Below are 57,671 nucleotides of genomic sequence, written 5' to 3'. Positions count from 1 at the left end.
GTACCCCAGTGGTATTCATCATTATAAATTTCGGTTCCCAAAGTAAAATGCCCGGAAAGCAACTTTCCATCAAAGACCGACCTTAGGCCAAATCCGTTGGTAAATTCATCCAAAATATTGAATGGGCGGGGTTCATAATGATCCAAATAGGTGTAAAAAAGGCTTGTCCGGTTCCTTAGACCCGGATTGAATTCATACGTATGCGTAATCCCGGTCAAGGTATATTTGTTGGCTTCGAAACCTTGTGCCGCCAACCAGTTGGCATCTGCATTGGTAGGGTTTTCCTCAAAATCGGTTTGGTTGATGGAACTGGGGATTCCAGCCGTGTAATCGATATAATTGAGCATAAAATCCAACTTGCTCTTACCCCCCAACACTACGGATGAAGTAAGTAAAATGCCATCCCTTTCAAACTGGTTGTTCTGTCGATATCCTTCCGTTTTCAAATGATTATAGCTAAGACTCAAGTTGAAGTTCTTTTCGGAATGCCGAAACGCCAAATTGTTCTTGAACATCTCATAGGAACCTACGGTTAGGGAATTGGTCAAAAACGTCTGGCCCACTTCCGGAGCTTTGGTGTTGAGAATGATCGCTCCTCCCAAATTGGTTCCAAAAGTTGATCCCTTGGGTCCTTTTATGATTTCAACCGCCCCTACATTTTCCAAATCATAAGCCTCAATGGTTGAAAAACCCGTTCCGTTGGTAACAGGGATATTATTAAAGTATAATCGAAGCTTATCCGTGCCATAAGGCGTACGCGCGCCTACCCCCCGTATGGTAATCCTGTTGGTATTCAATGCTCCCGAGAGTAGATACACTCCGGAAACTTGGTTGATTGACGAAGCAATGTCCAACGGACCAAACTTTTCTATTTCTTTTATCCCAATGGAACTGGATGGGGTTATGCCCACAGCCCTTTTCTCAATGCCTTGCTCTATAAGCACCACCTCCTGTAAGGCATTTACAGAGTCTTGTGGAATATCTTGAGCAAAAACAAAGGTTAGGGAAATTGCATAAAAAGCGAGAGCGAGGGAGGTCTTCATTTCGGTTTTACCGTTACATTATAAAATAAGATGTGCAAAATTATGAACTTTTCAGGGCATTTATTTCTTTTGGAAAAAAAATAACATTTTCCCCATTTTTTGATTAGGAGGGTCCAGAACGCCCGTTCCATGCGGATTTAAAAGGAAACCAAAGGCCTCTGAAGCGTTTCCAAAACCCACTCTCAAATTGGGGATTTTGACAGTTAAGGGGAAGGTTTCCGTCGTTGGACCGTAGTATTGGGACGTTTACAGAAAAGTACGACATTTAACTTTTTACCCTTCTACAGATTAGGCCATTAGGGTTATCTTTGGACAAGCCCGATCATGGGCTTTTGTGGTATTTGCCATTCATCGATATTCATGAAGACGAAACATATTGTATATGCCCTATTTGTTGTTGGATTGGGCGCCCTTATTGCCTACAGAATCAAGTCCAACAACAGTGTCCAAAAATCAGCTCCAAGTGGTCCCGGGACCACCACGGTAAAAGGAATGGTTTTGCAACCCAAAACCTTTAAAGACAACATATCACTTTCCGGTACCTTGGAAGCCAATGAACAGATAGATCTGCGTAGTGAAATCTCCGGCGTGGTGGAAAGCATCAACTTTAAGGAAGGAAGGAAGGTATCCCAAGGACAAGTGCTGTTCAAGGTCAACGACATTGAACTTCAAGCCCAGCTTTCCAAAGCACAAACCGCCAAAAAACTGGCCTCCGAAAACGAGAGAAGAGCCAAGTTACTTTTAGAGAAACAAGCCATAAGCCAAGAGGAATACGACATTGCCAGTGCAGATTTTCAATCGGCCAATGCAGAATCGGAACTCATTGCAGCCCAGTTATCCAAAACCACGGTAAGAGCTCCTTTTTCTGGAACTATAGGACTGCGGTCCATTTCAAAAGGAACCTATGTAACCCCTTCGACCACCATAGCCAAATTGGTGAACACCGATGAATTAAAGATCACATTTGCCATTCCTGAAAAATATGCCTCCCAGGTAAGCGTAGGTACGGTACTTTCCTTTACCACATCAGATTCGAGGGAAGTATACAACGCCACCATATACGCCATTGACCCAGAGGTGGACATTGCCACCAGAACCCTTAGAATGCGGGCCAAAATGGACAACAGGGACAAAAAGCTTTATCCAGGAGCCTATGCCAATGTAAGCCTTCCTTTGGAAACTTTGGATGATGCCTTGTTGGTGCCTTCAGAATCCTTGATCCCTGTACAGAACGGAAAGAAAATATTTGTGCTTAAAGACGGAAAAGCCAAGGAAATTGATGTAGAGACCGGTTCACGTACCGGAAAAGCGGTACAAGTGCTTTCCAATCTTCATCCCGGGGATACCGTTTTGACCTATGGTGTAATGGCCTTGAAGGATGGGGCGCCCGTAGAGGTTGTTTTAGAAGAATTTGAACCCTTGACCGCGGCACAATGAACCTTTCCACGATAAGCATCAAACGGCCCATCCTGACCATTGTGATGAACATTTCCATCATTCTGTTCGGGATTATTGGCTATACGTTTTTGGGAGTTCGGGAATTCCCATCCATAGACCCTGCCGTGGTATCCGTGCGGACCAGTTACTCTGGGGCCAATGCGGATATTATTGAATCACAGATTACCGAGCCTTTGGAAAAGGCCATTAACTCCATTGATGGGATACGGAACATTACCTCATCCAGTGTGCAAGGTTCCAGTTCCATCAGTATTGAGTTTGATTTGGACAAAAACTTGGAAGATGCCGCCAACGATGTGAGGGATAAAGTTTCCCAAGCGGTCAGGAGCCTTCCAGAGGATTTGGACGCGCCCCCTGTGGTATCCAAAGCCGATGCAGATGCCGAACGGATCATATCCATGACGGTCCAAAGCGACAACAAGAATATTCTGGAACTGTCCGATTATGCCGAAAATGTGCTCTCACAGCGTATAGAGACCATTCCAGGGGTAAGTAGTGTACAAATTTGGGGACAACGCCGCTACGCCATGCGGTTGTGGATAGACCCCTTGAAATTGGCTTCATACGGCCTTACCGTGGCCGATGTAAGAAGCGCCCTATTAGCCCAAAACTTGGAACTCCCTTCGGGAAAACTTACCGGAAAAAACACCGAGTTGACCGTTAAGACCTTGGGAAACCTCAATACCGAAGAGGAATTCAACAATATCATCATTTTGGCCGATGGCGAAAAACTGGTACAGCTAAAAGACATTGGAAAAGCAAGTCTTGAGGGAGAGAACATGGAAACCAAAATGAGCGATTCTGGGCAACCTATGGTGGCCATTGCCGTGGTTCCGCAACCTGGCACCAATTACCTTGAAATCGCCGATGCTTTTTATGAAGAATACGAAAGACTGAAAAAAGACCTCCCCAAGGATTTTAAGCTGAACGTGGTTATTGACGATACCGTATTTGTTAGAAGGGCGGTAACCGAAGTGGCCGAAACGATTTTGATATCCATTGTTCTGGTTATCTTGGTCATATACCTATTCTTTAGGAACTGGTCCATGGCACTTCGTCCTTTGTTGGACATTCCCGTTTCCTTGATCGCCACGTTCTTTTTCATGTGGCTGTTCGGTTTTTCCGTAAACGTTTTAACGCTTTTGGCCATTGTGCTTGCCACCGGACTTGTGGTGGATGACGGTATTGTGGTCACCGAAAATATCTATAAAAAAGTAGAGGAAGGGATGAATCCCATTGAGGCAGCGATAAAGGGTTCCCAAGAAATCTTTTTTGCGGTCATCTCCATATCCATCACGCTTGCCGCGGTGTTTTTACCCGTAATCTTTTTGGAAGGTTTTGTGGGACGACTCTTCCGGGAATTTGGAGTGGTCCTTGGTGCTGCGGTATTGGTATCGGCCTTTGTGTCCTTGACCCTTACCCCTATGCTGAACGCTTATTTGACCAAGCCAGGAAAGCAAAGTCGGTCACGGTTCTATCAGGTCACGGAAAAATATTTTGTGGCCATGAACAAATCCTATGCGGACCTATTGGGTCAATTCATGAAACGAAAATGGCTCAGTTTCCCCATATTGTTTGGCTGTATTGGACTCATTGTCCTATTCTATTCACTTTTGCAGAAGGAAACCGCACCTTACGACGACCGTAATTTTGTTCGACTCAGTGTAAGCGCCCCTGAAGGGTCGTCCTACGAATATATGGACCAATTGATGACCGGCATTACCGAACTCATCAACGATTCCATACCAGAAAAGAAAGTAAGTTTGGTACTCACCTCCCCCGGTTTTGGTACATCTTCCGTAAATAGTGGTCGTGCCAACGTTGCCCTTGTGGACCCCAGTGAACGGGAGCGTTCCCAAAAAGAAATTGCGGATGATCTTGGCCAATGGGCCAAAGTCTTTGTTGGAGGAAAAACCAATGTTTCCGAGCGTCCCACCATTTCGGTGAACCGGCGCGGCGGTCCGCCCATTCAGTTTATCATTCAGGCGAAAAACTTTGAAAAGCTGGAGGAGAAAATCCCTGAGTTCATGGCCGAGGTTGAAAAAGACCCAACATTTTCCTTTTCTGATGTCAACCTAAAATTCAACAAACCGGAGCTCTACGTATCCATAGATCGTGAAAAAGCGGAAAGCTTGGGGGTATCTGTGCGCGATGTGGCCCAAACCCTTCAGTTGTCCTTGAGTGGACAACGGTTCGGATACTTCCTCATGAACGGGAAACAATATCAGGTCATAGGTCAGTTTGATAAATCGGACCGTGATGAGCCTATGGACCTTACTTCCATTTTTGTAAAAAGCAAGGATGGTCTTTTGATCCAATTGGATAACCTGGTTACCACCGAAGAGCACAGTAGTCCACCTCAACTGTTTCACAACAACCGATATATGTCGGCCACGGTTTCCGCCAGTTTGGCCCCAGGCATGAGTATTGGCGATGGTATTGATGCCATGAATGCCATTAAGGACCGTGTGTTGGATGAGACCTTCACCACCGACCTTGGAGGAGAGTCCCGTGATTTTGTGGAAAGTAGTTCCAATACCATTTTTGCCTTTGGTTTGGCCTTTTTATTGATTTTCTTGATTTTGGCAGCACAGTTCGAAAGCTTTATCGACCCATTCATTATCATTCTAACCGTACCCATGGCCGTGGCGGGAGCCATGTTCTCTCTCTGGCTATTTGGGGAAACATGGAATATTTTCAGCCAGATTGGAACCATTATGCTCATTGGGCTGGTAACTAAAAACGGAATTCTTATCGTGGAATTCGCCAATCAGTTGCAGGAAGAAGAGGAGCTGTCCAAAATGCAGGCCATCATGAGAGCTTCGGAATCGCGTTTGCGTCCCATCCTTATGACGAGTCTTACCATTGCGTTGGGAGCTTTGCCCATTGCCCTTTCATTGGGTGCCGCATCGGCCAGTAGAACGGGTATGGGAGTTGTGATCATTGGTGGAACCCTATTCTCCTTGGTGCTTACCCTATTTGTTATTCCTGCTTTGTATCTCATGTGGTCCAAGAAAAAAGTTGTTCGGCCAGAATTCAAAATTCTTGAAGCATCGTAGTATGGGGATTCGTCTAAAATTTTATGTCCTTTTATTTGGATTGGGGGTTTGTTTTGTAGGAACGGCACAAGAGTTTCTTACCGTTGATGAAGCAGTAAAAATCGCTTTGGAAAACAACTATCAGGTTAAAATGGCCCGTAACGACCTTAAGATGGATGAACTTTCGGTCAGTCCTGGACAAGCGGGAATGCTTCCCCAAGTAGATGCCAATATCACCGACAACAATAGCAGACAAAATTTGTCTCAGGTCCGCTCCGATGGTTCGGAAGTGGAACTGGACAATGCCAAAAACAGGAACCTCAACTATGGGGTGGCGTTGGAATGGACCATCTTTGATGGGTTCCGCATGTTTGCCAACCACGAACAGCTCAAAGAAACCCAAAAATTGGGAGAAGCAGAGTTAAAACAGGTCATCCTCACCAAAGTTGGTGAAGTACTGGTCACCTATTACGATTTGGTACAGCAGCAGCAGCAATTGTCCGCTTTGGACAGCACTTTGATCATATCCGAACAACGGGTGGAACTGGCCCAAAACCGCTTTACCATTGGAAAAGCTTCAAAATTGGAGGTACTCAATGCGCAAGTGGACCTGAATACCGACCAGACCCAAATGCAACGTCAGCAAGAATTGTACAAGAACACCAAGATTCTATTGAACGAGCAATTGGCACGGGATTTAAAAAATGATTTTCAGGTTGCTCCTGAAATTTTCGTGGACCAAGCCTTGATCTTGGAAGAATTGGAAAACAGGGTGGCCGCCGAAAACCCTCAATTGCAAGCCGAAATCATCAACAAGAGAATCAGTGAGCTACAACTGAAACAGATAAAAGCATCACGGTATCCTTCGGTTTTTGTGTCCACCGGGTACAATTTTGGTCATACCGAATCCAGCTTAGGCTTTACCACCAGCTCAGATTCCAGAGGCTTTAACTATGGCTTTGGGGCCACATTGAACCTTTTTGATGGCTTCAACCAAAACCGCAATGAAAAATTGGGCAAAATGGCCGTGGAAAATGCGGAGATTGCCATCGCCCAACAAAAACAATCCCTTATTGCGATGGTCGGCACTACCTATCAGACGTATCTGACCAACATCAGCCTTATTGAATTGGAGGAAAAAAATGAGAGTATTGCCAAGGAAAACTTGGATATCACGGTAGAAAAATACCGAATAGGGATTATTCCCACCATCGAATTCAGAACCGCACAATTGAACTACATCAATGCCCGGGTACGCCATAGCAATGCCAAGTTCCAGGCTAAAGTATCCGAAATCATCCTTAAACAACTGGCCGGAAATTTGGACCTGTAACATTCGGCATATTTTCCTGCGATAATGCAATTTGGTGCAGTGAGGTTTTTACAAAAGAATTATATTTGTGCCCCTCAACGATCCCCCATTACAATCGTTGATCATAAAAGCCTGCCCACGTGGTGGAATTGGTAGACACGCTACCTTGAGGGGGTAGTGTTCGTAAGGACGTGCTGGTTCGACTCCAGTCGTGGGCACAAAACCGCAACATAGTTGCGGTTTTTTAGTTTCTACATGTCCCTCAACAGGTTTTTTGTCCTAAATCCCTCCATTATTTAAACTTCTTTCCTAAATTTTACGATAAAAAAGTAGGCTATCTCGGTCAAAATTGTAAATTTGTTTAATGTTTTTTGATAAAAGATGAACAACGTAAAGAAGTCTTTCAGCATCCGCGACATGGAAAACCTTTCAGGAATAAAGGCACATACCATCCGCATTTGGGAAAAAAGATATAAATTGTTCTCTCCTGAGCGTACCGATACCAATATCAGGACCTATGATATTGTAAACTTGCAGAAGTTGCTTAATGTAACCTTGCTCTACAACCACGGATACAAAATCTCCAAGATTGCCAAACTGGACGAATCACAGATTCCGGATTTGGTGAGGGACATCACTTTGAAGGATAGGGACAAAGACCATGTGATCAACCATCTTAAAATGGCCATGCTCAATTTTGATCAAACCCTCTTTTTAAAGACTTATGATACTCTATTGTCCACTAAAACGTTCAGTGAAATATTTAATGAGGTCTTTATCCCATTCCTCAATGAATTGGGACTTCTATGGCAGACAGACACCATTAGTCCGGCCCACGAACATTTTATCAGCAACCTCATAAAACAAAAGATATACAGCAACACCGAGACCCTCCAGATTCAGAAACCATCAAGGGACGACCAGGTATTTGCGCTTTTTCTTCCAGAAAATGAAATCCATGAACTTGGTCTGTTGTACATCAACTATGAAATTGTCAATAGAGGGTTCAAATCCATTTATTTGGGACAGAGCATGCCCGTGGAGAGTTTGGTGGACCTTGCCAAATATTATCATAAAATAGATTTCATCTCCTACTTTACCGTGTCCCCTACCAAAAGCGATTTGGATGCTTATTTCACCAAATTTTCCGAAGTCATGGATTTACCGCAAGACTCCAAACTCTACGTTTTGGGACATCAGGTACAGGAATTAACGGAGAACGACATCCCCGATTACATAAAACCCTTTGGTTCCATACAAGACCTATTGGAATCCATTTAAAGCAGCCCATGAAAAAAGCCATTGTCATAGGTTCCGGTTTTTCGTCCCTTTCCGCTGCTTGCTATTTGGCCAAAGCGGGTCTGGACGTGGAAGTCTTTGAAAAAAACGATACTGTGGGTGGTAGGGCAAGACAAATGATAAAGGAGGGTTTTACTTTTGACATTGGCCCCAGTTGGTATTGGATGCCGGATATTTTTGAAAAGTTCTTTGCCAATTTTGGCAAGAAAACCTCGGATTACTATCAGTTGGATCGGTTGGATCCCGCCTACAAGGTTTTTTTTGAAGATGACACCATGACGATTGGGGACACCATGGAGAAAATATGTCAGGAGTTTGAACGAATAGAACAAGGTAGCAGTGAACACCTAAGAAACTTTATAGAACAGGCCCAGGAGAACTATAACATTGCCATCAATAAAGTAGTGCTTCGGCCCGGGCTGTCCCCATTGGAGTTGGTGACCAAGGAAACCGTACTTCGGGTAGATCAATTTTTTAAAAGCATTAGTCAAGAAGTTCGCAAACGGTTTAAAAATCCCAAATTGGTTTCCACTTTGGAATTTCCCGTGCTCTTTTTGGGAGCCAAGCCAAGCAAGACCCCTTCCTTCTACAATTTCATGAATTTTGCAGACTTTGGCTTGGGAACCTGGCATCCCAAGGGTGGCATGTACGAAATTATAAAGGCCATGAAAAGTCTGGCCGAGGAATTGGGGGTCACCATACATACCGATAGCCCCGTATCCAAAATCTTGGTGTCGGACAAGGAGGTCATTGGTATACGTTGCAAGGGCAATAACCATCTTGCTGATTATGTGATCAGTGGGGCGGACTACCATCATTCCGAAACTTTGTTGGATCAGAAGCATCGGCAATATTCAGAGGAGTATTGGGAAACGAAGACCTATGCCCCCTCTTCCCTGCTCTTTTATATTGGTTTTCGGAAAAAGTTGGAGCATGTAGAGCACCACAATCTCTTTTTTGATACGGATTTTGAAAAGCATGCTCAAGAAATTTATGATACCCCACAGTGGCCCAGTGAACCTTTGTTCTATGCCAACTTCCCTTCGGTGACAGATGCCTCCATGGCCCCAAATGACTGTGAGACGGGATTCTTTTTGGTCCCCATTGCCCCAGGATTGGAAGACACTCCTGAACTAAGGGAGCAATATTTTGATATTGTGATGGATAGGTTCGAAAAGCGAACCCAACAAGATGTAAAAAATTCGATTATATTTAAGGAAAGTTTCTGTGTAAACGATTTTGTGGAGCAGTACAATTCCTATAAAGGAAATGCATATGGTTTGGCCAATACCCTACGGCAAACCGCATTTTTAAGACCTAACCTCAAAAGTAGCAGGGTAAAAAATTTATTTTTTACCGGTCAGCTTACCGTGCCGGGACCAGGAGTGCCCCCTTCCCTGATCTCAGGAAAGTTGGTATCTGATCTAATCATTAAAAACTTAGAAAAATGAAAACTATTTTTGACGATGTCTCTTACCACTGTAGCAAGATTGTGACCCAATCCTACAGCACTTCATTTTCCTTGGCCACTAAAATGTTGGCGCCATCCATTCGTACGGATATCTATAATATTTATGGGTTTGTGCGCTTTGCGGATGAAATTGTGGACACTTTTCATGACTATGACAAGGAAGAGCTTTTTGCGAATTTTGAAAAGGACATGGAACATGCCATTGCCCATAAGATAAGCCTGAATCCTATCCTCAATGCCTTTCAACATACCTATCATAAATATGAAATCCCGCATCATTTGGTGGAATCGTTCATGAACAGTATGCGGATGGACCTGACCAAGAAAACCTATGGTTCCTTTGATGAATATCGCGAATACATCTATGGTTCAGCTGATGTTGTAGGACTGATGTGTCTCTGTGTTTTTGTACATGGCGATAAGGAAAAATATGAGGAACTCAAGGAATCGGCCATGGCGCTGGGCTCCGCTTTTCAGAAAATCAACTTTTTACGAGACTTGAAAGCAGATTTTGAAGATTTGGACCGGACCTATTTCCCCAACACCAATTTGTTGGAACTGGATGAAGTTTCCAAGAAAAGAATCGTCAACGAAATCAAGGCCGATTTGGCGGTGGGATACTCGGGCATCATAAAATTACCGGAGCAGGCCAAATTTGGGGTCTATACCGCATATCGGTACTATAAAAAATTGTTGCAAAAATTACAGGGAACCCCTTCCCTTGAAATCAAGAACACTCGGATTAGAGTACCCAATTATCAAAAATTCGGGCTTTTGGCCCATTCCTACCTCAACTATAAACTTCAACTGGTCTAAATGAAAATAGCACTCTGGATATTCCTTTTTTTCGCCACCTTCGGGTTTATGGAGTTCATGGCTTGGTTTACCCATAAATATGTGATGCACGGCTTTTTGTGGAGCCTTCACAAAGACCATCATAAAAAGGACCATGACTCTTGGTTTGAGCGGAATGATGCCTTTTTTATTTTTTATGCGGTGGTGAGTATGACGTTGTTCTTTCTGGGCAACTATACTTCATTTTGGTATGGTTGGCCCTTGGGCTTCGGGATTTTGGCTTATGGTATAGCTTATTTTTTGGTGCACGATATTTTTATCCACCAGCGGTTCAAATTATTCCGAAACGCCAACAATTGGTACGCCAAGGGAGTTCGAAGGGCCCATAAAATGCATCACAAACACTTGGGTAAGGAAGATGGGGAATGTTTTGGAATGTTGTTGGTGCCCTTTAAATATTTTAAAAGTCAACAGACTACTCCAAAATAAGGCGATCCAATAATTCCCTTGTTTTTTGAGAGTTCCAATCGGCTGCTCCCTTTTCATCAACCACAATTTTCCCTGATTTGCTGATAACATAGGTAGCCGGGATACTTTTGGAAACCAATTCCTTTGGTGTGGACGTAGTTTGAAAATAGACCGGCAGCTGATATCCCTTCTTTTCTAGGAACTGAAGCACCTTATCTCTATCGTCATTGGCCACAAAGGCGAATACCACCTTATCTTTGTAATCCCCATAGAGTTCAACAAAGCTGGGCAATTCCGCCACACATGGTGGGCACCAGGTGGCCCAAATATTCACCACCACCACTTGGTCTTCAAAAGATTCAAAATTGATCCGTTGGCCTTTTACATCCGCAAGTCCCCATTGATAGTTGGTCAAGGTCTCTTGCTCTTCAGTGGCCACCACATCGGCACTGGTGGAAATAAGCTTGCTTACCAAAACCTTAAGGTGAAACCCCACTGGGGTAAAAAGGATCAAGACAATGGCCAACAACCATATTCCGTTACTGATCTGTTCTTTGGAAAATTTCATACTGCATCTACTCTTCTATCAGTGTATCCAACACTTTGTATAATTTCCGGTTGCTCCAATCCGCAATGCCTTTTTGATGAATAACAATATGCCCGGATCTATCAATCAAATACGACGAAGGAACCTTTTGGGCGTCTATGGGCATTTTCTCCCCAATAATCAAATAGGTTACCGGAAACGTAAACCCGTGCTCCTCCATAAAAGCTTCCACGGGTGGCCTATTCTCATTGGTAATGATATAGAAGTCCATTTTACCCTTATATCGGTCATACAGCTCCTGGACACTTCCCAATTCAGCTTCGCTGGGTAAGCGCCACGAGGCCCAAAGATTGATGAACACCACATTTCCCTTGGACTTTTCAAAATTGAAAATGTTCCACTCCCCATCCTTTAGTTTCCAGTCATAATCCGCAATGGCCTGCCTTTGGGATTGTTCTATCACCGGAGGGGAAAACGCAAGTATCCGATTGAGAAAAATCTTTCCATAGTGCCCCAATGGGGTCACAAAAAAGGAAAGTATGAACAAAATCAGTACAATATTGAGGGCAGTCTTTTTACTGATCTTCATTCTGGGGGATTTGGTTAAAATTAAAAACTCCTGACATTTTAACAATATCAGGAGTTTTCTTGAATTATCTAAAAAATAATTTAGGCATTCTCCTTTTTGATCAAGTTCAATGCGGAGCCTTCATTAAACCATGCAATCTGAGCATTGTTGTATGAATGGTTGGCAATGATGGTATCCTTGCTTCCATCGGCATGTACCACCTCAATGGTCAATGGTTTGTCCGGAGCAAATTGATCTATGTCCAAGAAGTTGAAGGTATCATCTTCTTGAATCAAATCGTAATCGCTTTCATTGGCGAAGGTCAAGGCCAACATTCCTTGCTTTTTCAAGTTGGTTTCGTGAATCCTTGCGAAAGATTTTACCAAAACAGCGGCAACACCCAAGTGGCGAGGCTGCATGGCAGCATGCTCCCTTGAAGAACCTTCTCCGTAGTTATGGTCACCCACAACCAACGTTTTGATGCCTGCTTTTTTGTATTCACGTTGGGTATCTGGAACACCACCATACTCCCCTGTCAACTGATTTTTAACAAAGTTGGTCTTTTGGTTGAAGGCATTCACTGCTCCAATCAAGGTATTGTTGGCGATATTGTCCAAATGTCCTCTGTAACGCAACCATGGTCCGGCCATGGAAATGTGATCCGTAGTACATTTTCCAAAAGCTTTGATCAACAACTTCATCCCTTGAAGGCTTGCTGGAGTGATGGGCTCAAATGGAGTCAACAATTGCAAACGCTCAGAATCTGGAGCAACGATTACATTCACACCGCTACCATCTTCCAAAGGATCCACATAACCGTTTTCCTTTACTTCAAATCCTTTTGGTGGCAATTCCCATCCTGTTGGCTCATCCAACATTACTTCCTCACCATCTTCATTGATCAAGGTGTCCGTTAATGGGTTGAAGTCCAAACGACCAGCAATCGCGATGGCAGCAGTCATTTCTGGAGAAGCCACGAAAGCGTGCGTGTTGGGGTTACCATCGGCACGTTTGGCGAAGTTACGGTTGAAGGAATGCACAATACTGTTCTTAGGTGCATTCTTTGGATCTTTGTAACGCGCCCACTGACCAATACATGGTCCACAGGCATTGGTAAAAATCTTGGCATCCAATTTTTCAAAGATTTCAAGAATTCCGTCACGCTCAGTGGTATATCGTACTTGCTCAGAACCTGGGTTGATCCCGAATTCGGCTTTGGTCTTCAATTTTTTATCCAAGGCTTGTTGCGCGATTGAAGATGCTCTGGACAAATCTTCATAAGAAGAGTTGGTACAAGAACCTATCAATCCCCACTCAACGGCCAATGGCCAATCGTTTGCTTGCGCCTTTTCCGTCATTGTACCCACTTCGGTAGCTAAATCTGGAGTAAAAGGTCCGTTTAGCAACGGCTTTAATTCTGTCAAGTTGATTTCAATAACCTGATCAAAATACTCCTCTGGATTGGCATACACCTCTGGGTCTGCGGTCAAATATTCCTTTACTTCGTTGGCTGCATCGGCAACATCTTCCCTATCTGTAGCTCTCAAGTAGCGCTCCATAGACTCATCGTATCCGAATGTGGAAGTGGTAGCGCCAATTTCAGCACCCATGTTACAAATGGTACCTTTTCCTGTACAAGACATGGAAGTGGCACCTGGGCCAAAGTATTCTACAATAGCTCCTGTTCCTCCTTTTACGGTAAGGATTTCAGCAACCTTAAGGATAACATCTTTTGGTGCGGTCCAACCGGATAGTTTACCGGTCAATTTTACACCGATCAATTTTGGGAATTTCAACTCCCAAGCCATACCGGCCATTACATCCACGGCATCGGCACCACCAACACCGATGGCTACCATTCCCAATCCACCAGCATTAACCGTGTGCGAATCGGTACCAATCATCATACCTCCAGGGAAGGCATAGTTTTCCAATACAACTTGGTGAATGATACCAGCTCCTGGTTCCCAGAATCCGATTCCGTATTTATTGGAAACCGAACCCAAGAAATCAAAAACTTCCTTACTGGTCTCGTTGGCATGCCTTAAATCGGTGGCAGCACCTTCCTTGGCCTGAATCAAGTGGTCACAGTGAACTGTAGTTGGAACCGCTACTTTATCTTTTCCTGCTTGCATAAACTGAAGCAATGCCATCTGGGCGGTTGCATCTTGGCAAGCGATTCTATCTGGAGCAAAATCAACATAATCTTTACCACGGGTAAATTTTGTGGTGGGCGTACCATCCCAAAGGTGGGAATACAATATTTTTTCAGCTAAAGTCAACGGTTTACCAACCAATTCCCGGGCCTTGTCCACACGCTCCCCCATGGAAGCGTAGACACCCTTAATCATGTCTATATCAAATGCCATTCTATTAAATGAATTTTAAGATTTTAGTAATTCGGTAAATTTACTAAAATGCTAAGTATTTTGGAATTAGAATTGATCTAAATAATGTTAGAAGATTTGTTATTTATAACAATTCTGATATTATTTTCTCTTCGGTAATACCTTCGGCTTCCGCCTTATAGTTTTTAAGGATTCTATGGCGAAGTATGCCAACTGCAACCGCTTTTACATCCTCAATATCCGGAGAAAACTTGCCGTGAATGGCTGCATGGGCCTTGGCGGCCAGTACCAAATTCTGCGAAGCCCTTGGTCCTGCTCCCCAATCCACATAGTTGTTCACGTAGTCCGAAGACCCTTCCATACCCGGTCGGGTACTATGTACCAATCGAACCGTATAGTCAACTACATTGTCCGCCACGGGAATTCTACGCACCAAATGCTGCACTTCAATGATCTCTTCGGCGTTGAACAAGGTTTTTATTTCCACCTCATCATCGGTGGTGGTGGATTTTACCACTTGGATTTCTTCCGCTATGGATGGGTATTTTAACTCAATGGCAAACATAAACCGGTCCAATTGCGCTTCAGGAAGTGGATAGGTTCCCTCCTGTTCAATTGGGTTTTGGGTGGCCAATACAAAGTAAGGCTTGTTGAGTTTGTGCTGTTTTCCTGCAATGGTCACCGCCCGTTCCTGCATGGCCTCCAACAAAGCCGCCTGCGTTTTGGGTGGTGTACGGTTGATTTCATCCGCGAGAATGATGTTACCGAAAACAGGGCCCATGATAAATTTGAAGTTACGGTCCTTGTCCAAAACCTCACTCCCCAGAATATCGCTGGGCATAAGATCGGGCGTAAACTGAATGCGTTTAAAATCGAGTCCCAAGGTCTGCGCAATGGTATTGACCATTAAGGTCTTTGCCAAACCAGGAACACCAATCAAAAGGGAATGTCCTCCCGTGTAAATGGACAACAGTATTTGTTCAATTACCTGTTCTTGGCCCACAATGACCTTGGCAATTTCCTTCTTAAGTTCTTGGTGTTTTTTTACTAGATTTTCAACAGCAGTTACGTCAGACATGCACTTATTCCTTTACCCAGTTGTTTGCAAAATCGCAATCCTTGTTTTCTGTGTTCACATGGATATAAGTGTCCTCTATATGTTCGTCCATCCATTTTTTAATGGCCTTGAACTGCTTTTCACGTAGGGCCAGTTCCTGTATTTTCAAGTAATCTTTTGCGAAATCGGCCTTATGTTCATCATAACGGTTGGAAATCTTCATGATCTTGAACTTAGGAGCTCCTCCCCTTGGATCATCTTCCCGTAATGGTCGTGAAATTTCACCATCCTTAATATCCCTTACTTGGTTGTATAGGGCAGGATCCATCTTGGTCAATTCAAAACGGGAATCGAAGTTGATGGGATTTCGAAGAAGGCCTCCATCAAACTTGGTCTCTTTTTCATCCGAAAAGTTCAAGGCAGCTTCTGCAAAGGTGTACTTTCCATCCAAAATGTGTTGTCGAATACTATCCAGCTCCTTTACCGCTTTCTCAACGGCGCTCTTAGGAACTTCAGGAATCAAAAGAATATGCCTCAAGTCCAATTCCTGTCCTCTGATTTTTTCAACATAAATGATGTGATATCCAAAATCGGTCTCAAAAGGGTCAGATATTTCCCCTTCCCGAAGGCTGAAAGCCACATCCTTGAATTCTTTGACAAAGGGAGTTTCACGCGTCATGCTGTAAAAACCGCCATTTGATTTTGATCCCGGGTCTTGGGAGTACAATATGGCCTTTACATTGAAACTGGCATCGTTTTCCACTATATCTTGCTTGATCTGCTTCAATCTGTCAACCACTTTTTGCTTCTCTTCCTCCGGTGCGGTAGGTTGTTTCACAATTTGAGCGATTTCCAACTCTGCTCCAAAAACAGGTCTTTCGTCCTCGGGTATCTTATTGAAGAACTGACGTACTTCTTCCGGTGTTACCTTAATCTCCTCAACAATACTACTCTGCATTTTTTCGGACAGCATGTTCAATTTATTGATTTCAAAAAGTTCCTGTCTAAAGCTCTCAATATCGGTTTTCTTGTAGAACTTCAATACTTTTTCCATGGAACCCACTTGCGCAATTAACTGTTGGATCTGTCTATCGCTCTGCGCGTTTACCTGATCATCGGAAACCAATAAACTGTCCTGCACGGCCTGGTGGGCATACAAACGGTCTTCCATAAGTTTTCCCAAAAGGCCACAGCGGGTGATATCCTGTACTGAAGCTCCTTGACTTTTCAGGTCTATCAACGTTTTATCGATATCGGATTCCAAGATTACATAATCCCCTATTACCGCAGCAATTCCATCCAATTTCACTTTGTTGGAAGAATTTGTAGTGTCCCGAGCGGTTCCCAAAGCCTCGTCCATTTCTTGGGCCTGTACAAGTCCCAATGATGCAACACAGGCCAAGGCCCATACTATTTTAGTTTTTGTCTTCATAAACCTCAAATTCTTTCTTCTTAATAGCTTCATCTATAATTTCGGTTTCCAGTTTTTTGATGTAGTTCAACCGTCTTCGGTTCAATATCAACTGCCGTATATCGGGCTCAATATACTCAAAAGGGGCTGTATCATTGACTTCCAGAACGTTGGTCACGATGCCCAAATATACCTCTAACGAATCTTGCAGCTCAAAAAATTGTGATTTTTTTAAGTACGAGGTCTCATTTGATGGTGTTAGGGGCGGTATTTCCTCCACCACCCTCGAGGCACTTACCCAAACGGAATCGTTGAAATGCATTTTCTTGAACTGCACCGCAATGGAATCCAAGTAACGTTTGTCCGAATCCTTCCAATTGCGAATGCGGGTCTTTACCCCGTCCAAATCCAAAAACTGGTTGGGCATGCCCACGAAGCGGAGCTGCACCAGTTTTTCATTGAGCTTGAAATTTTCCTTTTCCCGCTCGTAATACTGTTCCAGTTGTGAACGGGTCACCGCAGTGTCCTTGGCCTGAAGCACCAAAGCCTCGATATAGGCCCTGGTATACAGGTCCGCGCGATAATCGGAGACCAATCGGTCAAACTCGGCCAATTTTTCCTCTGGAAGGTTGATCTTTGATTTGGACAACAACAATTGCTTTGAAGCCCAATTGTTGATATAATTGGTCACAAACAGGGTACTGTCCTCGGCAGACATATCGTCTTGAACCAAGGCGGCAACATCTTCCCTATACAAATAGGTATCCCCTACCCGGGCCAGAGGTTCCCTTTCTTCCTGCTCCTTAAAAAAGGAGCTACAAGAGGAAATCAACACTGCTGAAGTACAGCAAAGTAGGTACAGAATGTTTTTTTGGAGCATATGCATTGCGCAAAAATAACAAATACAACATCCCGCACAAGTAGGTTCCTTTCTCATTAACAGATTTTTAGTATGCGGGCAAAGACAAGGATAATTTAGTATCTTGGCACAAACCAGATGGAATGAAGTACACCACAGAAGTTACCGTGGACCTACCGCGTGATGAATTCATTAAAAAATTGGATGACCCCGAGAACATGAAGCATTGGCAAAAAGGCCTTGTAGGTTACGAACAACTCTCTGTAAAACCAGGATTGGAAGGCGCTCAAATGAGCCTCACCTATAAAATGGGAAAACGTGACCTTCAAATGGTGGAAACCATCATAAAGCGCAATTTACCGGAAGAACTCCATACCATTTACGACGCGAAAGGCGTGCACAATATCCAAAAAAACTATTTTCACGAAGTGGATGGACAAACCAAGTGGGTTTCCGAGTGCGAATTTCAATTCTCTGGATTGGGCATGAAAGTCATGGGGTTTTTAATGCCCGGAGCTTTTAAAAAACAATCCTTGACCTATATGCAGGATTTTAAGGCCTTTGCCGAAAAAGGAATATCCGTTCTTGACACATAACCATGGAAAAAACATTGGACAGAAAAATTAAGGCCATTTGGGATTTTAGAGGTCCCAGTGCTGCACATACCGCCGAACATTACCAAATACATTTAAAAGAATTCGCCGAGGTGGAAAAGGTTCCCTTTGAGCAAATTGGTGTGGAACAGTACAGCCCATCGCACAGTATTGTGTACATGGTCATAACCGAACCCAACGTAAAAAAGGTTCGAAGTCTTCTAAGACCCAATCGCGGCGAGATCTACACGGAGAACCCGTAAAAGCGTATGAGATGAAAAGCACATTTTTTGCCTTACCCAAAAAGTGCATGGGAACCCTCCTGTTGCTGCTGATTTTTATGGGTTGTACCACTAAAAATGTCACCGATCCCCTCAAAGCCGCCCTAGCATCCGAAAATCCCCTTATCAAAAGGGTCATGGAACAATTGGATGCCCATGAAATCCAAATACGGTATACCCAGATAGACCGTCGTAACGATAGCATTCTTTTTACCGATCATGATTTTCAGGTGGATACGAACAACTACTTTTATCCGGCCAGTACGGTCAAGTTTCCTGCCGCAGTGGCCACTCTTGAAAAGCTCAATGAAGTGGACTCCCTTTCCCGGGACACCCGATTCTATATTGAGGGGGATTCCATTGAAACTACCTTCGCCAAGGCCATTTCAGAAATTTTTGCGGTTTCTGACAATGCCGCCAACAACCGATTGATTGAGTTTTTGGGACAGGATGGTGTTAACAACCGAATGTGGAACCGCGGTGTAGCTCCCATTCGTATTGCCCATAGACTGTCCACCAGCAATGCAGATGACGTGACCACCAAACCCTTGATCATTTACTTGAACGACTCCACAACCGCAGTGAGCCAACCCATCATCAACACCGCCATTCAACCCTTACAATTGAACCGGACAAAAAAAGGAAGAGGATTTTATGCGGATGATTCCCTGCAATTGGATGCTTTTGACTTTTCCTTGAAAAACTACTATCCCATCCAAGCGCAGCATGCTTTGCTGAAACGGGTCATCTTTCCGGAAGCCTTTTCCAAAGACCAGCAGTTCAACCTAAGTGAAGACCAACGTACATTTCTTTTGGAAGCCATGCATACCCTGCCGGCCAAACTAGGGTATGACCCGGAACAATATTACGACAGCTATGTAAAGTTCTTTATGTTCGGGGACGAGTTGGACCCCATACCGGACCACATCAAAATCTACAATAAGGTGGGCTATGCCTATGGCACGTTAACAGACTGCGCGTATATTCAGGATACAGAAAACAACATCGACTTTATGATCACGGCCACCATTTTGGTGAATAGTGATGGTATTTTTAATGACAATGCCTACGAATATGACGAAGTGGGTATTCCATTTTTGGCCCAGTTGGGCAGGGAACTCTACCAATATGAACTAAATCGAAAGCGATGAACAAGCTTACTTTTGACTGTTTCAACAAAAAAATCTTCATCAAGGCTTCCTTGGAAAAGTTGTATTGGTGTTGGGGGACTTCCGAAGGAATCACTTCTTGGTTTTTGAGGGAAGCCATCTACACTTCTGATGGGAAACAACGCTTACCAGAAGATTTTATTCAACCTGGAGATGATTATGTCTGGAAATGGCACAATTGGGACGGACAGGAAACCGGAAAAGTATTGCAGGCGAATGGAAGGGATTTTTTGGAGTTCACCTTTACCGGCTGCAAGGTTTCCATAAACTTGGAAGACCATGGCAAAGCGGTTCTTTTAACTTTACGGCAGTTTGAAATCCCCACCGATGAGGAAAACAAACTCAACATACACCACGGTTGCAGCAATGGCTGGACCTTCTGGCTGGCCAACCTAAAGGCCTATTTGGAACACGGAATCCTCCTCAATGAAACCGAGTTTGACCTAAGGGATATTCCTCTGTCAGGTTTCGAATTTGTGAATATGTAACTATTTGGAGGTTGTGGGAACCCCGTATAGATCAAAATCGGAGGCGTCTGTAATTTCAATATCCACAAACTCCCCAACTTTCACATAATGCTGGGCCGCATCAATCAAAACTTCATTGTCCACATCCGGGGAATCGTGCTCTGTACGCCCCACGAAATAATTGCCTTCCTTTCGATCAATAATACAACGGAAGGTTTTCCCAATCTTCCCTTGATTGAGTTCCCAAGAAATCTGGGATTGGATTTCCATGATCTCGTTGGCCCGTTGTTGTTTGGTTTCTTCAGGAACATCATCCTCCAAAGTATAGGCATGGGTGTTCTCCTCATGACTGTAGGTAAAACATCCCAAACGTTCAAATCGCATTTCCTTGACCCAGTTTTTCAAGATTTCAAAATCTGCCTCGGTCTCTCCGGGATAGCCTACAATCAGTGTGGTCCTAATGGTCATTCCAGGTACGGCCTCCCTAAAATCCTGCAACAATTTGGTGGTCTTGGCTTGGGTGGTCCCCCTTCGCATGCTTTTTAGAATGGCATCGGATATATGTTGAAGTGGAATATCTATATAGTTACAGACTTTGGGTTCATTGCGCATTACTTCCAATACATCCATGGGAAACCCTGTGGGAAATGCATAGTGCAAACGTATCCACTCAATACCTTCCACCTGTACCAGTGCCTGTAACAGCTCTGCCAAATTCCGTTTTTTGTATAGATCCAACCCGTAATAGGTAAGGTCCTGGGCTATCAGGATAAGTTCCTTGACCCCTTTGGCCGCCAGTTTCTCGGCTTCGGTCACCAAGGCTTCAATGGGTGTACTTTTATGTTTGCCCCGCATCAAGGGAATGGCACAAAAGGAACAGGGACGATCGCAACCTTCGGCAATTTTTAGATAGGCGTAGTTCTTGGGCGTGGTAGTCAAACGTTCCCCCAACAACTCATGCTTGTAATCCGCACCCAAAGCCTTTAGCAAATTGGGCAGGTCGCTGGTCCCGAAATATTCGTCCACATTGGGGATTTCCTTTTCCAAATCGGGTTTATAGCGCTCACTTAGGCAGCCTGTAACAAAAACCTTATCCACAGCTCCGGCCTCCTTCTTTTGCACATATTCCAAAATAGTGTTCACGCTCTCTTCCTTGGCATTGGCAATAAATCCGCAGGTATTGATCACCACCACATTGCCTTCCTCTTCATGAACCACTTCTTTGTTGTTGGCCCTTAATTGACCCATCAACACTTCGGAGTCGTAGACATTTTTGCTACATCCCAGTGTCACTACATTGATTTTGTTCTTTTTAAGCGATTTTGTGCGCATAGTTGCTATAAATGGAGTGCAAAAATACAACAACACAAGGCATTACATCTATTTATAAGGAGATTTTTGGTACGGGAAGAACCAGTATCACTTCTAAGAATCAATCTCGGTAGGCCTCAGGAATTTTTCTTGATTTGGTCAAATCCTCAAAAGCTTTGCCAATTCTCAGCAAATGGGCCTCCGTCCAAGGTTTTCCAATAAAGGTCAGGTTGGTTGGTCTGCCTTCCGGGCCATAGCCCATGGGGATGGTCAATGCTGGATATTCCGCCACTGCCGCCAAGCTGGAATGACTACTTCCCACACTAAGCACAGCATCCAGATTTTCCCTGTCCATAATGCTGAAATATTCTTTTCCTGATGTCTTTAAAGTTTCCTTCAAGACCTGAAAGTCCTCTTCTGATATGGAATCTTGAAGTATCCCATCAAAACGACCCTGACCGTAGGGAATCCTGACCAAGGAATCCTTTTTATTGAAGTTCACAATATCTTGAACCGATTTCACCTTCACCAGACTATCCTTGACCTGACTGTCCAAATAAGCCACTAAATCGTTCCGCATATCAATGTTCAACAAGGACAAAAAACCATCCAAAGCTACATCATTGGACTCATATTCCACTATCTGCGCACCCGCTTCCTTCAAACGGTTTACCGAAACGGCATAAAGAGAATCCTGCTCCAGCAAATCCTTCATCACCCCTAAGCGAACATTCTGGAGGGATTCCGGGTTTAACCAAGCGGATAAAATTCCAGGTTCGGGAACCACCGATTTGGAATCCTTTTCATCCTTTCCCAACATGGCATCCAATAAAATGGCATTATCCGCAACATTTTTCGTCATGGGACCCGGCGTATCCAAGGTACTGGATATGGGTACAATGCCTGTTCTACTCAACAAGCCAATGGTAGGCTTAAGGCCCACCACGGAATTATTGGTAGACGGAGAAAGAATAGATCCCGAAGTTTCGGTACCCACGGCACCCACCGCATAATTGGCCGCCGTGGATGTTCCACTACCGGCACTGGACCCTCCGGTATCAAAAATCCTTCTTCCGTAGGGATTAAGGGTCTGCCCTCCCACCGCACTTTGGCCATTAGGGCAGCCTTCGCATATATAATTGGCCCATTCACTGAGGTTCACCTTGCCCAATATCAAAGCTCCATTGGCCTTGAGGCGTTCCACAATGAAGGCATCATTGGTCTGGTTCTCCTTGAGGGCCACGGCCCCAGCTGTGGTCTTCATTCCCAAAGTCCCAATGTTGTCCTTCAGTAGGATGGGCATTCCATAAATGGGGTGATGGATCTCAAGATTTTCATCCAATCCACGTGCCTCTTCCAATACATTTGGATTTAAGGCAATGATGGTATTTAAAGTCGTATGGTTGGGCAGTTCGTACTTGTAGATCCTGTGGAGATAAAACAACACCAAATCCTCATAGGTGAATTTTCCTTGGTCGATATGGTTTTGAATGGTGGGAATATCTTGCTCCAAAACCAAAGGTTTCATCACTTCATAGCGTTCCTCCGCAAATTGGGAAACCTCTTGGTAGAGGGTCGAAAACACCTCATTCTTATCCAACACCTTGCTTTGGATGAACTTGTAGCGCATCCTCGTGTTTTCGTGCTCCGCGTTGGCGGCCACTTCCGTAGAATCATTGTAAGGGACCCACAGCACCTTGTCTTTGGAAGATTCTGCCTTTTCCAGTTTACAGGAAAAAAATCCGAGAATCAAAAAACAATATACCGCGTATTTGCCCATAGCTGTTTTCTACATCTTAAAAAAGGAATCCACAAATTCGAATTTATTGAATACTTGAAGATCGTCAATACCTTCACCTACTCCAATATATTTTACGGGAATCTGGAACTGGTCCGAAATGCCGATGACCACCCCTCCTTTTGCCGTACCGTCCAACTTGGTCACCGCCAAACTGGTCACTTCGGTGGCCTTGGTAAATTGTTTGGCTTGCTCAAAGGCATTTTGGCCTGTGGAACCATCCAACACCAAAAGAACTTCGTGCGGTGCATCGGGTACCACCTTTTGCATGACCCGCTTTACCTTGGAAAGTTCGTTCATGAGGTTGACCTTGTTATGAAGTCGGCCCGCAGTGTCTACCAGAACCACATCGGCATTCTCTGCCACGGCTGAATTCAAGGTGTCAAATGCCACGGAGGCGGGATCACTGCCCATCTTTTGCTTAACGATGGGGACGTCCACGCGTTTGGCCCATACTTCCAATTGATCAATGGCAGCAGCCCTAAAGGTATCCGCCGCACCCAAAACAACTTTCAGACCTTGGTTTTTAAACTGATGGGCCAGTTTACCAATGGTAGTGGTCTTACCCACCCCATTGACGCCCACCACCATGATCACATGGGGTTTTTTATCCGTGGGAACGGAAAATTCGGTTTCCTCACCCACATGGGTTTCAGACAAAAGCCCTGCTATTTCTTCCCTGAGGATGGTATTGAGCTCATCGGTCCCCATATATTTATCTTTGGACACCCGCTCTTCAATACGGTCTATAATCTTTAAAGTGGTGTTCACCCCAACGTCCGAGGTGACCAAGATTTCCTCCAGACTGTCCAATACCTCATCATCCACCTTGGATTTTCCGGCCACTGCCTTGCCCAACTTACCAAAGAAACTGGTTTTGGACTTTTCAAGACCCTTATCCAGGGTTTCCTTCTTTTCTTTCGAAAAAATTTTTTTGAATAAACTCATCAGATATACATCATTCCAAGCCTCAAAGATAGGAAAGTACGGGCAGTTTTGTTAAAACAAAATGGCTTTTACCGCATTCCCACATCTTCCAAAGCAGCCTACCACACACGCCTACAAACCTCATATACCCAAGGTTTTACCGATGAAATGCACGGCTACACAACAAATATTATAACACTTTTGGCAACCCGCTTACTTTTATATTGGTTTAGTTTCTCAACCTATACCATGAAAAAACCTCACAACAAACTATATTTAATAGCTGCGATCCTGTTTTCCATAACAGTTTCCGCACAAGACACCTTTTCTGATACCTTTAGTTCAGTATCCTACTCCAATAACAATGGCTCCCAAAATTGGGCAACGAATTGGATAGAATCCGGTGACGACAGCTCGGCTTCCAGTGGCTATATACGGATAACCGGAAACGAATTACGATTTAGTTATCTGTGGACCGAAAATATTAGAAGGAGAGCTGACTTGAGCGGATATACTGCCGCCACTCTTACTTTTGATTGGCAGACCTCCAGTCTTGAATCCGGGGAGACCTTGGCGATTCAAATTTCCAGTGACGGGTCTTCCTATACCACTTTAGATACATTTGCCGGCTCAACCAGCGGTTCTTTTAGCCAAGATATAACCAGTTATATCTCTAGCAATACCACCATACGATTTATGAAAGGAGGTGCGGACTGGAGCCAAAGCAACGACCGTGCTTATATTGACAATGTTGAAATCTCGGCCACCTCCATTCCGGTCATAGATACGGACAATGACGGTATCAGTGATGCCGTAGACCTGGACGATGACAATGATGGTATCACGGATGAGGAGGAATATTGTACCTCGATCAGCGCTTCATTTTTAACGTCGGCCGATGTTGGTGAACGATCAGTGGTCATCAATCATACCGACACGGGATACTTACGACTCGATTTTTCGTCCATGGACAACTCCTTTCAATTGGATATCAACGGAACCACCGTGCACCCCTCTATTTTAGAATTTGAAAATGGTGCCCTTGGCGGTGGTGAAGAATACTTTGTATTTCAATCAGATGGTAGCTTTATCAGCTCTCCATGGACCGCAAACTCCAACGGTTTACCCAGACTACGATTGATTATAGACGAGTTTGGTCAAGCCAACTTGTATGGCACCAAGACCACTTCCTCCACTTCATTGGAATTGATGCAGGCCCAAGGAGGCACACCATTCAACACCATAACATGGGTGCCGGGCAACAATAACACCTTTACCGTGACCAATCAGGCCGGACCCGGTCCAGAAGGGTTTACAGGCGACCTATTTGCCAGTGCCATTTGCGATACCGACGGGGATGGTATCAGCAACGAATTGGATTTGGATTCCGACAATGATGGAATATTCGATATTGTCGAGTCTGGAGTATTGAACTTGGGAGGGGTTTCCGACAGCAATAATGACGGGGTCATTGACGGGGCAACATCCGGTTCCGGGAACAATGGACTATATAATGGCATTGAAGACAATGATACCGTTTATGCCATCCCAACCTACTCCGTATTGGATTCTGATGCCGATGGCACCTACGACCCCTACAGCACCGATGCGGATGGGGATAGCTGCAATGATGTAGTGGAATCTGGTTTTACCGATAACAATGATGATGGGTATTTGGGGCCATTGCCCATAACCGTAGATGTGAACGGTGTGGTCACCAGTGGTTCGGACGGCTATACAACACCAGCTGACAATGATTCCAACACCACATATGATTATAGGGAAGCTGGAACAGTACCCAGCATCTCCTCACAACCTGCCAATGTAACCACATGTCCAGGTTGTTCCACCACCATATCCGTATCATCGACAGCAGACCAATTTCAATGGCAGGTGTTCAGCGGCGGATCATGGAGCAATCTCACAGATACGGGGATTTATTCCGGAACCACCACCAGTACGCTATCCATCACCAATCCAACACCCTCGGAGCACAATAACCAATACCGGGTAATCGTGACCAATGATGGCTATATCTGCGGGAATACCTCATCCAATACAGCTACATTGACACTTCAAGTGAATACCGTGGTCACCAACCGTAGAATCACCTATCGGGTAAATAAAAACTAAGACGGGAGTGTTTTTTAAATAAACGTGACCCTAAAGCATAAAAAAACCGCCTAAAAGGCGGTTTCACTATTTTGTATGATCAAGAAAATAAAAGGATACTCCTTAATTCTTGTTCAACCAATCGTTGACCATTTCAGGGGCCATAACAGATTCTACAAATGTGTATGCTCCTGATTTAGGTGATTTTACCATTTTAATGGCCTTGGTCAATCTTTTGGATGATGACTGAAGGGTTGCTACTGTTTTCTTTGCCATGGCTTATATTTTTTAGGTCTACTATGGAAAAACCTATTATTTAATTTCTTTGTGAACGGTCATACGCTTAAGGATAGGATTGAATTTTTTGATTTCCATCCTGTCTGGCGTATTCTTCTTGTTCTTGGTGGTAATGTACCTAGAAGTACCTGGCATGCCAGACTCTTTATGCTCTGTACATTCCAAAATTACCTGAATCCTATTTCCTTTCTTTGCCATTGTATCGTACTTAAGATCTTAGACTACTTACTTTTTGGAATTGATTTCCTTCAACACAGCAGAGATTCCTCTTTTGTTGATGATCTTCAACCCTCTGGACGACACGTTCAAGGTTACCCAGCGGTCTTCTTCCGGAATGTAAAATTTCTTCTTGGAAATATTTACATCGAATCTTCTCTTCGTTTTATTGATAGAGAAAGAAACGTTGTTCCCGAACATCACTTTCTTTCCTGTAACTTCACAAACTTTAGACATCTCCCTAACTATTTGAGTGATTTTATTGAGGCTGCAAATTTATACCATTTTAATGGGACGTACAAAATTCTTTTTCAGAAATTTAAAATTTCTTTTAAAAGGAGCTCAAAAGCCTTGTTCACAGACTTCTCTACAACACGTTCCCGATGGTTTCCCATATTGAATTTCTCCGCAAAAGTACGTTTGGGCGTACTAATGGCAATATAAACCGTTCCTACATCAGCATCGGAATCTCCTTTGGTGGGGCCTGCATTGCCCGTAGTGGCTATGGCAAAGTCCGTATCCAGAATATTCCTGACATTTTTGGCCATGGCCATGGCCACTTCCGCGCTTACCACGGAATGTTCCTGGATCAACGCTTCGGGAATCTCCAACAACTTTATCTTGGTCTCGGTGGCATAGCTCACCACGCTGCCTTTAAAATATTGGGAGGCCCCGGGTATGGAGGTAATCTCTTCCGCAATCCTTCCTCCCGTAAAACTTTCGGCGGTGGCCAAAGTCAAATGTTTTTCGGTAAGCAAAGTGGCTATCTGGGCTTCCACGGACGCCTCTTCCTCTTCACCATAGATAATATCACCAATAAGGGCATATAATTTCCCCACCTCCTCATTCACGGCAGAAACAACCTCCTCCTTATCCAGCCCCCTAGCGGAAAGTCGGAGTCGTACCTTGCCCAAATTGGGCAGATACGCCAACTTAACGAACGAAGGAAGGTTATCTTCCCAGTCCTCTATCTTCTCGGCAAGTGCACTTTCCCCCAAACCATAGGTCAATATGGTTCGATGTAAAATGAAGGGGCGATCAAATTTTTCCATGATCATGGGCAAAACGGAAGCGCTCATCAGATTTTTCATTTCCATGGGAACGCCAGGAAGTGACACATAAACTGTCTGGCCTTTTTCCATCCATAGCCCGGGTGCGGTACCATAAGCATTGTGCAACACCGTGGCCCTTGAAGGGACCAAGGCCTGCTTCCGGTTCAATTCTGAAATGGGTGTGGAGATGTACTTTTTGAACAACACCTCAATGTGTGCCAGCACGTTCTGGTCCATAATGAGTTCATCCCCAAAATAATCACAAAGGGTATGTTTGGTAACATCATCCTTGGTAGGGCCCAAACCTCCTGTTATGATGACCACCGAAGATCTATTGCCCGCTTCCTCCATAGCATTCAGGATATGCTCTTTATCATCCTGAATAGAGGTAATCTGATAGACGGAAACGCCTATTTTATTCAGTTCCTTGGCAATAAAAGTGGAATTGGAATCAATAATCTGCCCAATAAGGATTTCATCCCCAATGGTGATGATCTCTGCTTGCATCTATAGATTAAAATCGTTCTTGAGTTCGGATACCACTTGGAGAACATCCTTCTTCAAAAGAGGGAATTTTTGCTCAATCTCGTCAAAATTACCGGTGTTCTTTCCCAAGGTTTCAATTTCCAATGCTCTATCCCTGGTCTGCTCCATCCCCAAAATATCCACGTTGGGCTTTATCTTATGTGCCAACTTATATACATTTTCGTAGTCCTTTTGACTGATGGCTTTTTCCAAGCCTTCCAAATCTTCCGGGACTTCTTCCAAAAAAACGGCAATAACGGAGTTGATGAAATCTTGGTCTCCTTCGGCCATTTCATTAATCTTATCGAGGCTGTAAATCATTATCTTACGTTAATTTCAAATAGTTGCTCTCCTTCAAGCATCCCTGAAAGGTAGTCATTTGGACTTACTTTACCAACACCCGCCGGAGTACCCGTAAACAAAATATCTCCCTTTTTGAGCATAAAATATGTGGATACATGGGCAATGAGCTCATCTATCTTCCACAACATCAAGGAAGTGTTTCCTTCTTGCACTTTTTCACCGTTCTTGCTTAAAGAAAAGTTTAAATCGTCCACATTCTTGAATTGGGATTTGGGCAACCATTTTCCAATCACTGCCGCGCCATCAAACCCCTTGGCCTTTTCCCATGGCAGCCCCTTTGCCTTCAATTTCGCCTGGAGGTCTCTCGCGGTAAAGTCGATTCCCAAACCTACCTCATCATAGTAATTGCCGGCAAACTTTGGATCAATATGTTTTCCCACCTTTTTGATTTTCACCAAGACCTCCACCTCATGGTGCACATCATCGGAAAATTCAGGAATATAAAAATCCTGCTCCTTGGGCAGAATGGCAGAATCCGGTTTAATGAAAACCACGGGTTCATCTGGGCGTTCGTTCTTGAGTTCATCAATATGCGCAGCATAGTTTCTACCTATACATATCAATTTCATAGCGTGTTCTTTTTAAGGTTGACTCTTAGGAGAGTTTGTTGTTGAGTTTGCTCAACTTGATCTGAGTAAGCACTTTTTTGGTATACAACGGAAAGTCGGCATTCAGAATCCATCCAAAGTATCCGGGTTCCGATTCCATGATTTCATGGACCGTTTTTCCTTTGTGTTTTCCAAAGGCAAAAATAGGTTGATCCTCTTCATTGATGCCTATAAATCCGGCAAAATCCATGGATTGCTTTCGGGTTGTGAATTCCGATAGTTTTTTAATGTTGTTCTCCAAATCCGGATAGCGTTCCAATTGGGCCAACAACACTTCGTAGGTAGCCATGGTATCAGCCTCGGCACTGTGGGCATCGTCCAAATTTTTATCACAATAGAATTTATAGGCCGCTTCCAGAGTACGCTTTTCCATTTTATGGAAAATGGTCTGCACATCCACCGAAACCGTGCTCTTCATATCAAAGTCCACATCGGAACGCAACATTTCCTCGGCCAACAGGGGAATATCAAAACGATCGGAATTGAAACCGCCCAGATCACTGTCCTTGATCATTTTGTAAATTTCCTTGGAAAGCTGTTTAAAGGTGGGCTCGTTGGCCACCTTTTCATCGGATATACCGTGAATTTCCGTTGATTCTGGAGGAATGGGCATTTCCGGGTTCACCAACCAGGTCTTACTTTCCTTATTTCCATTGGGAAAAATTTTAAGGATGGAAATTTCCACGATTCGGTCTTTGGCCACATTGGTTCCCGTAGTCTCGAGATCAAAAAAACAAATGGGCTTGGTCAATTGTAACTGCATGTAACTTTTTTATCTTGATTTAGAAAATATCCATGTCAACAACTCGGGTTCTGCAAAGGCATTGTCCCAGCTGTTGTGCCCCACACCTGGATAAACGGAATATTTTATATTGATGCCCTCTTTTTCCATGGCTTCCACCATTTGGGCCGAATATTTTTCGGGCACACTCTTGTCGTCTGTCCCATGAAAGACCCACCAGCTGGACTTCCTAAGTCGTTTTCCAATTTTTGGATTTGCCCCGCCACAGATGGGAAAAGCGGCGGCAAACATCCGTGGGTTGCGGCGCACCAGTTCAAAGGTGCCCATACCGCCCATGGAAAGCCCTCCAACATATAGTTGATCCCGCTCCAATTTATAATTCCTTTTCAGGTATTTTAAAAGTCCTTCGAGTAAGAGCATGTCTTGGGTAGGTTTGGATTTTTCGTAGAATACGAACTCCCGATCGGCCCCTCCCCCTTCAACACCTATCCTTGCCCATGAGCTATTGGCCCTACATTGGGGAAACACCACTATGGCCGGATGTGCATTTCTGTTTTCATCCTGTGCAAAAAGACTTGCCCCATGCATCAATTGCGAGGTATTGTCATTGCCACGTTCCCCGGAACCATGCAGAAACAACAGTAACGGATACTTCTTTGTAGGGTCGAAATTTTTGGGTAACAATATCCTGTATGGAAGAGTATCTCCTTTCTTTACGAAGTATTCTTTTTTATATGCGTCATTATTTTGCGCAAATGAAAAATTACTGCATAAATAAATCGCCAGAGCACAGGTTAGTAGGATTTTAATTCTCATGTAGGTAAAATGATTAGAATCCCTAAAATACTAATAGTTGATAGAAAACCTTACTTTTTAGGATTAGATTTCCCTATTCATGTCCCAAGCTTCGAGATAATCGGCTACAGTCTTGACAAACATTCCTCCCAACGCCCCGTTCACCACCCGGTGATCGTAACTGTGGGACAGGAACATTTTACTTCGGATACCAATATATTCCCCTTGGTCGGTTTCAATGACGGATGGAATCTTACGAATGGCCCCCAAGGCCAAAATACCAACTTGCGGCTGGTTGATAATGGGAGTTCCAAAGACACTGCCAAAAGAACCCACATTGGTAACGGTATAGGTACCGTCTTTGATCTCGTCCGGTTTCAGTTGATTGGTACGTGACCTATTGGCCAAATCGTTCACGGTTTTTGCCATACCCACCAAATTGAGTTGGTCCGCATTCTTGATAACGGGCACGATAAGGTTTCCATCGGGAAGCGCAGCGGCCATCCCAAGGTTGATGTTTTTCTTTTTGATGACCTTGTCCCCATCCAACGAAATGTTCATCAGCGGGTATTTTTTCAAGGCTACGGCCACAGCTTCCATAAAAATCGGGGTAAAGGTGAGCCTTTCACCTTCACGCTCCTCAAAGCTCTTCTTTACCTTGTTCCTCCAATTGACCACGTTGGTAACATCCACCTCCACAAAACTCTGGACATGGGCCGATGTGGCCAGACTATCCACCATATGTTGGGCAATGAGCTTGCCCATTCGGGTCAACGGTATGATCTCGTCCCCTGCCCCTACTTGAACGGGGGCCGGTTTTGGTTTCTCGACCGTTTCCTTTTGCTCTTGTGGAGCTGCCTCAACGGTTTTTATTGGTGCACTAACGGGTGTATCCGCCGGTTTATGACTCCCATTGGTGGAGCGATTTTCCAAAAAGGCCTTGATATCATTCTTGGTGACTCTTCCTTCTTTTCCGGTGCCTATGATGGATTCCAATTCTTCCATGGAAACCCCTTCTTCCTTGGCAATGTTCTTCACCAAGGGGGAATAAAATCGTTCTGTCCCTGAAAAATCAGGAGCGGGAGCAGGTGCCGATACGGACTCCTTTACATGGGCCATTTGGTTTTCCAAGGCCATGGCAGATTCTTCCACCACCACTTCTTCCGCAACATCGGATACATCCACATTGGATTCTTCACTATCAACCGCTCCTTCAATCTGAATCACGGCAACCACTTCGCCTACTTTAATGACATCATCCACATTGAATCGTTTTTCCAACAGCACACCCTCTACCTCGCTGGGCACTTCGGAATCTACCTTGTCGGTGGCGATTTCAAATACGGCCTCGTCCATTTCAATGGTGTCCCCCACTTCTTTGAGCCAAGTGGTCAATGTTGCTTCGGCAACACTCTCTCCCATCTGCGGTAATTTCAATTCAAATTTTGACATATTCTTATTTATCGAAGTGATATTGACTTACTTTTTGCAAAAATACTAAAGAAATTGACTCTTCATTGATTTATGCGCATAAATTAATGACAATCAAGTGGCCTTAATGGAACTTTCAAAGGGAACGCGGTTCAAAATGCTTCTTCCCAAAGTAACCTCATCGGCATATTCCAACTCGTCGCCCACCGAAATTCCCCGGGCAATGGTGGAGGTGGCCACTTCCGTGCCTTCCAATTGCCGATAGATATAGAAATTGGTGGTATCTCCCTCCATGGTGGAACTCAATGCAAAAATGAGCTCTTTTATGGTTCCTTCCTTTACCCTTTGCACCAAAGAGGTAATGTTCAAGTCCTGCGGCCCCACACCTTCCATGGGGGATATCTTTCCGCCTAGCACATGGTACAGACCATTGTACTGCGAAGTGTTCTCTATGGCCATTACATCCCTGATATCCTCTACCACACAGACCACGGTTCCATCCCTTTTGGTACTGGCGCAAATTTCGCACAGCTCTGTATCCGAGATATTGTGGCACTTTTTACAAAAATTGACCTCGCTCTTGAGTTTCACAAGGGCATTGGACAGATGTTCGGTGCGTTCTTCGGGCTGTTTCAAGAGATGCAGTACCAACCGCAAGGCGGTCCGCTTGCCTATTCCTGGCAACTGGGACATTTCGTGAACGGCATTCTGCAATAGCTTTGATGAAAATTCCATAGCCTTGATTGTTCCAACAAAATTACGATTTTAGCGTTACCAATTAACTTTTGTACTTTGCAAATCAAAATACATTTATGACAGCCACACAAATTCTCCTACTCATCGGTGCCTATTTCTTGGTGCTGATCCTAATTTCTTATTTTACCGGTAAAAACGACTCCAACGTAGATTTCTTCAAGGCAGGAAAGCAATCCCCTTGGTACGTGGTTGCCTTTGGCATGGTAGGTGCCTCCCTCTCTGGAGTAACGTTTATTTCGGTTCCGGGATGGGTAGCGGATATCCAGTTCAACTATTTTCAGGTGGTGATCGGATACATTTTTGGGTATTTGGTGGTGGCTTTTGTCTTGTTACCGCTCTACTACAAACTCAACCTGACTTCCATTTACGAGTATTTATTGGAACGCTTTGGTACCGTGAGCCATAAAACCGGGGCTTTTTTCTTTTTTATTTCCAGGGTTTTGGGAGCCTCTTTCCGGTTGTTCTTGGTGGCCATAGTATTGCAACAGTTTGTTTTTGATGACCTTGGGGTTCGGTTTGAGTTCACCGTTACCATTTCAATCTTATTGATATGGCTCTATACCAACCGTGGTGGTATAAAAACCATTGTGTGGACCGATACGTTACAGACACTTTTCATGTTAACTGCCGTTGTCCTTTCCATAATACTCATCAACGATGCCCTGGGCTGGAGCTTTGGTGAATTTTTGGCATCCGATGAGCTTAAGGACTACAGTTCCATTTTACAAACGGACATTCTGGACCGTAATTATTTCATCAAATCATTTTTGGGCGGTATGTTCGTGACCATCTGTATGACGGGGTTGGATCAAGACATGATGCAAAAGAACCTTACCTGTAAATCCTTGAAAGATGCCCAAAAGAATATGGTATCCTTCACATTTGTTTTGGTTGGTGCCAAGATTTTATTCTTACTACTTGGAGCCCTACTTTTTATCTACGCCAAGAGAGAGTCCATTGCTATGCCCCTAATGGATGGTACCCCAAAGACCGATTTGCTATTCCCTGAAATTGCATTGAACGGAGGGTTGGGGCTTGCCCTTGCGGTCACCTTCATGTTGGGCCTTATTGCCGCAGCCTATAGTAGTGCCGATAGTGCCCTTACCTCATTGACCACATCTTTCTGTGTGGATTTTTTAAATGTGGAGAAAAAGAGTGAATCCGAACAAAAGAAAATACGGAAACGAACCCATATCGCCATGAGCTTTATATTGGTGGTGGTCATCATTGCCTTTAAATATATTCTGAGCAGCAACGTGATCGACAGTCTTTTAACTGTGGCCGGATATACCTATGGACCACTTTTGGGACTTTTTGCCTTTGGCATTTTCACTAAACACACCATCAAAGACAAGTATGTTTGGATTGTTGCGATACTTTCGGTGGTCATCATAGCATCGGTAGCCAGCATTCCAGCCTCATATTTGGGTGGGTATTCGGTAGGATATGAACTACTGCCACTAAATGGATTGTTGACCTTTTTCGGACTTTGGCTGATTCGGAATAAAGGAGCCAACGTCAGTACTGCCCAGTAGCAAGAAGAACCAAGGTACAGGCTTCCTGTACCTCAATACCCTCTTTTGAAAGAATTTCTTGGAATTCAGGGTTTTCCGTACCAGGGTTAAAAATGACCCTCCGCGGTTTTAAATCCACTATCTTTTGATAGTATTCCTTTTGCCTTTTTGGATTTAAATACAAGGTTACGGTATCAATATTTTGAAAATTGTCCAAGTTGTCCGTAATTTGTATTCCTGATACAGTTCCCCGACTTATCCCAAATGCGGTTGTTTCCACATGGTTTTCAACCAATCTACGAATTGCTATATTGCTGTATCTTCCAGGGTTTGTTGAAGCCCCAATGACAAGTGTTTGGCCCATTTGTTAATTTATGTGTTAAACTGGGTTAAAGATTGCAACTTTTTATAAAAAATAGCGTCTATTGTATATAAGAAATCATTCATTGGTAAGACTGTATTTTTTATAGTTAATGGTTAGTGTTTAGTATAGCTTATCAATGTAAAACCCTGGCAGTCAACTTCGGTTGAATATGTCAGGGTTTCTTTTTTTTCAACCCTATGTTGGTCCGCATGTTTACCCTCAACTTACACCTTTGCCGCACCACATTTGTTAAAGAATGTTAAAATCAGTTTAAAGTGTAACATTCCAACCCTCATACCGTCTTGTAGGTATCATCGTCAATCTAATCAAAAAACGAACAGCTCATGAAAAAAGTAGTCTTACTTTTTGCACTGCTCTTATGTAGTGTACCCTCAACCAAACTTTTTGGAAACAACCCGGAAAACGAAGCTTTTGGCTCCATATCCGGCACCGTTATTGACAACACTCTCCAAGAACCCATTGCCTATGCAGCCGTGGTGATAAAATCCGAGGATGGCACAGAAACCATTACCGGAGGTATCACTTCGGAAGACGGCACCTTTGAAATCAATAAGCTCCCTGATGGTTCCTTTGTACTGGAAGTACAATTTATTGGGTATAAGACCCACTCTCAACCCTTGGTCATATCAAAAAACAACCGGAACTTGAAGGTAGGCACCATCACTTTGATGGAGAACACCGAGGAACTGGCCGAGGTGGAAGTGGTTGCCGAACGCACTACCATAGAACAGCGAGTAGACAGAAAGGTCATCAATGTGGGCAAGGACTTGACCACAGCCGGTGCCACTGCGTCAGATATTATGAACAACATTCCATCGGTGAACGTGGACGCCCAGACCGGGGACATTACCCTTAGAGGCAACTCCAATGTACGGGTCATGGTAGACGGAAAACTATCCAATGTACCTGTGGCGCAATTGTTGCGTCAAATTCCATCGACCTCCATTAAATCCATTGAATTGATCACCAACCCATCCGCCAAGTACAATCCGGAAGGGATGAGTGGCATCATCAATATTGTACTGCACAAAAATGCCAATATTGGGTTCAACGGAAACGTTAACCTAGGACTTACCAAAGGGATTGAAGCCAAGTTCAACAGTTCCATTGACCTGAATTACAGAAGTGGAAAGTTCAACTTTTACGGAAACTACGGCAACAACATTGGTAAATATGTCAATGATGGAAGTATTTATAGATTGGAGGAGAACTCCCTTCAAGAATTTGATTTCTTCAATAACAACAAGTCCCACTTGTACAAATTGGGGGTTGATTTCTATCTTAATGACAAGAATACCATTTCTGTCTTCACCAACCAGAACATTTTTGAGGGAGATGGAAGCGGTATCACTGATGTAACCTATAATACGGATGCCTCCCGCAACGTGACCCAGTTTTTCAACGATGTTTCGGACAACCGAAGCGAACAGTACAACTTCAACTATAAGCTGGATTTTGGCAAGGAAGGCCACAATATTGAATTGGAGGTGGACCATAACCGCTTTGAGAACAACCAAGATGCCAATTTCAGGTCTGTGGGCGCCTCACTATATCCCAACTACATGGATTTTGTGGATACGGAAAGAACCCAGACCATTGCCAACTTGGACTACGTGAATCCCTTGGACAGCATCTCCAAATTGGAAGTTGGATTGGAATCCAGAAACTTTGAAACCGATGTGGACTATGCCTCAACCGGTTCTTCATTCAACTCGAACGGTGTTTTGGTACCCACCCCAGACACAAACTTTGTGTATGGGATGGATATCTACTCGGCCTATGCCACTTTTGGTCAAAACTACGAGAAGTGGTCCTATCAAATGGGGGTACGTATTGAAGATGTGGAGGTTCAAGCGGATACCAACCAAGTACGGGCCTTTACCGATAAGTATACCGAAATATATCCTTCGGCCTTTGTAACCTATAGCCCCAACGAAAAGAATCAGCTCCAGGTGAGTTATAGCAGGCGTGTGGATCGTCCCGGATTACAACAGGTAAATCCTATCAGGGAGTTTGCCACTCCGCTGATCTCTTCATTTGGAAACCCAAATTTGGTGCCCCAGTTCACCAGTTCCTATGAGGCCAATTATACACGTCGCATTAAAAATGGTAGTATTACCGGAGGGGTGTTTTATCGAAGCATCAAGGATGAAATCAACAGGGCTGTTTTTGTAGACCGATTGGATTTCAACAAAATCATACTCACGTTTGACAACTTTAATGAAACCTCTGCCTATGGATTTGAACTTTCATCCAACTACAGACCTGCAAAATGGTGGAACATCAATGGAAGTTTCGATATTTTCTCCCAAACCAATAGAGGTATCACGGAGAGTATTCCCGGGAACATTCCCGATCCCACAGAAGAGGATATTACGGTGGAAAGCGTTAAGGTGGACAACACGGCTTGGAACCTACGGATGAACAACAGTTTTACCGTAACCAAAAAACTGACGCTACAAGCCTTTGGATTTTATCGGGGCAAAAACCGTAACATACAATTTAATGTAAAGCCCATGTACTTTGTAAACTTGGGAGCCCGATATAGCTTTGCCGAAGGTAAGGGAACACTCAGTTTCAATTACAACGACATCTTCAACACCATGCGCTTTGCCTTTGAAGGAGACCGCCCCTATTTACAAGAGGGAGGATTCAACTGGGAGAGCAACAATGTATACGTAGGGTTGTCCTATCAATTTGGAAGTGGTAAAAACCGCGCCAAGCAACGAAAAAGAAGGGACAACCGTACCAAGGATACGGGTGGGGGCATCCTATAACCACATATTGGTATCCTCTGCAAAAAAGTGTTGGTTGGTTAATATTGCATGAGGTATCAATAAAAAACCCCGGTCTGGAAAGATCGGGGTTTTTATTTAGTCAAATTCATGTGGAAGACCGTCCAAACTGACGGTGTTTTTCTTCTCCCAATATTTTTTCAGACCACTTTCTCCTTGTTTTTGAGCCCAATCTACCAATTCTTGCCGTTGGTGTTGGTATTCCATAATGGGAATCCCCATACCGCATGAGGTCTGTACTTTTTCAATATGTACATCTATTAACTGCCTACCCCCAGCAATCTCAGGGAACAACCCAATATGCTCTTCCCACTCAGGACTTTTATGGGAATAGACCTTTGCTGTTCCGTACAATCGTAAAATCAAGGGGTCGCCCTCAAAGGCACAGAACATAAGGGTAATTCGGTTTTTGTGCTCCAGATGGATAGCCGTCTCATTACCACTTCCGGTAAGGTTGAGCCAAATGACCCGTTGGGAATTGATCACCCTAAGTGAATCCAATCCCTTTGGGGACAGATTCACTGAACCCTCATCCATGGCCGTGGCCACAAAGAACATTTTTTGGTTTTTGATGAATTCAATAAGCGGCAGGGTCAACTCTGGGATCTGTCTTCCCATATCACCATCTAATGATTACACTTCCCCAAGTAAAACCACTACCAAATGCAGCCAAGACCACCAAGTCGCCTTCTTTGATCTTCCCTTGTTCCCATGCCTCTGTAAGGGCAATGGGAATGGAAGCCGCCGTGGTATTCCCATAGCTCATGATGTTGTTGAATACTTGATCATCGGAAAGTCCAAACTTCTTTTGAATAAACTGTGAAATACGCAAATTGGCCTGATGGGGAATCAGCATATCAATATCCTGTGGGGTCAAATTATTGGCCGCCAACCCTTCCATGATCACCTCACTGAAACGGACCACGGCATTCTTAAAGACAAATTGTCCATTCATGTATGGAAAATAGGAAGTGTCCTCTTCACCGCTACCCACATCGGCCAAAATATCGTTCACCCAACGTTTTCCCATCCCCGGGGCAATCAGTGAAAGTTCCTCGGCATGTTGCCCTTCGGAATGCAAATGGGACGATAAAATTCCTTTAGACGTGTCCTCTTCACGGGTGAGTACCGCAGCTCCGGCCCCATCACCAAATATTACCGACACTCCCCTACCTCGTGTGGTCATGTCCAACCCATGCGAATGCAGCTCGGAACCAATGACCAACACGTTTTTGTACATGCCACTTTTAATATATTGGTCCGCCACGGATATGCCATACACAAATCCAGAACATTGGTTGCGTATATCCAAAGCACCCACGGTCTTGATATCCAAATCACGTTGTACCAGAACCCCCGGGCCTGGAAAGTAATAGTCGGGGCTTAAGGTGGCAAAGACGATAAAATCGATGTCGTTCTTATCAATCCCCGCCCTTTCAATGGCCTGTTGGGCCGCTTTTACCCCCATGGATGTGGTGGTATCGGTACCCTTAACTACATGTCTACGCTCCTTGATACCGGTCCGTTCTTGGATCCATTCGTCATTGGTGTCCATTATTTTGGACAAATCATCGTTGGTGACCACGTTTTCAGGCACATAGAATCCCAGTCCTGATATTCTTGAATTGTACATTATCCTATCTTTATAAATAAATTATCAAAAATTAGGGGCTATTTAACCGAAAAGTAAAAAATATATCCTAAGAACTGCACATTTATCAACAAAATAAAACTTTCAAGCCTTAGGGAACTTCCCATGGAAAAAAGAAATGCACTCCCTAGCGAAAGTGCATTTCCAACAACCTAACCAATAAATAAAAGTGCGTTATAGATAATCCTATTTCATAGCAATATTTTCTATAACAATTTAAAGATACATATTTTGTTTAACGTATTAGTAAAAAAGATAAACAAAATTATGTTAAATTTTCATCCCGCTCCTATGTCAAGCATCAATGTCAGTTTGTCACCTTTATCAGTATGGTATTTTTTTTGTCCTGATGGCGTAAAGAAAATGTAAAAACAATGGCAACAGGTAAAATCAATGTTTCAGTAGAGAACATCTTTCCCTTGATCAAGAAGTTTCTGTATAGTGATCATGAAATCTTCTTGAGGGAGCTTATTTCAAATGCAACGGATGCAACCCTAAAGCTAAAGCACTTGACCTCTATAGGCGAGGCCAAGGTGGAATATGGAAATCCCATCATCGAGGTCAAGGTGGACAAGGACAAAAAACGCATCCACATTTTGGACCAAGGGGTCGGGATGACCGAGGATGAAGTGAAAAAGTACATCAACGAAGTGGCCTTTTCCGGTGCGGAGGAGTTTTTGGACAAATATAAAGATGCAGGAAAGGATACGGGAATCATAGGTCATTTTGGACTTGGTTTCTATTCGGCTTTTATGGTGGCAGAAAAGGTAGAGATCATCACCAAGAGTTTTAAGGACGAACCCGCAGTACATTGGGTCTGCGATGGTTCCCCCGAATTCACCCTAAAAGAAGCCAAGAAAAAAGACAGGGGTACGGAGATTATCCTTCATATTGCGGAGGATTCCACCGAATTTTTGGAAGATGCCAAAATCCGTGAACTGCTGACCAAGTACAACAAGTTCATGCCCATCCCGATTAAATTTGGCACCCGTACCGAAACACTTCCCAAACCGGAAGGTGCCAAAGAGGACGAGCCGGCTCCAACAGAAGAGGTGGACGATATCATCAACAATCCCACTCCGGCGTGGACCAAGCAACCTACCGACCTTAAGGACGAGGATTACAAGAATTTTTATAGGGAACTCTATCCCATGCAGTTTGAAGAGCCTTTGTTTCACATCCACCTGAATGTGGACTATCCCTTTAACCTGACCGGGATTCTGTATTTTCCCAAGTTGACGAATGACCTTAATATCCAGAAAGACCGCATACAATTATACCAGAACCAAGTGTTCGTTACGGATAATGTGGAGGGTATCGTTCCTGAATTCCTGACCATGTTGCGAGGAGTCATTGATTCTCCGGACATTCCTTTGAACGTATCACGATCTTATCTGCAGGCCGATGGTGCCGTAAAGAAAATCTCTTCCTACATCACCAGAAAGGTGGCCGATAAGTTGAGTTCCCTCTTTAAAAACAACCGGGAGGATTTTGAACAAAAGTGGAACGACATCAAAATCGTGATTGAATACGGGATGCTTTCCGAAGACAAATTCTTTGAAAAAGCCGATAAGTTTGCCCTGTACCCTACTGTGAATGGCAAATTTTACACTTTTGAAGAGCTGGAGGCCAAGATCAAGGACAACCAGACCGATAAAGATGGCAAATTGGTGATACTTTATGCTTCGGATATGGAAGCACAGCACAGTTACGTTGAAGCCGCTAAGGCAAAAGGCTATGAAATTTTGTTGATGGACTCCCCCATTGTTTCGCATTTGATGCAGAAACTGGAGAGCTCCAAGGAAAATCTATCCTTTGTCCGTGTGGATTCTGACCATATTGACAACCTGGTCAAAAAAGAGGATTCGGCCATTTCCAAATTGTCCGATGAAGAAAAAGACCGCTTAAAGGAAAACTTGGAAAAGGTAATTAGCACCGATAAAGGATACACCATTCAATTGGAGGCCATGGACAGCAATGCTTCCCCGTTCATCATCACAGAACCAGAATTTATGCGTCGCATGAAAGAAATGCAGCGAACTGGAGGTGGTGGAATTTTTGGTATGGGGAACATGCCCGATATGTACAACCTCATCGTGAACACCAACCATGAGTTGGTAAGCGAGATATTGAATACCAAAACCGACAAAAAGAGGGAACGTTTGATCAATCAATCGTTGGATTTGGCAAGGTTGAGCAAAGGCCTGTTGAAAGGTGAAGAGCTCACCAAGTTCATTAGCCGTAGCTATGATATGATCAAGTAAACATTCCCATAAAGTTGAAAAAAAGGCAGGCCACATGGCCTGCCTTTCTTATTTTTAGGACATGGAAACCCCATGGCACCTTTATGCAATGACCGTACTGTACTTGGTTGCAGGGTTGGCCCATTTTATATTTCCCAAGATGTATTTACGCATCATGCCCCGCTATCTTCCCTATCCCAAATTTTTGGTGTTCTTGAGTGGTATGGCCGAGATGGTTTTGGGTCTAGGCCTCTGTTTTAAGGTGACCAGAAACCTGAGTGCCTATGGAATCATTGCCATGTTGACCCTATTTCTAACGGTGCACTTTTACATGCTTTCCGGAAAAAAGGAGGCTGCGGGAATTCCCAAATGGATTTTAGTTCTCAGGATTCCGCTACAATTTGTATTGATGTACTGGGCCTATGTTTATATATCAGCTTAAGGTCCCGTGTTGGTCCAAATAGCGTTTTAGCCAAGGTATCTGTACAAAAAACAACACTCCGAAGAGCAAGACGGCATATAGGGTCACTTTGGAAGCGGTATATCCCTCCATCCAACGCCATGTATTGGAGAAATCCAAATTCCACTCTATATTTTTGAACCATCCTTGATTGGGGTCAAGACCATAGGTCATCAACAAGTAAATGAACCCCGCCACAAAACCCAGAAACAGAAACATAAGGAGTTTCCTGGGCAAAAGGGGTTGGGCCACAAACACCTCTTGTTGGGATTGCGCCTCAATCTTTGCCATGAGCTTTTCGGTAAAATCCGGTGAGGGCGACTCCAAGGAAGTTTCCCCCATAACCTTGTCTACAAATGTTTCCAGTTCCTTTTTTTGTTGCTCATCCATTGTTTTGAAGTATTTCTGGTTTTAAGTGGCCCTCCAATACCGCTGCCAACTTCTTCCTTGCCCGGAACAATCGCACCTTTAACGAATTTACCGGAACATTCAATATATTCTCAATTTCCAAAAGACTTTTCTCCTCAAAATAAAATAAGGTCAAAAGCCCTGCATCCTCGCTGGGCAACTTTGCCAGACATTGCCCCACAAGCCTTCCCCGTTCTTCCCTGACCATTTTGTCCAAGGCCGTATCCATTTCCGTAAAGATAAAATCTTCCATTTCGCCAACATCCAAAAACGTTCTGCTCTTCCGCAACCGTATCCGGTCCAAACAGGCGTTGTAGGCAATCCTATAGATCCATGTCGATATCTTGGAATCACCTTTAAACCGCTCCAACGAATGAAATACCTTAATAAAGGTATCCTGTGACACCTCTTCGGCCTCTTCCCGGTTGCCCAACATACGAAGGGCCAAGGTATAGACCAAATCCTTGTATCTATTGACCAATTCAGAAAACGCATGGGTATTGCCCTTGTGGATGCTGCGGATCAATTTTCTTTCTTTGGCGGTCAACATTGAAGATTGGACGTTCAACCCATGGTTTTGGTTACATCATTTGCACTTTTTTTATAGAACCCTGTAACCTACGTCATATAAATCCCGTCATATGCTAAAAACCAAAAAAGTATAATCATTAAAAACGAACAATCATGGGATCTGAAGTAATCATCTTACCCGTAATTTTTGGAGCAGTCTTCGCGATTGCCTATCTGTATTATTCAACCCGGAACAAAGAGCGAATGGCTTTGATAGAAAAGGGAGCCGATGCCAGCATCTTTTTTCAGGGAAAACGCGAAGGCAAAGTTCCTTTTTGGAAAATCATCCTAATCAATGTGGCCCTACTTTTTATAGGTATTGGCATAGCCATTTTCATGGCCGCCTTTCTGGTGTACAACTTGGGAGTAAATGAGGATGTAGCCTACCCAGGAACCATTTTCTTTATGGCAGGAGTTGGGTTGTTGGCAGGATTTGCTGTCGCCAAGCGGTTGGAAAAATAGTATAGATCCAAGCTAAAACATGATGAAAAACCATCGCAGATTGCGATGGTTTTTTTTTACCTTGGAGGCATGCAAATCATCTCTACCAACTTAGGAAAACCCACTGAAATTTCTTGGAACGGCAAGTTGATCACCACAGGGATTTATAAATCTCCTTTGGATACACCCTTACTTTTGGAGACCGAAAATGTATCGGGGGATACCATTGGAGACCCCAAGGTACATGGGGGCATCTACAAGGCCTGTTATTTATTTTCGGCCGAACAATATCCGTATTGGAAGGAAAAGTACCCCCATTTGGAATGGAATTGGGGCATGTTCGGTGAAAACCTTACCGTTAAAGGACTGGATGAATCCCAAATAAGAGTGGGCAACATTTACAGATTGGGGACTGCGCTGGTCCAGATAACACAACCTAGGGAGCCTTGTTTTAAGCTCGGTTTGAAGTTTGGCACCCAACAAATCCTGAAACAATTTATAGACCATGGATGGCCAGGGACCTATGTTCGGATTTTGGAAGTGGGAAAAGTAAGTTCCGGTGACACCATGGATTTAGTGGAGGAGTCTAACAACCCATTGACCACCCAACAATTCTATAGACTTTTATATGACAAAGAAAAAGACCAATCTATTCTAAAATTGGCCATCTCCAATGATTCCCTCCCCTTGCACAAAAGGGAACGGCTTAAAAAATTTCTATAAAAAAAGGGGCCAAACGGCCCCCATGCACATAAAAATTAACTAAACAAACTATTTTACAACCATGGTCTCTGTGTAAGTTCCCAACTTATCGACCACAACCACGGTGTATTTGTCTTCAAAGGCTTTTTCAAAGTTGAATGCTTTTTCAACAACCACTTTTCCATCTATGGTTTCATTATAAACCAACCTTTTCTGACTGTCATATACTTTAACCGTAACTTTTTCCTGTGATAGGTTCAAAAGGTTCATCATCAATTTCCCTCCCTTTTTCACAAAAACGGGCTCTACCTTCACATTGACCAACTTCAATTCCACCTCACTTTTGGCATTTCCTTTCTTATCCAAAGTAATATTGGATGCATTGGCAAGTCCAATGGTAGTTGCAAAAAGGAACATCACCGCTACGATATATCTTTCTACTGTTTTCATAACATTTTGTTTTTTTGGATTACACTACAAAGCTATCACAGGATATCCCCCCGAAACACTACCATCTTTTCCAGTATATGTACAATTTTAACCTATGACTATGTATAAAATTGACTAAATGGTAAAATACCATATATTTTGGTTAATTTTGTAGAGACACCGTTTTGTGGACCACTTTAATTTTACATTGTGAAAAAGAATACGGCCAAAATGATTCAAAAACCTGCTTTTGAGGCAATTGCACCCAGTTTTGGACACTCATTCCTATATCAAAAATTCAGTGAGCGGCATGAGAATAAGAACATTGGCTGGCATTACCACCCCGAACTGGAGCTGGTCTATATTAACGGAGGCTCTGGGAAAAGGCAAATAGGCAGCCATGTTTCCTATTTTAGAAATGGGGACCTTATCCTAATTGGATCTAATTTGCCCCATTGTGGTTTTACTGATAAGTTGACCGGCAATAAAAGTGAGACGCTGATACAGATGAAGGCCGATTTTTTGGGAAGCGACTTTTTCAGCATCCCGGAAATGAAAAACATCCAAAAATTGTTCGAAGTGGCCAAGGGCGGTATCGCTTTTTCCGGCAAGACCAAAACCAAAGTGGGTGAAAAAATGGAAATTCTGGAATACCAGACCGACTTTCAACGCTTGCTTTCCATTTTGAACATTTTGAATGTATTGGCCACCTCGGACGAAATCAAAGTACTGAACGGGGAAGGCTTTTCCATGGAAACGGAGGTAAAGGACAACGACCGCATCAATATTGTCTTCAATCACGTAAAGACCAATTTTAAAGAGGATATCAGCCTAGGTGAAATTGCAGACTTGGTAAGTATGACGGTTCCCTCTTTTTGCCGTTATTTCAAAAAAATCACCAACAAGACCTTTACCCAGTTCGTGAACGAATACCGTTTGGTGCATGCCTCCAAACTATTGGCCGAACAGCCCATCAGCATTACGCAGGTGTGTTATGACAGTGGCTTCAATAACTTTTCGCATTTCAACAAGTCGTTCAAGGCCTTTACCGGACAAAATCCATCCGAGTATCGAAACCAGCTCAAGACCGTTTTGCAATAAATCATCTCGCTTAGCTGAAGAGGTCGTTCAAAACCTTGGCCAATCTTAGCCCTCCTTTTTGGAGTTGTTCGAACAACAGATCGTTGTGATCATAGGTATACCGATAGCCGAGTTTTTCGCCAACCTCGGCAGATTCGTATAGCGTGGCACATATTTCATGGGACTCATCCACCCAATCGTAAATGGTTCCCTCTTGAATCCTTTTGCGCTCTTTACGGGAAACCCCGCGATCCAGCTCGGTGGCCATTTCTGTATAGGTCATTCCGTAGGATACGATCAAATCTTTGTCCCATACCTTATGAAGGTTGCTTCCTTGACCGAACCACTGCACTTGGATATCGTTGCCTCCCTTATCCTCTGCCCTACTGGCATGCATGGGTTGATGTAGGTCTCCAATAAGGTGAACGAGCATTTTTAAATGAAAAACCCGGTCGGCCCTGCTATTATTCTTGTTCTTGACCACCTTGGTGCATTCTTCAATAGCGGTGACAATATCCCCGTACTTGCTTTTTTCTGAATCCACATATTTCATCCCCAAGGGATAGTTTACATAGTGCCATGCCGAGAATTTGGAATAGGAACGATCTGCCTTGATTTCATCGGCATAGTTGGAAACAAAGGCCAAACTATGTCCATCCAAAAGGTCGTTCAAGGCCCTCTTGGCCTTTCCTGTCAAATGATTTTGTGCAATATGTCCCGTAACCCGGTGGCCTGTCTTGCCCCAAAAATTACCAAAGGAGCATAGGGGTATAAGTAAAAAAAGAAGTATGGCTTTTCGCATTATTCAAGGTTTGTCCAAAAGTAGGGAACTCTAAAACTAAAAATCGTGACAAGTAAACACCAATTTTTATAACCTACTATCAATGAGTGCACTTATAACAAAACTTTGGGATTTTTTTAACGAACCTAACACTTAAATTTGGGGCACCGACTAGACTCAAAACAATGCTAAAATTCCGTCTTGTACTTGCTACAACACTACTTCCTTTGCTATTTTTTGCGCAATCCCGATCCAAAAGCTTTACCGTTAAATTCATCAGTGACCCCATACAGGTAGATGGTGTTTTGGATGAATCGGTTTGGGAAATTGCGGAAAGCGCCCATGATTTTCAACAATATTTCCCCTCGGATTCCACCTTGGCCGCCCAGCAAACTGACATTAAAATGCTGTACAATGCCACTACCCTTTTTATTGGTATTAAGCTCAACACCGAAGGGGACAATTATGTGATTCCCTCTTTGGAAAGGGATTATAGGGCCGGGGGGAATGACAATATCAGCTTGCTGTTCGACACCTTCAACGATGGCACCAACGCCTTTCTTTTTGGGATGAACCCCTATGGGGTTCGGAGAGAGGCACTGATTTCCAACGGAGGGTCCGGCCCAAGTGGATTCACCACTTCTTGGGATGTGAAATGGCAAGGTGAAACCCGATTGTATGATGGGTATTACGTATGCGAACTGGCCATTCCGCTTACCTCTTTCAAGTTTAAACAAGGCGAGACCAAATGGCGGTTCAACAGCTACCGATTTGATATGCAGACCAATGAAACCAGTACCTGGATGGAAATCCCCCAAAATCAATTGATCTATAGTTTGGCCTTTATGGGGGATATGGTCTTTGAAAAGCCCTTGGGAAAATCCCGTACCCCTATGGCCATTATTCCCTATGTCAATGGGATTGTGGGCAAGGATTACGAGAACGATAATGACCTCAGCGCCTTGAATTTTGGTGGGGATGCGAAGGTATCCATTGGCAACGGAATGAATTTGGACATTACGGTGAACCCCGACTTCTCCAACGTGGAGGTGGACAATTTTGTGACCAATCTTACCCGTTTTGAAATTTCGCTCCCAGAAAGAAGACAGTTCTTCATTGACAACAGTGACCTTTTTGGGTCCTTTGGTAGTGAAGAGGATGCCAACCCATTCTTTTCAAGAAGAATTGGTATAGCCGAAAACCTGGAAGAAGAGACCATAGAGAACGGAATCATTGGCGGGCTTCGACTCAGCGGTAAGCTTAACGAAAACCTGCGATTGGGTTTCTTGACCATCCAGACCGAAAAGGATGAGGCCAACCATATTGCCAGTAACAACAATACCGTCTTGGCCCTGCAACAAAGAATGTTCTCCCGTTCCAATCTTAGTTTCATTTTTGTGAACCGGCAAACTTTTGATGACTATGACTTTTTGGAGGAATCGGACCGATACAACCGGGTTTTGGGATTGGACTATAATCTGGCCTCAGCGGACAACACCTGGACCGGAAAGTTCTTCTACCACAAATCCTTTGCACACGAAATAGGTTCCCAAGACGCGGCTGGTGGGATAAACCTCAACTACAATTCCCGTTACCTCAATGTTGGGTTGAATGGCAACTTCATTGGTGAGGATTTCCGCTCCGACCTTGGGTTTATCCGAAGACAAGATGTGGTGGTAGCCAAACCTTTTGTGGAGGTGAATTTTTGGCCCAAAAAAGGACGCTTAAATTTCCATGGCTTTACTTTCAACCCCAATATGGAGTGGAAGCCCACACTGGATTATCAGAATACCGACTATTTTATCTTTTCGGGGTGGCAAGCACAGTTCAAAACCCAGGAAGAACTGTCAGCACGTCTTTTTAACCGATTCACCTTTCTCACGGAGCCTTTTGACCCCACTGGGACCGATGGTGGTGTGGAGCTTCCGGCCGATCAAGGCTATTATTATACCAGCTATGAAGTGGAATTCCAGAGCGATCGCCGAAAGGTCTTCTCCTATGCCCTTGAACCTGGTTATGGCGATTTTTTCAATGGCACCCGATTTTCGTTTGAAGGAGATATGAGCCTACGATTACAACCCAAGGTCTTTCTTATCCTAGGACTGAACTACGATAGCATAAAACTTCCCGATCCGTATGAAAGTGCCGATATTTGGCTGGTAAGCCCCCGAATCAACATCACCTTCAACAAATCCATTTTCTGGTCTACCTTGATCCAATACAGCAACCAAAGGGACAATCTAGGTTTCAATTCGCGTCTGCAATGGCGCTTTGCACCCCTGTCGGACCTTTTTCTAGTCTATAATGACAACTACTTTGTAAATTCCTTTATGCCCAGAAGTCGGTCCATTAATTTAAAGCTGACCTATTGGCTGAACATTTGATCTGGAATCAGGTGAAGTTGTCCTATCACAACCATTTTTGATTTTCCTATATTTGGGGCTATCACTATTGAAATTCTATGGATCAACTACCCTTTACGGAGGATACGGTCATTTTTGGACTCCTCTGTCTCTGCCTAGGTTTTGTTTTTTACACCTCCTCCCTCAACACTGGTTTTTGGAAAAAATTCTACTCCATTGTACCTACGGTACTCATGTGTTATTTGCTTCCGGCCATCTTGGCCAGTTTGGGCATTGTGGACGAATCTTCATCGCAGACCTATTACATTGCCAGTAGATACCTTTTGCCTGCTGCCTTGATCTTAATGACTTTGAGCATAGACCTCAAGGCCATTGCCAATCTGGGTTCAAAGGCCCTTATTATGTTCTTGACCGGTACGGCCGGAATCATCATTGGTGGTCCCGTGGCCATATTGATCGTTTCCATATTTTCCCCTGAAACGGTTGGTGGCAGTGGTTTTGATGCCGTATGGCGTGGTCTGGCCACCATCGCTGGAAGCTGGATCGGAGGTGGTGCCAACCAGGCGGCCATGCTAGAAGTGTTCCAATACAACCAAGAAAACTATGGGGGCATGGTATTGATCGATATTGTTGTGGCCAACCTTTGGATGGCAGTGCTACTGCTGGGCATTGGCAAGACCAAACAGATAGACCGCTGGTTCAAGGCAGATAATTCTTCCATTGAGGAATTGAAGGAAAAAGTATCCACCTATACCGAAAAGATTACTAGGGTCACTTCGCTTCCCGATTTGATCATGATGCTGTTCTACGCGTTTGCCGGAGTGGGCATTGCCCATTTTTTGGGCAGCCATTTTGCCGGTTTTCTGGAAGACAATTTTGAAGTCATCCGAAACAAACAAAAAATTCTATCCTCCTTAGGTTCCCAGTTTTTATGGATGGTAGTATTTGCCACCGCCATTGGTATTGGGCTTTCTTTTACCAAGGCCAAAAACTACGAAGGTGCCGGGGCCAGCAAGATAGGCGGTATGTTCATCTATATTCTGGTGGCCACCATTGGTATGAAAATGGACTTGGGCAAAGTTTTGGAAAATCCAGGACTTATTGCGATAGGCTTGATATGGATCACCATTCATGCCGGACTTTTGATCTTGGTGGCCAAACTCATCAAAGCTCCCTACTTTTTTCTCGCAGTGGGCAGTCAGGCCAACGTGGGAGGTGCGGCCTCCGCTCCCGTGGTCGCTGCGGAATTCCATCCTTCGTTGACCTCTGTGGGGATTCTTTTGTCCGTTTTCGGGTATGTTGTGGGTACGGCTGGCGCTTATTTATGCGCTTTGTTGATGGAAGTCGCCGCCAAAGTTTAAATATTTCAGAAGTTTATTTGATATTTGCCCTGCAAAATTTTTATTGATGAAGAGGTTATTGTTTGTATTGTCATTGGGAATGTTGGTTCTGTCTTGTGAAAAAAGTACAGAAAACACCATGACCGTTTCTGGAAACGTAAAAGGATTGAAAAAAGGAACCCTATACCTACAGCAGTTCAAGGATTCTACCCTTATGGTCTTGGATTCCCTGGAAGTTGAAGGAGATGGAACATTCAGTTTTTCAGAGGAATTGGAAAGCCCGGATATTTTTTACCTCTACTTGAAAAAACAGGACAATAACGACCTCAACGATCGTATTACCTTTTTTGGAGAGCCCGGACAGATTACCATCAACACCACTTGGAAGACCTTTGATATGGACCCGGAGATATCTGGTTCCAAGTCCCATGAAAAATACCTGGAGTTCAATGAAATGATATCCAAGTTCAACATTAGGGACATTGCATTGGCGCAACAGGCCACATTGCCAGAGTTTCAAGAAGATTCCACCGCCTTGGATTCCCTACAGAATTTGGCGGATATCAATCTGGTAAGACGTTACCGATATGCCCTTAACTTTGGTTTGAACAACGGAGACTCTTACGCCACCCCATACATTATGATGTCCGAGGCCAGCGACGCCAATCCAAAATATTTGGATTCCGTGTACAATGCCCTTACCCCGGAAGTAGCCTCCTCCAAATACGGAATGGCATTCCAAGACTTTCTAAGCAAGCAGGACTAACTTACCCGGCAAGATTGTTCAAGTCATTGACCAATTGTGTGGCCTTTTCTTCGAGTTGGGCCCGCACGCTCCTAAAATGAGCCTTTTGGTCATCAACATTTTTTTGGTTGATTTTGTCCATGAGCTCGTCAAAAGCTTCAATGGCCTTGTCAATGATGACGGTTCCCTCTTCGGATTCCTTGTTATCAGAGCCTGCCTCCCAAATGTAGACCGCTTCTATGATGTCTCCCAAGACAAAGTTGACATCCTTTTTTAAATCACGTATACTTGGCATACCAGTGTTTTTTATAAAGGTACTATTAAATGGTAACTTCCAAAAGTTTGGCGTTACGGGTATCTATATCAATCGTTGAACTGGAGGCTGCGACCAATACCGTCTCTCCTTTTTGAATGGATGCAGTGCCCCAATCATTGGAAATCTGTGCCGCTCCACCCACACACATGTATATGGTAAATGAATCCCTTTGGGATACATCCAGTTTTAGAGGTTGGGTCAACTCCAAAAAGTTGGTTTTAAAATAAGGACAGTCCACCATGGTATTGGTTTCATCCTTACCCTTTGGGTAATCTACCTTGAAATCGTTCTTACGCTCGTAATCAATGGCATCAACGGCCAAACTGGTATGGAGTTCCCTTAGGTTGCCATCCTTGTCCTTTCGGTCAAAGTCATAGACCCTATAGGTAACATCTGAAGTTTGCTGAATTTCGGCCAACAACACCCCAGCACCTATGGCGTGTATCTTTCCGGTATTGATAAAATAAGTATCTCCTTCCTTTACCTCTTCATAATTCATCAAATCCAAAAGGGTACCAGACTCCAAGCTTTCGATATATTCGCTTTTTTCAACATCCTTGTTGAAACCCACGATCAACTGGGAACCGGGATTGGCATCCATTATGTACCACATCTCTGTTTTTCCAAAGGAATTATGCCTTTTCTTGGCCAAGGCATCATTGGGATGCAATTGAATGGACAGATCTTGTTTGGCGTCGATGAATTTTATCAAAATGGGAAATTCATTCCCAAACCGTTCCACCACACTTTTTCCCAAAAGGCTTTCTCCTTGGAGGGATATCAGTTCTTGAAGCGAGGTTCCCTCCAGAGCCCCGTTGGCCACTTCGGAAATATCTCCACTTACTCCGGAAAGTTCCCAGCTTTCGCCAGTAATATCACTTTCGATGGGTTTATTGAGTACATCTTTTAGTTTTGTTCCTCCCCAAAGACGTTCTTTGAGAATGGGCTTGAACTTTAAAGGGTATAAATCCATTTTATCCTGAATACGTTACAAAATTGCGCGGTGTCTCATAGAGTACCACTTCCAATTCATTGGCCTGGTCTATATGGGGCCTAAGTTTGCTCCAAATGACCACGGCAATATTTTCTGCAGTTGGGTTGAGTTCCTTGAACTCGGGAACATCTGCATTAAGGTTTTTGTGGTCCAGAGCCTCTTCTACATGCTCCTTGATCAAGTCCTTGAGCACTTTTAGATCCATCACAAAACCAGTTTCTTGATCAATTTCACCCGTAACACTTACAATAAGGTCATAATTATGCCCATGGTAACGGGGGTTGTTGCATTTTCCAAAAACGGCTTGGTTCTTTTCTGCGTCCCAATCAGGTCTGTGCAATCGGTGGGCCGCATTAAAATTAGCCTTTCTGCTCACTTTTACTTTCATTGGGCGGGGGTATTTTTCATGATATGACCATAGAAGCGTTCAAATATAATCTTGAACCACTCCGTATATTCATTGGGATTGGCAGCGATATCTTTTTTGATATCGGCCGGATACATCCATTTCCAATCGGCCACTTCCTCTGGGTTGATATTGGGGGAATCGTTATACGACCCGATCATTACATGATCGTATTCATGTTCGGTAAGGCCATTATCAAATGGGGCTTTGTATATAAAAGAAAACAGTTCCGTAAGTTCCGTTTGAAATCCCATCTCTTCCATGAGCCTGCGCTTTCCGGCCTCAATATTGCTTTCGCCATCACGCTGGTGACTGCAACAGGTATTGGTCCATAACAAAGGGGAATGGTATTTATCTTCGGCCCGTTGTTGGAGCATGGTCTCTCCTTTATCGTTCATCACAAAAACCGAAAAAGCCCTATGTAACAGTGCCTTTTCATGGGCTTCCATTTTGGGCATAAGACCAATGGGCTCATCCGCCTCGTTCACCAATATCACTTTTTCCTCTTCCATGAGGTAAAAATATGACCTTTGGAGGAATTTATGGAGCCAAGGGTTTTAAATTGTTCCTAAAAGAAGCGTGGGGACTTTAGGTTACCAACATTTCTAAGGAAATCGTAACGTAGGATTACCTCAAAGGAACCATCATTGAAGGTAGCGGCACCCAATTCGGTTATTTCACGGTCATAGGCCAACCCAAGCATCAACTGATCGGAAACCATAAAACCAAACAACCCGCTGAAGGCCGCATCCCATCGGTAGGCCACGCCGCCAATGAAACGCTCATTCAACATAAAATTGGCCGAAACGTCTACCTGTAGAGGGGCTCCCTGTACCATTTTGGTCAAAAGGGTAGGTTTGAATTTCAAGAAAGGGTTCAAATCCCAAACATAACCGGTAATGACGTATAAATTGATCTGTTCCTTTGCCGTGGATACGGAAGAGGTATCAAAATGGGTGGTCTCCAAAATCCTGGGGGCCGAAATGCCTGCATAGAATCTATCGGTATGGTAATATACCCCCGCACCTATATTGGGAGAAAACTTGTTTTGTATGTCCTGCTGGGACTGCAGCTGCGGGTCTATTTCAAACTCATCCAATTCGGAATAACGAATATCCAACATATGGGCACTGGCTTTCAGACCAAAACTCAGTTTAGCGTCAAAAGAGGTTTGTATGGTATACGAAAAGTCCACATCGAAATAGGTTTCGGAAGTAGGGCCTATCTTATCGTTTACCACAGAAATTCCCAGTCCAACCCCTCTATAGCCCATGGGCGTATGGATATTCAAGGTCTGTGTTTCAGGAGCTCCATCCAGTCCCAACCATTGGTTCCTATACAATGCCGCAATGCTCAAATGTCCACGTGAACCTGCATAGGCCGGATTTACACTCACTGTATTGTACATATACTGGGTATACTGTGCATCTTGTTGGGCATGGGCAGTTCCCACAATCCCTAAGAAAAGTAAGGCCAGTAGTCCTTTTATGTTCTTCAATAGATGTTTTACCTCCACAGTAACCATGTTTATCTGTTAATGTATATGTATCCTGAGATTTGCTTCATATTTCCACCTTGATCTTGATAATCGATAACGTAGAAATAGGTCCCCACAGGAAGCTTGTTGTCTTGATCTACTGTTACCCTACCTTGGGAAGTTCCATCAAAAACATTTCCAGTGGTATTATAGGCCTTGGTCTGGAAGACCATTACTCCCCAACGGTTATAGATCCTGACCGTGTTGTTTGGATAATCCTCAATACCGTTGATGGCCAATACGTCGTGTATTCCATCCCCATTGGGTGTGATAACATTGATCACATCTATGGCCTCTACTGTGGTTTCACCCAAATCAGGGTCCAAGTAGTTGGGTATACCATTCTCATCGGAATCGTCATTGGCATAGTTGCCATCCATATTTAGGTCTTCGTCAATGGTCTCGATACCATCGTCATCGTCGTCAGAGTCCCTAAAGTCTGGAATACCATCAGAATCGGTATCCAAAAGGTCGGTGCTGGGATCGTCAATTTCATCATTGACATCCAAATCGATGACCGTACTGCCTTCAAAGGCATCGTCAAGACCATCATTGTCCTTATCTGAACCTATAAGCTCTATATCGGCAATACCGTCTTGGTTCATATCATGGCCTTCAATGATGTCCGGCACATTATCATCATCGCTATCGGTATCCACATAATCCGGAATACCGTCATTATCTGAATCCAAAGGAATCAAACCAATGTTCCCATCATTCTCATAGGCATCATCCAGTCCATTTCCATTGACATCGACCATACTTGGAGGGATATATCCCAAAGCAGGTTGTGCTTCAATGTTATCCGGAATTCCATCATTATCACTATCTATATCCAAATAATCTGGAATGCCGTCCCCATCCGTATCCGTTGGATTTGTGGATGGATCATTGTCATTATCCGCATTGAGGTCCTCAAAACTGTCCACAATACCGTCTCCATCACTATCCAGGTCAATTCCAGAAGTGTTTACAATCACAGTAATTGTAGCCGTGTCGCAATGTCCATTGTCATCACAAACTGTATATTCAAAGGAATCTGTTCCTGTATACCCTGCATTGGGTATGTAAGTGATATTGTCATCCGAAGGATTGTTCACGGTACCATTATCATTCAATAGTATGGTTCCATTGGATGGATTTGTAGCTGTAATGGTTCCGATATTGGGGATGTCATTATCATTGCCTTTCCACAAAATAACTATGTCCACTCCTTGATCCGTGGAAACTGAATCATCATTGGTATCCACGATTGGAAGTACATCAACGGTCACCGTAGCGGTACTGCAATCTCCAAAAGTGTTGCAGACGGTATAGTCAAACGAGTCGGTTCCATTAAAATCAGGTGCTGGAATATAGGTTACCCTATCATCCGATGGGTTATTGGGTGTTCCATTGTCGTCAATGGTCACAGAACCATTGGCTGGGTTCGTGGTAGTGAGCGTTCCTGTTGAAGGCAAATCAGAATCATTGTCAAAGATAGGTACCTCAACAGATTCATCTTCATTGACCACAATCAGGTCATCAACCAATGTGGCCGCCTGACTCATACAGACCACGGTAAACCGAGGCAACTCAATACTGTTCCCCACCTTAGTGATAGTGGCCGTATAGCGCACCACACTTTGTGTGCTTGTGACCGTTGGTCGAGTTTGATCTCCACTCAAAGACGGACTCCAACTAACCGTGGCTCCCGAAGGTACACTGGCAGAAATATCCAACGTAACTTCGTTGTTCGGTGCTTCACAATCGGTTAAAATAAAATATCCCGTGGCATTGGACCCGCAAAGGGTACCATCGTACGTTGCAAAATAAACACCGGGTTGGGTTGCTTCATAAAAAGAATTTGTTCCGAGAACTGTACCCAAATCGGAAGCTTCAAACCATTGGTAGTTATTTTCATCACCCGTATTTGGAGCCTGAAGCAAAAACTGAGCGTTTGCAAAGTTCATCCCCAAAAACAGGATGAACAACCCAAGAAATAAAGACTTATGTAAGGTGATGGATTTCAAATCTTCTAGCGTCTTTATCATTCTTATTTTACAACAAACACCACGTTGATCAATGCATTATAGTCTGATGGTTGACCAACAATATCATAGGTAAGTTCACCACTGGCATCAATACTCATATTGTCAAACACAGCAGGGTCTGCATAGGTCACATAATAATATAGATCCGTTGCAGCATAGGTAGGTATTGCCGCAGGAGCCCCTAAACTTGCCACTGCAGGAGTACCAAACTGTGCAACATATTGATCATATAGGTTTATTGTTCTACCGATTCCGTTTGTTGAAGCATCAACTGCGATAGAAGGTGGATAAAAAATCCGAGCCGCTTTGGATACAATGGGCGACATTGCCTGAATGGCTCCCTCAACCGTGGTTTCTGAACTACCATCGCCATCTGAATCAACCGATGTGTCCAAATCAACATCTGAAGCAGTTTGATCAATATTGATATCTGCCAAAGCTACCTGAAGGGTTCCATTACTGTCCTCTATCTCAAGGTTCGCTCCGCTCACCTCGAAACGGGTGTTCACCTCATTGGTAACACTGCCGTCCACTTCGGTGAAGGTGCTGTTCACCACATAAGGGTCGCCGCTGGTGCCGCTCCCGCTCACGCTGATGTCCGTACCGGCGTTCACGATGGTCTCCGAACCATCGGCCGCGTTGGCCGTGATCTGCGAGTCCACATAGTTCTTCGTGGCAGCGTCCTGGGCGTTCGTTGGGTCCGTCACATTGGTAATGGATGTCCCCGCACTGTTGCCCTCGCCTAGTACGCTGGCCAAATCCTGTATCTCATTGGTGATGCTACCGTCCACTTCCGTGAAGGTGCTGTTCACGATATAGGGGTCACCGCTGGTGCCGCTTCCACTGACACTGATGTCCGTGCCTGCGTTCACGATGGTCTCGGAACCGTCGGCCGCATTGGCCGTGATCTGTGAGTCCACATAGTTCTTCGTGGCCGCGTCCTGGGCATTCGTTGGGTCCGTAACATTGGTGATGGACGTACCGGCACTATTGCCCTCGGAGAGTACGTTCGCCAAATCCTGTATCTCGTTGGTGATGCTACCGTCAACTTCCACAAAGGTACTGTTCACGATATAGGGGTCACCGCTGGTACCGCTTCCGCTCACGCTGATGTCCGTACCGGCGTTGACGATGGTCTCCGAACCATCCGCAGCGTTGGCCGTGATCTGTGAGTCAACATAGTTCTTCGTGGCCGCATCCTGGGCGTTCGTCGGGTCCGTAACATTGGTGATGGAAGTGCCCGCGCTGTTGCCCTCGGAAAGTACCTCCGATAAGGTCTGGTCGTCACTGCCCAAGTTGGCCAAGGGTACCTGAAGGGTACCGTTGCCATCCTCTATCTCAAGGTTTGCTCCGCTCACCTC

At 44.1% G+C, this 57,671-nt stretch carries 56 protein-coding genes and 1 tRNA gene (1 of these 57 running past the window's edge); 23 read left to right on the top strand and 34 right to left on the bottom strand.

Annotated features, from left to right (window positions below):
• A protein-coding gene (locus tag DN53_RS17355; protein WP_129656182.1) for a TonB-dependent receptor family protein crosses the window boundary here: on the bottom strand, positions 1–1,043 show its 5' portion. 1,021 nt of this gene lie to the left of the window's left edge; only the first 1,043 of its 2,064 coding nucleotides appear in the window; it begins with the start codon at positions 1,041–1,043; the stop codon falls past the left edge of the window.
• A 360-nt stretch (positions 1,044–1,403) separates the two neighbouring features.
• On the opposite strand from DN53_RS17355, the gene DN53_RS17350 reads away from it, so the two are divergent.
• The 8 genes from DN53_RS17350 to DN53_RS17315 all read left to right on the top strand — a co-directional run bounded on the left by DN53_RS17350 (position 1,404) and on the right by DN53_RS17315 (position 10,905).
• Positions 1,404–2,480, top strand: a complete 1,077-nt coding sequence (locus DN53_RS17350; RefSeq protein ID WP_129656181.1) for an efflux RND transporter periplasmic adaptor subunit — start codon at positions 1,404–1,406, stop codon at positions 2,478–2,480.
• Positions 2,477–5,560, top strand: coding sequence for an efflux RND transporter permease subunit (locus tag DN53_RS17345; RefSeq protein WP_129656180.1), 3,084 nt, complete (start codon positions 2,477–2,479; stop codon positions 5,558–5,560). The genes DN53_RS17350 and DN53_RS17345 overlap by 4 nt, the downstream gene beginning before the upstream one ends.
• A 1-nt stretch (position 5,561) precedes the next feature.
• A complete protein-coding gene (locus DN53_RS17340) occupies positions 5,562–6,872 on the top strand; it encodes a TolC family protein (protein WP_129656209.1) in 1,311 nt (436 codons plus the stop codon).
• A gap of 113 nt (positions 6,873–6,985) precedes the next feature.
• A tRNA-Leu gene (locus DN53_RS17335) sits at positions 6,986–7,069 on the top strand.
• Positions 7,070–7,232: 163 nt separating this feature from the next.
• Positions 7,233–8,132, top strand: coding sequence for a MerR family transcriptional regulator (locus DN53_RS17330; protein WP_129656179.1), 900 nt, complete (start codon positions 7,233–7,235; stop codon positions 8,130–8,132).
• Between the two features lie 8 nt (positions 8,133–8,140).
• Positions 8,141–9,601 (top strand): phytoene desaturase family protein, encoded by a 1,461-nt coding sequence (locus DN53_RS17325; protein ID WP_129656178.1) that lies wholly within the window; start codon positions 8,141–8,143, stop codon positions 9,599–9,601.
• On the top strand, positions 9,598–10,437 hold the full coding sequence (locus DN53_RS17320) for a phytoene/squalene synthase family protein (RefSeq protein WP_129656177.1): 840 nt from the start codon (positions 9,598–9,600) through the stop codon (positions 10,435–10,437). Before DN53_RS17325 ends, DN53_RS17320 begins: the two co-directional genes overlap by 4 nt.
• Entirely contained in the window at positions 10,438–10,905 is a 468-nt protein-coding gene (locus tag DN53_RS17315) for a sterol desaturase family protein (RefSeq protein ID WP_129656176.1), read from the top strand.
• Here DN53_RS17315 and DN53_RS17310 read toward each other — a convergent pair.
• The 6 genes from DN53_RS17310 to DN53_RS17285 all read right to left on the bottom strand — a co-directional run bounded on the left by DN53_RS17310 (position 10,892) and on the right by DN53_RS17285 (position 17,695).
• On the bottom strand, positions 10,892–11,452 hold the full coding sequence (locus DN53_RS17310) for a TlpA family protein disulfide reductase (protein WP_129656175.1): 561 nt from the start codon (positions 11,450–11,452) through the stop codon (positions 10,892–10,894). The two genes, DN53_RS17315 and DN53_RS17310, sit on opposite strands and share 14 nt — an antisense overlap.
• Before the next feature lie 7 nt (positions 11,453–11,459).
• A complete protein-coding gene (locus DN53_RS17305) occupies positions 11,460–12,020 on the bottom strand; it encodes a TlpA family protein disulfide reductase (RefSeq protein ID WP_129656174.1) in 561 nt (186 codons plus the stop codon).
• An 80-nt stretch (positions 12,021–12,100) separates the two neighbouring features.
• A complete protein-coding gene (locus DN53_RS17300; RefSeq protein WP_129656173.1) occupies positions 12,101–14,368 on the bottom strand; it encodes an aconitate hydratase in 2,268 nt (755 codons plus the stop codon).
• 103 nt (positions 14,369–14,471) lie between these two features.
• A complete protein-coding gene (locus tag DN53_RS17295) occupies positions 14,472–15,425 on the bottom strand; it encodes an AAA family ATPase (RefSeq protein WP_129656172.1) in 954 nt (317 codons plus the stop codon).
• 4 nt (positions 15,426–15,429) lie between these two features.
• Positions 15,430–16,836, bottom strand: a complete 1,407-nt coding sequence (locus DN53_RS17290; RefSeq protein ID WP_129656171.1) for a peptidylprolyl isomerase — start codon at positions 16,834–16,836, stop codon at positions 15,430–15,432.
• Positions 16,820–17,695, bottom strand: coding sequence for a peptidyl-prolyl cis-trans isomerase (locus DN53_RS17285; protein WP_242502235.1), 876 nt, complete (start codon positions 17,693–17,695; stop codon positions 16,820–16,822). Before DN53_RS17285 ends, DN53_RS17290 begins: the two co-directional genes overlap by 17 nt.
• A gap of 122 nt (positions 17,696–17,817) precedes the next feature.
• Here DN53_RS17285 and DN53_RS17280 point away from each other — a divergent pair, with 122 nt between their 5' ends.
• From DN53_RS17280 to DN53_RS17265, 4 genes are read left to right on the top strand one after another with little or no spacing between them, the layout of a single operon-like run.
• Positions 17,818–18,270 (top strand): SRPBCC family protein, encoded by a 453-nt coding sequence (locus DN53_RS17280; RefSeq protein WP_129656169.1) that lies wholly within the window; start codon positions 17,818–17,820, stop codon positions 18,268–18,270.
• A gap of 2 nt (positions 18,271–18,272) precedes the next feature.
• Positions 18,273–18,530 carry a hypothetical protein gene (locus DN53_RS17275; RefSeq protein ID WP_242502234.1) on the top strand — a complete coding sequence of 86 codons (258 nt, stop codon included), beginning with the start codon at positions 18,273–18,275 and terminating at the stop codon, positions 18,528–18,530.
• An 11-nt stretch (positions 18,531–18,541) separates the two neighbouring features.
• On the top strand, positions 18,542–19,699 hold the full coding sequence (locus tag DN53_RS17270) for a serine hydrolase (RefSeq protein WP_242502232.1): 1,158 nt from the start codon (positions 18,542–18,544) through the stop codon (positions 19,697–19,699).
• Positions 19,696–20,205 (top strand): SRPBCC family protein, encoded by a 510-nt coding sequence (locus DN53_RS17265; RefSeq protein WP_129656168.1) that lies wholly within the window; start codon positions 19,696–19,698, stop codon positions 20,203–20,205. Before DN53_RS17270 ends, DN53_RS17265 begins: the two co-directional genes overlap by 4 nt.
• On the opposite strand, the gene rimO is transcribed toward DN53_RS17265, so the two are convergent.
• The 3 genes from rimO to ftsY all read right to left on the bottom strand — a co-directional run bounded on the left by rimO (position 20,206) and on the right by ftsY (position 24,241).
• The gene (rimO, locus tag DN53_RS17260; protein WP_129656167.1) at positions 20,206–21,516 is read right to left on the bottom strand and encodes a 30S ribosomal protein S12 methylthiotransferase RimO; all 1,311 of its coding nucleotides are present in this window, start codon (positions 21,514–21,516) and stop codon (positions 20,206–20,208) included.
• A gap of 100 nt (positions 21,517–21,616) precedes the next feature.
• Positions 21,617–23,275, bottom strand: a complete 1,659-nt coding sequence (locus tag DN53_RS17255) for an amidase family protein (protein WP_129656166.1) — start codon at positions 23,273–23,275, stop codon at positions 21,617–21,619.
• Between the two features lie 9 nt (positions 23,276–23,284).
• Positions 23,285–24,241, bottom strand: a complete 957-nt coding sequence (gene ftsY, locus DN53_RS17250) for a signal recognition particle-docking protein FtsY (RefSeq protein ID WP_129656165.1) — start codon at positions 24,239–24,241, stop codon at positions 23,285–23,287.
• 228 nt (positions 24,242–24,469) lie between these two features.
• Between ftsY and DN53_RS17245 the strand changes: the two genes are divergently transcribed.
• Positions 24,470–26,353, top strand: coding sequence for an immunoglobulin domain-containing protein (locus DN53_RS17245; RefSeq protein WP_129656164.1), 1,884 nt, complete (start codon positions 24,470–24,472; stop codon positions 26,351–26,353).
• A 102-nt stretch (positions 26,354–26,455) separates the two neighbouring features.
• Here the strand turns inward: DN53_RS17245 and DN53_RS17240 are convergent, their stop codons facing one another.
• The 10 genes from DN53_RS17240 to recR all read right to left on the bottom strand — a co-directional run bounded on the left by DN53_RS17240 (position 26,456) and on the right by recR (position 33,096).
• Positions 26,456–26,608 (bottom strand): DUF4295 domain-containing protein, encoded by a 153-nt coding sequence (locus DN53_RS17240; protein WP_129656163.1) that lies wholly within the window; start codon positions 26,606–26,608, stop codon positions 26,456–26,458.
• A gap of 36 nt (positions 26,609–26,644) precedes the next feature.
• On the bottom strand, positions 26,645–26,827 hold the full coding sequence (gene rpmG, locus DN53_RS17235) for a 50S ribosomal protein L33 (protein WP_031444791.1): 183 nt from the start codon (positions 26,825–26,827) through the stop codon (positions 26,645–26,647).
• Positions 26,828–26,854: 27 nt separating this feature from the next.
• Complete coding sequence (gene rpmB / locus DN53_RS17230; protein WP_116219403.1) at positions 26,855–27,082, bottom strand: 50S ribosomal protein L28; 228 nt, start codon at positions 27,080–27,082, stop codon at positions 26,855–26,857.
• Positions 27,083–27,156: 74 nt separating this feature from the next.
• Positions 27,157–28,404, bottom strand: a complete 1,248-nt coding sequence (locus DN53_RS17225) for a competence/damage-inducible protein A (protein ID WP_129656162.1) — start codon at positions 28,402–28,404, stop codon at positions 27,157–27,159.
• On the bottom strand, positions 28,405–28,743 hold the full coding sequence (locus DN53_RS17220) for an Hpt domain-containing protein (RefSeq protein WP_129656161.1): 339 nt from the start codon (positions 28,741–28,743) through the stop codon (positions 28,405–28,407).
• Complete coding sequence (locus DN53_RS17215; protein ID WP_129656160.1) at positions 28,743–29,354, bottom strand: fumarylacetoacetate hydrolase family protein; 612 nt, start codon at positions 29,352–29,354, stop codon at positions 28,743–28,745. The genes DN53_RS17220 and DN53_RS17215 overlap by 1 nt, the downstream gene beginning before the upstream one ends.
• 25 nt (positions 29,355–29,379) lie before the next feature.
• Positions 29,380–30,156, bottom strand: a complete 777-nt coding sequence (locus DN53_RS17210; RefSeq protein WP_129656159.1) for a 3'-5' exonuclease — start codon at positions 30,154–30,156, stop codon at positions 29,380–29,382.
• A 9-nt stretch (positions 30,157–30,165) separates the two neighbouring features.
• On the bottom strand, positions 30,166–30,819 hold the full coding sequence (locus DN53_RS17205) for a carboxylesterase family protein (protein ID WP_242502230.1): 654 nt from the start codon (positions 30,817–30,819) through the stop codon (positions 30,166–30,168).
• 195 nt (positions 30,820–31,014) lie between these two features.
• A complete protein-coding gene (locus tag DN53_RS17200; RefSeq protein ID WP_129656157.1) occupies positions 31,015–32,382 on the bottom strand; it encodes a dihydrolipoamide acetyltransferase family protein in 1,368 nt (455 codons plus the stop codon).
• 93 nt (positions 32,383–32,475) lie between these two features.
• Positions 32,476–33,096, bottom strand: a complete 621-nt coding sequence (gene recR, locus DN53_RS17195; protein ID WP_129656156.1) for a recombination mediator RecR — start codon at positions 33,094–33,096, stop codon at positions 32,476–32,478.
• Between the two features lie 77 nt (positions 33,097–33,173).
• On the opposite strand from recR, the gene DN53_RS17190 reads away from it, so the two are divergent.
• A complete protein-coding gene (locus DN53_RS17190) occupies positions 33,174–34,652 on the top strand; it encodes a sodium:solute symporter (RefSeq protein WP_129656155.1) in 1,479 nt (492 codons plus the stop codon).
• On the opposite strand, the gene DN53_RS17185 is transcribed toward DN53_RS17190, so the two are convergent.
• A complete protein-coding gene (locus tag DN53_RS17185) occupies positions 34,636–34,995 on the bottom strand; it encodes a CoA-binding protein (protein ID WP_129656154.1) in 360 nt (119 codons plus the stop codon). The genes DN53_RS17190 and DN53_RS17185 overlap by 17 nt on opposite strands.
• Positions 34,996–35,339: 344 nt before the next feature.
• Between DN53_RS17185 and DN53_RS17180 the strand changes: the two genes are divergently transcribed.
• Positions 35,340–37,793, top strand: a complete 2,454-nt coding sequence (locus tag DN53_RS17180) for a TonB-dependent receptor (protein ID WP_129656153.1) — start codon at positions 35,340–35,342, stop codon at positions 37,791–37,793.
• A gap of 96 nt (positions 37,794–37,889) precedes the next feature.
• On the opposite strand, the gene DN53_RS17175 is transcribed toward DN53_RS17180, so the two are convergent.
• Entirely contained in the window at positions 37,890–38,429 is a 540-nt protein-coding gene (locus tag DN53_RS17175) for a pyridoxamine 5'-phosphate oxidase family protein (RefSeq protein WP_129656152.1), read from the bottom strand.
• A gap of 1 nt (position 38,430) precedes the next feature.
• Entirely contained in the window at positions 38,431–39,444 is a 1,014-nt protein-coding gene (locus DN53_RS17170) for a 3-oxoacyl-ACP synthase III family protein (protein ID WP_129656151.1), read from the bottom strand.
• Between the two features lie 392 nt (positions 39,445–39,836).
• On the opposite strand from DN53_RS17170, the gene htpG reads away from it, so the two are divergent.
• Both htpG and DN53_RS17160 read left to right on the top strand, forming a co-directional pair.
• Positions 39,837–41,726: a molecular chaperone HtpG gene (gene htpG / locus DN53_RS17165; RefSeq protein WP_129656150.1), complete on the top strand. Its 1,890-nt coding sequence runs from the start codon at positions 39,837–39,839 to the stop codon at positions 41,724–41,726.
• Between the two features lie 61 nt (positions 41,727–41,787).
• Complete coding sequence (locus tag DN53_RS17160; RefSeq protein ID WP_129656149.1) at positions 41,788–42,147, top strand: DoxX family protein; 360 nt, start codon at positions 41,788–41,790, stop codon at positions 42,145–42,147.
• On the opposite strand, the gene DN53_RS17155 is transcribed toward DN53_RS17160, so the two are convergent.
• Together DN53_RS17155 and DN53_RS17150 are read right to left on the bottom strand one after the other, a co-directional pair.
• On the bottom strand, positions 42,139–42,555 hold the full coding sequence (locus DN53_RS17155; RefSeq protein ID WP_129656148.1) for a hypothetical protein: 417 nt from the start codon (positions 42,553–42,555) through the stop codon (positions 42,139–42,141). The genes DN53_RS17160 and DN53_RS17155 overlap by 9 nt on opposite strands.
• Positions 42,548–43,141, bottom strand: coding sequence for an RNA polymerase sigma factor (locus tag DN53_RS17150; protein WP_242502222.1), 594 nt, complete (start codon positions 43,139–43,141; stop codon positions 42,548–42,550). Before DN53_RS17150 ends, DN53_RS17155 begins: the two co-directional genes overlap by 8 nt.
• A gap of 116 nt (positions 43,142–43,257) precedes the next feature.
• Between DN53_RS17150 and DN53_RS17145 the strand changes: the two genes are divergently transcribed.
• Positions 43,258–43,605: a DUF6249 domain-containing protein gene (locus DN53_RS17145; protein WP_129656146.1), complete on the top strand. Its 348-nt coding sequence runs from the start codon at positions 43,258–43,260 to the stop codon at positions 43,603–43,605.
• A 45-nt stretch (positions 43,606–43,650) separates the two neighbouring features.
• Positions 43,651–44,307, top strand: a complete 657-nt coding sequence (locus DN53_RS17140; protein ID WP_242502220.1) for an MOSC domain-containing protein — start codon at positions 43,651–43,653, stop codon at positions 44,305–44,307.
• Positions 44,308–44,355: 48 nt separating this feature from the next.
• Here the strand turns inward: DN53_RS17140 and DN53_RS17135 are convergent, their stop codons facing one another.
• On the bottom strand, positions 44,356–44,736 hold the full coding sequence (locus tag DN53_RS17135; RefSeq protein WP_129656145.1) for a hypothetical protein: 381 nt from the start codon (positions 44,734–44,736) through the stop codon (positions 44,356–44,358).
• Positions 44,737–44,946: 210 nt separating this feature from the next.
• On the opposite strand from DN53_RS17135, the gene DN53_RS17130 reads away from it, so the two are divergent.
• A complete protein-coding gene (locus DN53_RS17130) occupies positions 44,947–45,816 on the top strand; it encodes an AraC family transcriptional regulator (RefSeq protein ID WP_129656205.1) in 870 nt (289 codons plus the stop codon).
• Positions 45,817–45,826: 10 nt separating this feature from the next.
• Here the strand turns inward: DN53_RS17130 and DN53_RS17125 are convergent, their stop codons facing one another.
• The gene (locus tag DN53_RS17125) at positions 45,827–46,597 is read right to left on the bottom strand and encodes a S1/P1 nuclease (RefSeq protein WP_129656144.1); all 771 of its coding nucleotides are present in this window, start codon (positions 46,595–46,597) and stop codon (positions 45,827–45,829) included.
• Between the two features lie 164 nt (positions 46,598–46,761).
• Here DN53_RS17125 and DN53_RS17120 point away from each other — a divergent pair, with 164 nt between their 5' ends.
• From DN53_RS17120 to DN53_RS17110, 3 genes are all read left to right on the top strand, one after another.
• On the top strand, positions 46,762–48,960 hold the full coding sequence (locus DN53_RS17120) for a DUF5916 domain-containing protein (RefSeq protein ID WP_129656143.1): 2,199 nt from the start codon (positions 46,762–46,764) through the stop codon (positions 48,958–48,960).
• A gap of 77 nt (positions 48,961–49,037) precedes the next feature.
• On the top strand, positions 49,038–50,300 hold the full coding sequence (locus DN53_RS17115; protein ID WP_129656142.1) for a DUF819 family protein: 1,263 nt from the start codon (positions 49,038–49,040) through the stop codon (positions 50,298–50,300).
• A 46-nt stretch (positions 50,301–50,346) separates the two neighbouring features.
• Entirely contained in the window at positions 50,347–51,045 is a 699-nt protein-coding gene (locus tag DN53_RS17110) for a DUF4369 domain-containing protein (protein ID WP_165357492.1), read from the top strand.
• A 1-nt stretch (position 51,046) separates the two neighbouring features.
• Here the strand turns inward: DN53_RS17110 and DN53_RS17105 are convergent, their stop codons facing one another.
• The 7 genes from DN53_RS17105 to DN53_RS17985 form a co-directional block, all read right to left on the bottom strand.
• Positions 51,047–51,319 carry a hypothetical protein gene (locus DN53_RS17105; RefSeq protein ID WP_129656140.1) on the bottom strand — a complete coding sequence of 91 codons (273 nt, stop codon included), beginning with the start codon at positions 51,317–51,319 and terminating at the stop codon, positions 51,047–51,049.
• 25 nt (positions 51,320–51,344) lie between these two features.
• Entirely contained in the window at positions 51,345–52,313 is a 969-nt protein-coding gene (locus DN53_RS17100; protein ID WP_129656139.1) for a type I phosphomannose isomerase catalytic subunit, read from the bottom strand.
• Position 52,314: 1 nt separating this feature from the next.
• Entirely contained in the window at positions 52,315–52,722 is a 408-nt protein-coding gene (locus tag DN53_RS17095; RefSeq protein WP_129656138.1) for a 6-pyruvoyl trahydropterin synthase family protein, read from the bottom strand.
• Positions 52,719–53,252, bottom strand: coding sequence for an isopentenyl-diphosphate Delta-isomerase (gene idi, locus DN53_RS17090; RefSeq protein WP_129656137.1), 534 nt, complete (start codon positions 53,250–53,252; stop codon positions 52,719–52,721). The genes DN53_RS17095 and idi overlap by 4 nt, the downstream gene beginning before the upstream one ends.
• Positions 53,253–53,308: 56 nt before the next feature.
• Positions 53,309–54,265, bottom strand: coding sequence for a PorP/SprF family type IX secretion system membrane protein (locus tag DN53_RS17085; RefSeq protein WP_129656136.1), 957 nt, complete (start codon positions 54,263–54,265; stop codon positions 53,309–53,311).
• Between the two features lie 2 nt (positions 54,266–54,267).
• A complete protein-coding gene (locus tag DN53_RS17080) occupies positions 54,268–56,310 on the bottom strand; it encodes a T9SS type B sorting domain-containing protein (RefSeq protein WP_242502219.1) in 2,043 nt (680 codons plus the stop codon).
• Between the two features lie 2 nt (positions 56,311–56,312).
• Positions 56,313–57,671, bottom strand: a 1,359-nt coding sequence (locus tag DN53_RS17985; RefSeq protein ID WP_165357490.1) for a hypothetical protein, incomplete at its 5' end; no start/stop codon positions are given.

Source organism: Flagellimonas olearia (genome assembly GCF_004150225.1).
In the GTDB taxonomy this organism is placed as follows: domain Bacteria; phylum Bacteroidota; class Bacteroidia; order Flavobacteriales; family Flavobacteriaceae; genus Flagellimonas; species Flagellimonas olearia.
Note: the sequence above shows the minus strand (reverse complement) of the source record. Positions and strands in the feature narration are given on the sequence as shown.

Bases quoted from the DNA above. Each gene is read 5' to 3' on its own strand.
- DN53_RS17350 (WP_129656181.1), top strand. From the start codon at position 1,404: ATGAAGACGAAACATATTGTATATGCCCTATTTGTTGTTGGATTGGGC.
- DN53_RS17345 (WP_129656180.1), top strand. From the start codon at position 2,477: ATGAACCTTTCCACGATAAGCATCAAACGGCCCATCCTGACCATTGTG.
- DN53_RS17340 (WP_129656209.1), top strand. From the start codon at position 5,562: ATGGGGATTCGTCTAAAATTTTATGTCCTTTTATTTGGATTGGGGGTT.
- DN53_RS17330 (WP_129656179.1), top strand. From the start codon at position 7,233: ATGAACAACGTAAAGAAGTCTTTCAGCATCCGCGACATGGAAAACCTT.
- DN53_RS17325 (WP_129656178.1), top strand. From the start codon at position 8,141: ATGAAAAAAGCCATTGTCATAGGTTCCGGTTTTTCGTCCCTTTCCGCT.
- DN53_RS17320 (WP_129656177.1), top strand. From the start codon at position 9,598: ATGAAAACTATTTTTGACGATGTCTCTTACCACTGTAGCAAGATTGTG.
- DN53_RS17315 (WP_129656176.1), top strand. From the start codon at position 10,438: ATGAAAATAGCACTCTGGATATTCCTTTTTTTCGCCACCTTCGGGTTT.
- DN53_RS17310 (WP_129656175.1), bottom strand. From the start codon at position 11,452: ATGAAATTTTCCAAAGAACAGATCAGTAACGGAATATGGTTGTTGGCC.
- DN53_RS17305 (WP_129656174.1), bottom strand. From the start codon at position 12,020: ATGAAGATCAGTAAAAAGACTGCCCTCAATATTGTACTGATTTTGTTC.
- DN53_RS17300 (WP_129656173.1), bottom strand. From the start codon at position 14,368: ATGGCATTTGATATAGACATGATTAAGGGTGTCTACGCTTCCATGGGG.
- DN53_RS17295 (WP_129656172.1), bottom strand. From the start codon at position 15,425: ATGTCTGACGTAACTGCTGTTGAAAATCTAGTAAAAAAACACCAAGAA.
- DN53_RS17290 (WP_129656171.1), bottom strand. From the start codon at position 16,836: ATGAAGACAAAAACTAAAATAGTATGGGCCTTGGCCTGTGTTGCATCA.
- DN53_RS17285 (WP_242502235.1), bottom strand. From the start codon at position 17,695: ATGCTCCAAAAAAACATTCTGTACCTACTTTGCTGTACTTCAGCAGTG.
- DN53_RS17280 (WP_129656169.1), top strand. From the start codon at position 17,818: ATGAAGTACACCACAGAAGTTACCGTGGACCTACCGCGTGATGAATTC.
- DN53_RS17275 (WP_242502234.1), top strand. From the start codon at position 18,273: ATGGAAAAAACATTGGACAGAAAAATTAAGGCCATTTGGGATTTTAGA.
- DN53_RS17270 (WP_242502232.1), top strand. From the start codon at position 18,542: ATGAAAAGCACATTTTTTGCCTTACCCAAAAAGTGCATGGGAACCCTC.
- DN53_RS17265 (WP_129656168.1), top strand. From the start codon at position 19,696: ATGAACAAGCTTACTTTTGACTGTTTCAACAAAAAAATCTTCATCAAG.
- rimO (WP_129656167.1), bottom strand. From the start codon at position 21,516: ATGCGCACAAAATCGCTTAAAAAGAACAAAATCAATGTAGTGACACTG.
- DN53_RS17255 (WP_129656166.1), bottom strand. From the start codon at position 23,275: ATGGGCAAATACGCGGTATATTGTTTTTTGATTCTCGGATTTTTTTCC.
- ftsY (WP_129656165.1), bottom strand. From the start codon at position 24,241: ATGAGTTTATTCAAAAAAATTTTTTCGAAAGAAAAGAAGGAAACCCTG.
- DN53_RS17245 (WP_129656164.1), top strand. From the start codon at position 24,470: ATGAAAAAACCTCACAACAAACTATATTTAATAGCTGCGATCCTGTTT.
- DN53_RS17240 (WP_129656163.1), bottom strand. From the start codon at position 26,608: ATGGCAAAGAAAACAGTAGCAACCCTTCAGTCATCATCCAAAAGATTG.
- rpmG (WP_031444791.1), bottom strand. From the start codon at position 26,827: ATGGCAAAGAAAGGAAATAGGATTCAGGTAATTTTGGAATGTACAGAG.
- rpmB (WP_116219403.1), bottom strand. From the start codon at position 27,082: ATGTCTAAAGTTTGTGAAGTTACAGGAAAGAAAGTGATGTTCGGGAAC.
- DN53_RS17225 (WP_129656162.1), bottom strand. From the start codon at position 28,404: ATGCAAGCAGAGATCATCACCATTGGGGATGAAATCCTTATTGGGCAG.
- DN53_RS17220 (WP_129656161.1), bottom strand. From the start codon at position 28,743: ATGATTTACAGCCTCGATAAGATTAATGAAATGGCCGAAGGAGACCAA.
- DN53_RS17215 (WP_129656160.1), bottom strand. From the start codon at position 29,354: ATGAAATTGATATGTATAGGTAGAAACTATGCTGCGCATATTGATGAA.
- DN53_RS17210 (WP_129656159.1), bottom strand. From the start codon at position 30,156: ATGCAGTTACAATTGACCAAGCCCATTTGTTTTTTTGATCTCGAGACT.
- DN53_RS17200 (WP_129656157.1), bottom strand. From the start codon at position 32,382: ATGTCAAAATTTGAATTGAAATTACCGCAGATGGGAGAGAGTGTTGCC.
- recR (WP_129656156.1), bottom strand. From the start codon at position 33,096: ATGGAATTTTCATCAAAGCTATTGCAGAATGCCGTTCACGAAATGTCC.
- DN53_RS17190 (WP_129656155.1), top strand. From the start codon at position 33,174: ATGACAGCCACACAAATTCTCCTACTCATCGGTGCCTATTTCTTGGTG.
- DN53_RS17185 (WP_129656154.1), bottom strand. From the start codon at position 34,995: ATGGGCCAAACACTTGTCATTGGGGCTTCAACAAACCCTGGAAGATAC.
- DN53_RS17180 (WP_129656153.1), top strand. From the start codon at position 35,340: ATGAAAAAAGTAGTCTTACTTTTTGCACTGCTCTTATGTAGTGTACCC.
- DN53_RS17175 (WP_129656152.1), bottom strand. From the start codon at position 38,429: ATGGGAAGACAGATCCCAGAGTTGACCCTGCCGCTTATTGAATTCATC.
- DN53_RS17170 (WP_129656151.1), bottom strand. From the start codon at position 39,444: ATGTACAATTCAAGAATATCAGGACTGGGATTCTATGTGCCTGAAAAC.
- htpG (WP_129656150.1), top strand. From the start codon at position 39,837: ATGGCAACAGGTAAAATCAATGTTTCAGTAGAGAACATCTTTCCCTTG.
- DN53_RS17160 (WP_129656149.1), top strand. From the start codon at position 41,788: ATGGAAACCCCATGGCACCTTTATGCAATGACCGTACTGTACTTGGTT.
- DN53_RS17155 (WP_129656148.1), bottom strand. From the start codon at position 42,555: ATGGATGAGCAACAAAAAAAGGAACTGGAAACATTTGTAGACAAGGTT.
- DN53_RS17145 (WP_129656146.1), top strand. From the start codon at position 43,258: ATGGGATCTGAAGTAATCATCTTACCCGTAATTTTTGGAGCAGTCTTC.
- DN53_RS17140 (WP_242502220.1), top strand. From the start codon at position 43,651: ATGGTTTTTTTTTACCTTGGAGGCATGCAAATCATCTCTACCAACTTA.
- DN53_RS17135 (WP_129656145.1), bottom strand. From the start codon at position 44,736: ATGAAAACAGTAGAAAGATATATCGTAGCGGTGATGTTCCTTTTTGCA.
- DN53_RS17130 (WP_129656205.1), top strand. From the start codon at position 44,947: ATGATTCAAAAACCTGCTTTTGAGGCAATTGCACCCAGTTTTGGACAC.
- DN53_RS17125 (WP_129656144.1), bottom strand. From the start codon at position 46,597: ATGCGAAAAGCCATACTTCTTTTTTTACTTATACCCCTATGCTCCTTT.
- DN53_RS17120 (WP_129656143.1), top strand. From the start codon at position 46,762: ATGCTAAAATTCCGTCTTGTACTTGCTACAACACTACTTCCTTTGCTA.
- DN53_RS17115 (WP_129656142.1), top strand. From the start codon at position 49,038: ATGGATCAACTACCCTTTACGGAGGATACGGTCATTTTTGGACTCCTC.
- DN53_RS17110 (WP_165357492.1), top strand. From the start codon at position 50,347: ATGAAGAGGTTATTGTTTGTATTGTCATTGGGAATGTTGGTTCTGTCT.
- DN53_RS17105 (WP_129656140.1), bottom strand. From the start codon at position 51,319: ATGCCAAGTATACGTGATTTAAAAAAGGATGTCAACTTTGTCTTGGGA.
- DN53_RS17100 (WP_129656139.1), bottom strand. From the start codon at position 52,313: ATGGATTTATACCCTTTAAAGTTCAAGCCCATTCTCAAAGAACGTCTT.
- DN53_RS17095 (WP_129656138.1), bottom strand. From the start codon at position 52,722: ATGAAAGTAAAAGTGAGCAGAAAGGCTAATTTTAATGCGGCCCACCGA.
- idi (WP_129656137.1), bottom strand. From the start codon at position 53,252: ATGGAAGAGGAAAAAGTGATATTGGTGAACGAGGCGGATGAGCCCATT.
- DN53_RS17085 (WP_129656136.1), bottom strand. From the start codon at position 54,265: ATGGTTACTGTGGAGGTAAAACATCTATTGAAGAACATAAAAGGACTA.
- DN53_RS17080 (WP_242502219.1), bottom strand. From the start codon at position 56,310: ATGATAAAGACGCTAGAAGATTTGAAATCCATCACCTTACATAAGTCT.